The sequence below is a fragment of the Rhodococcus sp. 66b genome, assembly GCF_002076325.1.
Classification (GTDB): Bacteria; Actinomycetota; Actinomycetes; order Mycobacteriales; family Mycobacteriaceae; genus Rhodococcus_F; species Rhodococcus_F erythropolis.
On the sequence record NZ_MUZB01000024.1, the window covers coordinates 1 to 57,671 of the forward strand.

56 protein-coding genes and 1 pseudogene (1 of these 57 running past the window's edge) are annotated in these 57,671 nt (G+C 61.6%); 26 read left to right on the forward strand and 31 right to left on the reverse strand.

From position 1 onward, the window contains the following. Positions 1-175 precede the first annotated feature (175 nt). Positions 176-508 (reverse strand): hypothetical protein, encoded by a 333-nt coding sequence (locus tag B0E55_RS29470; protein ID WP_007734817.1) that lies wholly within the window; start codon positions 506-508, stop codon positions 176-178. A gap of 347 nt (positions 509-855) precedes the next feature. Here B0E55_RS29470 and B0E55_RS29475 point away from each other — a divergent pair. Continuing rightward, a pseudogene (locus B0E55_RS29475) lies at positions 856-1,405 on the forward strand (recombinase family protein). Positions 1,406-1,899: 494 nt separating this feature from the next. Here B0E55_RS29475 and B0E55_RS29480 read toward each other — a convergent pair. Then, on the reverse strand, positions 1,900-2,307 hold the full coding sequence (locus B0E55_RS29480) for a RidA family protein (RefSeq protein ID WP_007734815.1): 408 nt from the start codon (positions 2,305-2,307) through the stop codon (positions 1,900-1,902). An 84-nt stretch (positions 2,308-2,391) separates the two neighbouring features. Between B0E55_RS29480 and B0E55_RS29485 the strand changes: the two genes are divergently transcribed. Next, entirely contained in the window at positions 2,392-2,766 is a 375-nt protein-coding gene (locus B0E55_RS29485) for a winged helix-turn-helix transcriptional regulator (RefSeq protein ID WP_007734814.1), read from the forward strand. A gap of 614 nt (positions 2,767-3,380) precedes the next feature. Here B0E55_RS29485 and B0E55_RS29490 read toward each other — a convergent pair. Continuing rightward, on the reverse strand, positions 3,381-3,881 hold the full coding sequence (locus tag B0E55_RS29490) for a hypothetical protein (RefSeq protein WP_080910994.1): 501 nt from the start codon (positions 3,879-3,881) through the stop codon (positions 3,381-3,383). Between the two features lie 411 nt (positions 3,882-4,292). On the opposite strand from B0E55_RS29490, the gene B0E55_RS29495 reads away from it, so the two are divergent. From B0E55_RS29495 to B0E55_RS29525, 6 genes are all read left to right on the forward strand, one after another. Then, positions 4,293-4,634 carry a hypothetical protein gene (locus tag B0E55_RS29495; protein WP_037134838.1) on the forward strand — a complete coding sequence of 114 codons (342 nt, stop codon included), beginning with the start codon at positions 4,293-4,295 and terminating at the stop codon, positions 4,632-4,634. A 281-nt stretch (positions 4,635-4,915) separates the two neighbouring features. Then, entirely contained in the window at positions 4,916-6,385 is a 1,470-nt protein-coding gene (locus tag B0E55_RS29505; RefSeq protein ID WP_019749885.1) for a class I adenylate-forming enzyme family protein, read from the forward strand. Between the two features lie 112 nt (positions 6,386-6,497). Next, on the forward strand, positions 6,498-8,288 hold the full coding sequence (locus B0E55_RS29510) for a DUF3556 domain-containing protein (RefSeq protein WP_007734809.1): 1,791 nt from the start codon (positions 6,498-6,500) through the stop codon (positions 8,286-8,288). A 1-nt stretch (position 8,289) separates the two neighbouring features. Then, complete coding sequence (locus B0E55_RS29515) at positions 8,290-9,738, forward strand: phytoene desaturase family protein (RefSeq protein WP_019749886.1); 1,449 nt, start codon at positions 8,290-8,292, stop codon at positions 9,736-9,738. Between the two features lie 123 nt (positions 9,739-9,861). Then, positions 9,862-11,085 carry a PucR family transcriptional regulator gene (locus B0E55_RS29520; RefSeq protein ID WP_238565255.1) on the forward strand — a complete coding sequence of 408 codons (1,224 nt, stop codon included), beginning with the start codon at positions 9,862-9,864 and terminating at the stop codon, positions 11,083-11,085. An 88-nt stretch (positions 11,086-11,173) separates the two neighbouring features. Beyond that, the gene (locus B0E55_RS29525) at positions 11,174-11,941 is read left to right on the forward strand and encodes a glucose 1-dehydrogenase (protein ID WP_019749887.1); all 768 of its coding nucleotides are present in this window, start codon (positions 11,174-11,176) and stop codon (positions 11,939-11,941) included. A gap of 1,091 nt (positions 11,942-13,032) precedes the next feature. Here the strand turns inward: B0E55_RS29525 and B0E55_RS29535 are convergent. Together B0E55_RS29535 and B0E55_RS29540 are read right to left on the reverse strand one after the other, a co-directional pair. Beyond that, positions 13,033-13,227 (reverse strand): hypothetical protein, encoded by a 195-nt coding sequence (locus B0E55_RS29535; RefSeq protein ID WP_238565254.1) that lies wholly within the window; start codon positions 13,225-13,227, stop codon positions 13,033-13,035. Between the two features lie 16 nt (positions 13,228-13,243). Continuing rightward, positions 13,244-13,810, reverse strand: a complete 567-nt coding sequence (locus B0E55_RS29540; RefSeq protein ID WP_007734803.1) for a hypothetical protein — start codon at positions 13,808-13,810, stop codon at positions 13,244-13,246. A gap of 381 nt (positions 13,811-14,191) precedes the next feature. On the opposite strand from B0E55_RS29540, the gene B0E55_RS29545 reads away from it, so the two are divergent. Next, the gene (locus tag B0E55_RS29545; protein ID WP_007734802.1) at positions 14,192-14,998 is read left to right on the forward strand and encodes a hypothetical protein; all 807 of its coding nucleotides are present in this window, start codon (positions 14,192-14,194) and stop codon (positions 14,996-14,998) included. A 138-nt stretch (positions 14,999-15,136) separates the two neighbouring features. Beyond that, positions 15,137-15,328, forward strand: a complete 192-nt coding sequence (locus B0E55_RS31580) for a hypothetical protein (protein WP_133053454.1) — start codon at positions 15,137-15,139, stop codon at positions 15,326-15,328. A 74-nt stretch (positions 15,329-15,402) separates the two neighbouring features. On the opposite strand, the gene B0E55_RS29550 is transcribed toward B0E55_RS31580, so the two are convergent. After that, entirely contained in the window at positions 15,403-16,116 is a 714-nt protein-coding gene (locus tag B0E55_RS29550; protein ID WP_080910995.1) for a hypothetical protein, read from the reverse strand. A gap of 300 nt (positions 16,117-16,416) precedes the next feature. Beyond that, positions 16,417-16,788: a hypothetical protein gene (locus B0E55_RS29555; RefSeq protein ID WP_133053455.1), complete on the reverse strand. Its 372-nt coding sequence runs from the start codon at positions 16,786-16,788 to the stop codon at positions 16,417-16,419. 411 nt (positions 16,789-17,199) lie between these two features. Between B0E55_RS29555 and B0E55_RS29560 the strand changes: the two genes are divergently transcribed. Together B0E55_RS29560 and B0E55_RS29565 are read left to right on the forward strand one after the other, a co-directional pair. Further along, positions 17,200-17,412: a type II toxin-antitoxin system HicA family toxin gene (locus B0E55_RS29560; RefSeq protein WP_080910997.1), complete on the forward strand. Its 213-nt coding sequence runs from the start codon at positions 17,200-17,202 to the stop codon at positions 17,410-17,412. Further along, on the forward strand, positions 17,409-17,795 hold the full coding sequence (locus B0E55_RS29565) for a hypothetical protein (RefSeq protein ID WP_080910998.1): 387 nt from the start codon (positions 17,409-17,411) through the stop codon (positions 17,793-17,795). The genes B0E55_RS29560 and B0E55_RS29565 overlap by 4 nt, the downstream gene beginning before the upstream one ends. 48 nt (positions 17,796-17,843) lie before the next feature. Here the strand turns inward: B0E55_RS29565 and B0E55_RS29570 are convergent, their stop codons facing one another. From B0E55_RS29570 to B0E55_RS29600, 5 genes are all read right to left on the reverse strand, one after another. Continuing rightward, positions 17,844-18,833, reverse strand: a complete 990-nt coding sequence (locus B0E55_RS29570) for an exodeoxyribonuclease VII large subunit (RefSeq protein ID WP_157902097.1) — start codon at positions 18,831-18,833, stop codon at positions 17,844-17,846. A gap of 2,241 nt (positions 18,834-21,074) precedes the next feature. Next, a complete protein-coding gene (locus B0E55_RS29580) occupies positions 21,075-21,404 on the reverse strand; it encodes a hypothetical protein (RefSeq protein ID WP_080911001.1) in 330 nt (109 codons plus the stop codon). Beyond that, on the reverse strand, positions 21,401-21,979 hold the full coding sequence (locus tag B0E55_RS29585; RefSeq protein WP_080911002.1) for a hypothetical protein: 579 nt from the start codon (positions 21,977-21,979) through the stop codon (positions 21,401-21,403). The genes B0E55_RS29580 and B0E55_RS29585 overlap by 4 nt, the downstream gene beginning before the upstream one ends. Then, on the reverse strand, positions 21,976-22,434 hold the full coding sequence (locus tag B0E55_RS29590) for a hypothetical protein (RefSeq protein WP_080911004.1): 459 nt from the start codon (positions 22,432-22,434) through the stop codon (positions 21,976-21,978). Before B0E55_RS29590 ends, B0E55_RS29585 begins: the two co-directional genes overlap by 4 nt. Positions 22,435-22,735: 301 nt before the next feature. Further along, a complete protein-coding gene (locus tag B0E55_RS29600) occupies positions 22,736-23,083 on the reverse strand; it encodes a hypothetical protein (RefSeq protein ID WP_080911008.1) in 348 nt (115 codons plus the stop codon). Positions 23,084-23,659: 576 nt separating this feature from the next. On the opposite strand from B0E55_RS29600, the gene B0E55_RS29605 reads away from it, so the two are divergent. Together B0E55_RS29605 and B0E55_RS29610 are read left to right on the forward strand one after the other, a co-directional pair. Next, the gene (locus tag B0E55_RS29605; RefSeq protein WP_080911010.1) at positions 23,660-24,124 is read left to right on the forward strand and encodes a helix-turn-helix domain-containing protein; all 465 of its coding nucleotides are present in this window, start codon (positions 23,660-23,662) and stop codon (positions 24,122-24,124) included. 251 nt (positions 24,125-24,375) lie between these two features. Then, positions 24,376-24,732: a helix-turn-helix domain-containing protein gene (locus tag B0E55_RS29610; protein ID WP_054187082.1), complete on the forward strand. Its 357-nt coding sequence runs from the start codon at positions 24,376-24,378 to the stop codon at positions 24,730-24,732. 3 nt (positions 24,733-24,735) lie between these two features. On the opposite strand, the gene B0E55_RS29615 is transcribed toward B0E55_RS29610, so the two are convergent. The 3 genes from B0E55_RS29615 to B0E55_RS29625 are packed head-to-tail and all read right to left on the reverse strand — an operon-like array spanning position 24,736 to position 26,893. Continuing rightward, positions 24,736-25,338, reverse strand: coding sequence for a phosphatase PAP2 family protein (locus tag B0E55_RS29615; protein WP_080911012.1), 603 nt, complete (start codon positions 25,336-25,338; stop codon positions 24,736-24,738). Next, positions 25,335-26,414 carry a hypothetical protein gene (locus B0E55_RS29620; protein WP_080911014.1) on the reverse strand — a complete coding sequence of 360 codons (1,080 nt, stop codon included), beginning with the start codon at positions 26,412-26,414 and terminating at the stop codon, positions 25,335-25,337. Before B0E55_RS29620 ends, B0E55_RS29615 begins: the two co-directional genes overlap by 4 nt. After that, positions 26,411-26,893 carry a hypothetical protein gene (locus tag B0E55_RS29625; RefSeq protein WP_054187079.1) on the reverse strand — a complete coding sequence of 161 codons (483 nt, stop codon included), beginning with the start codon at positions 26,891-26,893 and terminating at the stop codon, positions 26,411-26,413. The genes B0E55_RS29620 and B0E55_RS29625 overlap by 4 nt, the downstream gene beginning before the upstream one ends. A gap of 187 nt (positions 26,894-27,080) precedes the next feature. Between B0E55_RS29625 and B0E55_RS29630 the strand changes: the two genes are divergently transcribed. Next, a complete protein-coding gene (locus B0E55_RS29630; RefSeq protein WP_157902098.1) occupies positions 27,081-28,070 on the forward strand; it encodes a DUF3068 domain-containing protein in 990 nt (329 codons plus the stop codon). A gap of 40 nt (positions 28,071-28,110) precedes the next feature. Here B0E55_RS29630 and B0E55_RS29635 read toward each other — a convergent pair whose 3' ends face one another. From B0E55_RS29635 to B0E55_RS29670, 8 genes are all read right to left on the reverse strand, one after another. Beyond that, positions 28,111-28,686, reverse strand: coding sequence for a hypothetical protein (locus B0E55_RS29635; RefSeq protein ID WP_080911018.1), 576 nt, complete (start codon positions 28,684-28,686; stop codon positions 28,111-28,113). 152 nt (positions 28,687-28,838) lie between these two features. Beyond that, a complete protein-coding gene (locus B0E55_RS32345; protein WP_080911020.1) occupies positions 28,839-29,426 on the reverse strand; it encodes a hypothetical protein in 588 nt (195 codons plus the stop codon). Next, entirely contained in the window at positions 29,423-30,997 is a 1,575-nt protein-coding gene (locus B0E55_RS29645; RefSeq protein WP_080911022.1) for a peptidoglycan DD-metalloendopeptidase family protein, read from the reverse strand. Before B0E55_RS29645 ends, B0E55_RS32345 begins: the two co-directional genes overlap by 4 nt. Further along, on the reverse strand, positions 30,994-31,827 hold the full coding sequence (locus tag B0E55_RS29650) for a hypothetical protein (protein ID WP_080911024.1): 834 nt from the start codon (positions 31,825-31,827) through the stop codon (positions 30,994-30,996). The genes B0E55_RS29645 and B0E55_RS29650 overlap by 4 nt, the downstream gene beginning before the upstream one ends. After that, on the reverse strand, positions 31,827-33,932 hold the full coding sequence (locus tag B0E55_RS29655; RefSeq protein WP_080911025.1) for a hypothetical protein: 2,106 nt from the start codon (positions 33,930-33,932) through the stop codon (positions 31,827-31,829). The genes B0E55_RS29650 and B0E55_RS29655 overlap by 1 nt, the downstream gene beginning before the upstream one ends. Continuing rightward, positions 33,929-36,976, reverse strand: coding sequence for an ATP-binding protein (locus tag B0E55_RS29660; RefSeq protein WP_080911026.1), 3,048 nt, complete (start codon positions 36,974-36,976; stop codon positions 33,929-33,931). The genes B0E55_RS29655 and B0E55_RS29660 overlap by 4 nt, the downstream gene beginning before the upstream one ends. Next, positions 36,973-37,371, reverse strand: a complete 399-nt coding sequence (locus tag B0E55_RS29665) for a hypothetical protein (protein WP_080911028.1) — start codon at positions 37,369-37,371, stop codon at positions 36,973-36,975. Before B0E55_RS29665 ends, B0E55_RS29660 begins: the two co-directional genes overlap by 4 nt. Positions 37,372-37,412: 41 nt before the next feature. Continuing rightward, a complete protein-coding gene (locus tag B0E55_RS29670; protein WP_080911064.1) occupies positions 37,413-37,739 on the reverse strand; it encodes a hypothetical protein in 327 nt (108 codons plus the stop codon). Positions 37,740-39,004: 1,265 nt separating this feature from the next. Between B0E55_RS29670 and B0E55_RS29675 the strand changes: the two genes are divergently transcribed. From B0E55_RS29675 to B0E55_RS29705, 8 genes are all read left to right on the forward strand, one after another. Next, a complete protein-coding gene (locus tag B0E55_RS29675; RefSeq protein WP_080911030.1) occupies positions 39,005-41,107 on the forward strand; it encodes an FtsK/SpoIIIE domain-containing protein in 2,103 nt (700 codons plus the stop codon). A 58-nt stretch (positions 41,108-41,165) separates the two neighbouring features. Next, complete coding sequence (locus tag B0E55_RS29680; protein WP_080911032.1) at positions 41,166-41,522, forward strand: hypothetical protein; 357 nt, start codon at positions 41,166-41,168, stop codon at positions 41,520-41,522. Beyond that, positions 41,522-42,856, forward strand: a complete 1,335-nt coding sequence (locus B0E55_RS29685) for a chromosome partitioning protein ParA (protein WP_080911034.1) — start codon at positions 41,522-41,524, stop codon at positions 42,854-42,856. The genes B0E55_RS29680 and B0E55_RS29685 overlap by 1 nt, the downstream gene beginning before the upstream one ends. 74 nt (positions 42,857-42,930) lie before the next feature. Then, positions 42,931-44,157: an insoluble domain protein gene (locus tag B0E55_RS29690; RefSeq protein ID WP_080911036.1), complete on the forward strand. Its 1,227-nt coding sequence runs from the start codon at positions 42,931-42,933 to the stop codon at positions 44,155-44,157. A gap of 106 nt (positions 44,158-44,263) precedes the next feature. Then, positions 44,264-44,917: a hypothetical protein gene (locus tag B0E55_RS29695; RefSeq protein WP_080911037.1), complete on the forward strand. Its 654-nt coding sequence runs from the start codon at positions 44,264-44,266 to the stop codon at positions 44,915-44,917. A 36-nt stretch (positions 44,918-44,953) separates the two neighbouring features. Continuing rightward, entirely contained in the window at positions 44,954-45,751 is a 798-nt protein-coding gene (locus B0E55_RS29700) for an N-formylglutamate amidohydrolase (RefSeq protein WP_080911039.1), read from the forward strand. A 346-nt stretch (positions 45,752-46,097) separates the two neighbouring features. Next, the gene (locus B0E55_RS32035; protein WP_198538471.1) at positions 46,098-46,256 is read left to right on the forward strand and encodes a hypothetical protein; all 159 of its coding nucleotides are present in this window, start codon (positions 46,098-46,100) and stop codon (positions 46,254-46,256) included. A 137-nt stretch (positions 46,257-46,393) separates the two neighbouring features. Beyond that, positions 46,394-46,897 (forward strand): hypothetical protein, encoded by a 504-nt coding sequence (locus B0E55_RS29705; RefSeq protein ID WP_080911041.1) that lies wholly within the window; start codon positions 46,394-46,396, stop codon positions 46,895-46,897. Positions 46,898-47,299: 402 nt separating this feature from the next. On the opposite strand, the gene B0E55_RS29715 is transcribed toward B0E55_RS29705, so the two are convergent. Continuing rightward, positions 47,300-48,541, reverse strand: coding sequence for a hypothetical protein (locus tag B0E55_RS29715; RefSeq protein WP_080911043.1), 1,242 nt, complete (start codon positions 48,539-48,541; stop codon positions 47,300-47,302). Then, on the reverse strand, positions 48,538-49,638 hold the full coding sequence (locus tag B0E55_RS29720; protein ID WP_080911045.1) for a hypothetical protein: 1,101 nt from the start codon (positions 49,636-49,638) through the stop codon (positions 48,538-48,540). Before B0E55_RS29720 ends, B0E55_RS29715 begins: the two co-directional genes overlap by 4 nt. Positions 49,639-49,945: 307 nt before the next feature. On the opposite strand from B0E55_RS29720, the gene B0E55_RS29725 reads away from it, so the two are divergent. Then, positions 49,946-51,109 (forward strand): hypothetical protein, encoded by a 1,164-nt coding sequence (locus B0E55_RS29725; protein WP_080911047.1) that lies wholly within the window; start codon positions 49,946-49,948, stop codon positions 51,107-51,109. A gap of 709 nt (positions 51,110-51,818) precedes the next feature. After that, entirely contained in the window at positions 51,819-52,178 is a 360-nt protein-coding gene (locus tag B0E55_RS29730; RefSeq protein ID WP_080911049.1) for a histone-like nucleoid-structuring protein Lsr2, read from the forward strand. 83 nt (positions 52,179-52,261) lie between these two features. On the opposite strand, the gene B0E55_RS32350 is transcribed toward B0E55_RS29730, so the two are convergent. Then, positions 52,262-52,399, reverse strand: a complete 138-nt coding sequence (locus tag B0E55_RS32350) for a hypothetical protein (RefSeq protein WP_241896173.1) — start codon at positions 52,397-52,399, stop codon at positions 52,262-52,264. Positions 52,400-52,688: 289 nt separating this feature from the next. Next, positions 52,689-52,973: a hypothetical protein gene (locus tag B0E55_RS31585; RefSeq protein ID WP_133053456.1), complete on the reverse strand. Its 285-nt coding sequence runs from the start codon at positions 52,971-52,973 to the stop codon at positions 52,689-52,691. Positions 52,974-53,117: 144 nt separating this feature from the next. Between B0E55_RS31585 and B0E55_RS31590 the strand changes: the two genes are divergently transcribed. Then, entirely contained in the window at positions 53,118-53,432 is a 315-nt protein-coding gene (locus B0E55_RS31590) for a hypothetical protein (protein WP_133053457.1), read from the forward strand. Positions 53,433-53,974: 542 nt separating this feature from the next. Here B0E55_RS31590 and B0E55_RS29740 read toward each other — a convergent pair. From B0E55_RS29740 to B0E55_RS29760, 4 genes are all read right to left on the reverse strand, one after another. Then, a complete protein-coding gene (locus B0E55_RS29740) occupies positions 53,975-54,430 on the reverse strand; it encodes a hypothetical protein (RefSeq protein ID WP_080911051.1) in 456 nt (151 codons plus the stop codon). Between the two features lie 535 nt (positions 54,431-54,965). After that, the gene (locus tag B0E55_RS29750) at positions 54,966-55,523 is read right to left on the reverse strand and encodes a BRCT domain-containing protein (protein WP_133053458.1); all 558 of its coding nucleotides are present in this window, start codon (positions 55,521-55,523) and stop codon (positions 54,966-54,968) included. A gap of 67 nt (positions 55,524-55,590) precedes the next feature. Continuing rightward, positions 55,591-56,082 carry an exonuclease domain-containing protein gene (locus B0E55_RS29755; RefSeq protein ID WP_274534466.1) on the reverse strand — a complete coding sequence of 164 codons (492 nt, stop codon included), beginning with the start codon at positions 56,080-56,082 and terminating at the stop codon, positions 55,591-55,593. A 198-nt stretch (positions 56,083-56,280) separates the two neighbouring features. Further along, positions 56,281-57,671: the 3' portion of an ABC-three component system protein gene (locus B0E55_RS29760; protein WP_080911056.1), read on the reverse strand. The gene runs 352 nt beyond the window's last position; the window shows 1,391 of its 1,743 coding nt (coding positions 353-1,743); its start codon lies off the right edge, out of view; it ends in the stop codon at positions 56,281-56,283.

Consider the following 57,671-nt stretch of genomic DNA (forward strand, 5'->3'; position numbering starts at 1 on the left):
ACCGTGATCCATCAGTTCGAGGAAGAAGTTGTCCGGTCCCCAGATCTCCTGCCACTTCGCGGCAGCTTCGAGAGCCTGTCCGAAATCGATGGCAGCGGTTACCGAACCGTATGGGCGCCGCGGCCAATGTCGACAGATCGATGCGCAATTGAATGGGCTGGCCCGGATTCTGCGGCTACGCGGTGGTTCTCGAGGGCGCAGGAGTGTTCGACACGCACAGCAACGCTGCTACACCAACGTCGAAGCCAGCGCACAGCATGGGATACCAATGCGGCAGCCGTGAAGACCCACCTCGATCGTGTCCGTGATCGAAAACTGCATGCCCAAGCCATCCGCCAGCGGTCAGCGCAGCACCCTGTGCCGGCAGAATGCTCGCACCGACATAGACCGCTGCCGTCGCCAACACCGCAATCCACTCACGGGTGAGCGCAGCCGAATCCGCAGTACGCCCCAGGTGCGAGATCGGATAGACAACTGCAGCGCCCACCAGCCCCGCGGCATAGACCACTGTTCGACGTGTCGGATTCCGACGAGAGATTGAACGGTCTGCGGCGATGCTCAGAAGGCCACCGGCAGCAAACGCTAGGAAGCGAACGTGCGATCTTTGGCTCTCTCGTGTGTTCATTGAGACCACTGAATCAGAACGGTGAATCCGTCGCGCGGCTTCGCCGCCGATTGATCGTTTGGATAGTTACGCGCATATTCGGATGTCTCTCATTCGTTCGTTTCTCGGACACGAAACGGACGGCGATGATCAGACAAAGCGACCAGCCAGGGGAGTGTTGCAAAAACCCGTCCCATTGCATTTGTCCCGAAACGTCGCCTGTCGGTGAGTTCTGCAACAACTGTGCCCTTGTGAGCGACTTTTTGGGCTACGCCAGGGTTTCAACCACCGACCAGAACCCGGAATTACAGCAGGACGCACTCAACGCGGCCGGCTGTTTTCGCATATGGACAGACAAAGCATCAGGAGCGAAGACGGATCGACCCGAGTTGGCGGCCGTCATGGACGCACTGCGCCCCGGTGACACACTCGTCGTGTGGCGCCTCGATCGACTCGGCCGCTCACTGCCTCACCTCATCGAGACGGTCACCCAGCTCGAAGCGCGCGGAGTGGCGTTCAAATCTTTGACCGAAGAGATCAACACGACCACACCGGGCGGCAAGCTGATCTTCCACATCTTCGGCGCCCTAGCGGAATTCGAGCGCAACCTCATCCGTGAACGCACCATGGCAGGACTCTCCGCAGCTCGCGATCGTGGCCGCGTCGGAGGCCTGGCCATCCTCGCTGACCGCAGCGAAGAAACGACAGGCGAACAAAATGCGTGGGGACGGCGTATCCATGACCGAAATTGCGGAAGTGTTGAACGTCGCCCGCAGCACCCTGTACCGGAACTTGCAGTGAGAAAACAGCTTTAACGTATTTTAGGGGGTTTGTGACCCGCTGAGCTATTTGGCAGGGTTTTCGTCGCAGCTGACCCGCGGCTCCTATGTCGTCCGCTGGAAACTGTGCCATACCGGAATGTTTCACCGGACAGTCAAAATGGACTCGACTACCCATATTTTCCCAGGTGAATCCTCTAACAGGCCGGGTTTGCGATCGTCCAGTATGACGATGGTCAAAACGCACACCCAAACACGCAGGGAAGGGCTCAGCGGACTTTCGAGTTACGGATCACGACGAAGTTCACCGAACTCCGACGCATCGAGCTCGGCGCCGGGCGTGGTGAGAATCTGCGCGGGACACCGTTGCTCACCTTGATGCAAAGTCGAGCGGCGACGATCAAGATCAACTGAAATGTGCTGATCGCGCGGATCTGCTGCACAGATATGTGAAATCGTTGACCTGTGCAGCAGATCCAAGATCCACTCGAAAGCTGTGGCTCTGCGTGTACTTCGTCAGTCGAGGACGGCAATCGCTTCGATCTCTACGAGAACATCGGGCTCGAAAAGTATTTCCACCCCGATCAGTGACGCGGGCGGCATCGGCACTGGCAGGCCTACCTCCTCTGCTACTGCTTCTACCCCTGCCATGAAGTCCACGATCTTGTCCGGATGCCAGTCAGTGACGTAGACAGTCAACCGCACGACATCACGGAACCCCGCGCCGGCGCCGGCCAATCCGTGTGCGACATTGCGGAGTGCCTGGGACACCTGGCCTGCCAGGTCTGGGGGAATCGACGAATCGTCTCGGGTGTGTGCCACCTGGCCGGCCACGTGGACCTGGCGGGTTCCCGTCGCGACGGCCACATGGTGGTACGGGGTGTTAGGCAGCATACCTGTGGGGCTGAACATCTTTACGGACATAGAAATCTCTCCTGATTTCGAAAATCGAGTAAGTATCCCGTTTATACTTGGTGTCAGAAGGTAACTTCAACGAAACCAGGTTCCATGACGAATACCACGACAGACCACGACTTGTTGGTCATCGCAGCGCATCGAGAACTTCTTGGTCAGGTTCTCGACAAGTGGTCGCTGAGTGTGCTGAACGAGTTGTGCGAGGCGCCGTGCCGTTTCAATGAGCTCCGCCGAGCGATTCCGGCAGTGTCACAGAAGTCGCTGACGAACACCTTGCGCCGCCTCGAGCGGAACGGGATCATCGACCGTCGCATGCTCGACACGCGACCGGTCGCGGTGCAGTACCGGATCACACCGTTGGGCAAAACTGCGCGCGAGCCGATCGATGCCTTACTGGCGTGGGCGTCGACGAACCTGCCTCATATCGAACTGGCTCGCCGGAACTTCGACGCTACCTTCGAAGCCTGATCGTCAACCGTTCTACGGATTGTCGTCTCACGGTGGTGGTTACGGCCCGCGCCCTGATCGAACGAGCAACTGGTATCCCACTCTCGAAGCACTTCCAGGGGGACACTTTCGGCGAATGGGACACCCTGATCAGTGCGCTACCACCTCGCCAGCCTGCCGATCGGTGCACTGGCAGACCGACGCCTGACCCGTCCACTTCCTCGTAGTGCAGCGACATTGTCATCTCTCTAAACTCCGGGACAATAACAGCGAAGTCCACTACAGGGACCGTCGGCGTGGAGCTACTAGCTTTGCGGGATCCGCTCACATCGCATCGATGACGCATTCCCCGCTGGCCAACCTTTGCAGGCCCGACTTTGCCAGGCCCACTATGTCGGAAGTCGTTGCCCTGTAAGGGGTCGGCGCGAATTCGATCACGTGGTTCGCGAGCATCCTGATGCACGGTGCGTGACCTACTAGGTTCGGTAATAGTTTTCGGAAACCCGGATGTGAGTGTGCTATTCCGCTGGTGGGCTAACCCATTGGCGGCGACGCGAACGTCCTACCGTCCTGAGGTGAAACCATTTGATTCAATTGCCGATTCAATTGCCTAGTGCGGCAATCGATTCCGACTTTTATTGCGGGACAATGATGTTTTCGCGGTTGGCGGCTCGCAGCGCTGTGATCGCTCGATGCTGTTCGATTCGGATCCGGTGAGCGGTGCTGGCCAAGGCGACAGAAACGTCATCGATGTGTAGGGCGCTGATAGTGCGCAGTGCGAGGATGTCGCGTTCTCGGACGGTGAGTGCCCGGCCTGCGGGAAAACCGACAGTGGATGAACCGAAATCGGAGGTTCGTCCGACCTCTTCGATGGCTTGTGCCGTGCATTCGTAGACCACGGCGAGTGCGGGGCGCAGACCTGGGCGTGCGATGAGCGCATGAAAAAACTTTCGGCAGGATTGCCGCGCGGCGGATTCGCGCAGATGTCGCGGCAGTGCAACAGCGGTGAGGACGTCGACGACCGGCCAGGTTGCGCTGAGAAAGCGAGATACGGCGCCCCTTTCGCCGGAGGTGAGTGAATCGGCCAGGCCGTCGACACGGTCGCTGATGGGGCTGAGGGCGTTGGAGGAGGGCATGTGCTCGTTGGGGAGCTTTCTGTTGTGCGCTGGATGCCTTGAGTAGCAATATGAGCAGAAACGGGTCGTTAGTAATGGAAAGGATCTCACGTTTCGGGCGTTGCCCGGAATGTCGGTTGTTCCTAAGGTCTTGTTCCTGACAGAACTGCACAGTCCGCCGTCGAACTTTGGTCAGTAGTGACCATCCGGACTGTGATGTGGGTCGCTACAGTTGTGCAGTCGGCGGCCGCACGTTTGAGCGAATTGTCACCATGTCCGGATTCAGTTCTCGGACTGCGCAACTCGGCGCAACTCGTCATCGAAGAATTCGCCGCAGACATCCTGCACGGACTGCAGGCGCCACAGCCTAAGAATCCGGGCGCCGCCGCCGCGCAAACATCATCGAAAAAACAACTCATCCAAGGAGAAACCATGGCAAAGGCCCTATTGATCGCGCACGTCCACCCCGCCAGCGCGGAGCAGGAAACCGAGTTCAACCGGTGGTACGACGAAGTTCACATTCCTCAGGTCCTCGAGCGGATTCCCGGTGTCGTCGGTGCATCGCGGCACAAGTACGCTGGCGCGCAACTGGTGCCGGAGGAAGCCGCGCCTATCCAGCGCTACTTGAGCTTGTACGAACTCGACACCGAGGACCTGGCTGCGACCGCGCAGCACTTCGGCACGGCACTCGCCGACGGCACGCTCGAATTGTCCGAAGCGCTCAACCGTTCGACTGCTGCTCCTGTGCTGCACTTTTACACCCCCGCGGTGTAATTCACGAACCCCTCGTGCCGGCCAATTGCCTTTTCGTCGGTCGGCACGAGATTGAGGACCGATCGCATCGGAGTGCATGCATGGTTCTGACGAATCAGGCGCAACTGCGCTCACGCAGGGTGGCTCTCGGACACGTGATTGTCACATGTGCACAACAGGCCGTGTGGAGTTGGTCAGTTCAGCCCACGCGAAGTGTGACCTACGTCGCCTACGGTTGGTTCATCGCAGCAATCTTCCCGGAGGCTCGTCAGGTTTCTGGATGAAATAAGAAGGGCCGAAGCATGATTCACACTTATCTGCCATGGAACCACCCGGACGAGTGGCTTCCACGCCCTTGGCTGCGCGACGCGAACACGGAATTGACCTACGGAAAAGCGGCCGCTTGGATCGATGCTGTTGCAGCGCAGCTGCATTCCAAGGAGATCGGGGAAGGCGACGTAGTTGCGGTCATGATGTCGAATCGCGTCGAGTTTCCCGTCGTCATGATGGCGGCATGGCGCCTCGGGGCTGTGGTGACACCCGTCAACCCGACACTGACGACGATGGAAGCGGACTACCAGATCGTCGATGCCGCAGCCAAACTGGTGATCCACGACAATGCCCCAGCAGACCTATCCGCCCACATGTCCCTCTCGCTCGACGATCTCGCCCCACCGCACAGCACCCCTGACCCAGCGATGTTGCCCCCCATTCCCTCCGACCTTGGTGACGCTGTCGCTCTTCTCATCTACACCAGCGGGTCGACCGGTCGGCCGAAGGGCGTGATGCTCACTCACGACAATCTCGTGTCGATGGCTGACATGCTGGCCACCCACTTTCACCTCACCGAAGTCGACCACTGCCTGCTGGTGCTGCCTCTGTTCCACGTCAATGCCATCTGTGTCAGCTTCCTCGCCTCGACGTACCGCGGCGCTCAGTTGACGATCCTGCGCCGCTTCGACGCTCCGTCCTTCATGACGGCAATCCGCGAGCACGGACCTACCTATTTCTCGGCGGTTCCGACTCTGCTGGCGCGCATCATCGAACTTCCCGAAGAGCAGACCGGACGGATCACCTCGGTGCGGTTCGTGCTCTGCGGAGCTGCGCCGGTCTCGGCGGAATTGTTGGACCGTGTCGAGAAACGGCTGGGGATCACGCTGGTCGAAGGATACGGCCTCACTGAAGGTACCTGCGTGAGCTGCTGCAACCCGATCGACGGGATCCGCCGCTTGGGAAGCGTCGGACCAGTCTTGCCCGGGCAGGAGGTGCGTCTGGTCGACGAGTCCGGAAAGACTGTCGCCACGGGTGAGACCGGTGAGGTGGTGGTGCGCGGTAAAAACGTCATGCGCGGCTACCTCAACCGTCCCGGTTCCACAGCAGAGACCATCGTTGACGGGTGGCTCCATACCGGCGATGTCGGCCGCTTCGACGAAGACGGTTACCTGACCTTGGTCGATCGGATCAAGGACATGATCATTCGAGGCGGAGAGAACCTCTACCCCAAGGAGATAGAGAACGCTCTGTACGGTCACGCCGATGTCCTCGAGGCCGCCGTCGTCGGACGATCGGACGACGTGTATGGCGAAGTTCCGGTCGCGTTCGTCGTTCCCTATCCCGGCGCCGAGGTAAGTGAGGAAACTCTCCGCTTACATCTCGAGAGCACTCTCGCCAAGATCAAGATCCCCGTCCAGATCCACATTCTCGCGAACATGCCGAAGAACCCCGTCGGCAAGATCGACAAACCCGGTCTGCGCACTCAACTACGCATGTAGGTAGGCGAACCCCCTTCAATCGCCGCATCAGGTCATCGACCTTGAAGCGAGGATCGTTGCGCCCAAAAAGCCCTCCACAGATACGTATTCATCATCTTTCAAGGAGCCCGTCATGGGATACAAGACTCCCGATCTGCCCGCTGCCGATGCAGCGGACATCGTTGCCATGCCCACCTTCGAACGCATCCGCTACCTGGCCACCCACTGGGTGGACTACGGATTCGGCACCGCGAAGAAAACCCACGTCGGTTACGTATTCAAGGTTCTGCTCTACATTGCCATCGGCATCACCGTCGCCACTGTCTCCACCGGCGCGGGCGCTCCGTGGGATGTGCCGGCCTGGTGGAACGAACCGATCGTGTATCAGAAGATGGTGATCTTCACGATCCTGTGGGAGATGCTGGGCATCGGCGCATCCTCCGGCCCGATGGCATTTCGCTTCAGTCCCAGGGTCGGTGGGCACCGCTACTGGCTCCGCTCGGGAACTTTGCGGAATCCGCCGTGGCCCGGAAAGATACCGTTCACCAAGGGCGGCGTGCGCGCCGAGATCGACGTCGCTCTCTACGCCTCGGTGGTCTTGAGCCTCATCGTCATCTTGACCCTGCCCGGCATCCACAGTGACTCGCTGTCCTCGGTGCACCCGAGTTCCACCGCAGGCCTTATTAATCCGGTTCTGTTGTGGCCGATGCTGATCCTCGCGGTCGTCATGGGGTTGCGAGACAAGATCACCTTCCTCGCCATGCGAGCGGAACAATACCTCCCCGCCGTGGTCTTCTTTGCGACCCTCGAATTCACCGACATGATCATCGCCTGCAAACTGCTGATGGCCGTCATCTGGATCGGCGCCGGAGTCTCGAAGTTCGGCCACCACTTCACCAAAGTCGTACCCGTCATGATGTCGAACGCGCCGATCATGTTCAGCAAGATCCTCAAGCGATCTCTGTACCGGAACTACCCGCACGACCTCCGTCCCTCGCGCGCCGGAAGCGGCGTCGCCCACATCTTGGGAACGACAGTAGAGATCGCAGCGCCCCTGATCCTGCTGTTCTCGACCAACCACACGGCAACTCTGCTCGCCGTCATGTTAATGGTTGCCTTCCACATCACCATCTTCTTGACCTTCCCGGTGGCCGTGCCCCTCGAATGGAACATCATGTTCGCGTTCGTCACCGTCTTCCTGTTCCTGGGATTCCCGACATGGGACGGCTACGGACTCGGCGACATGTCTTCTCCATGGCTCACCGCGGGCATCGTTGCCGCCCTGCTCTTCTTCCCCGTGTTGGGTAACCTGCGCCCCGACCTCGTCTCGTTCCTACCCTCGATGCGTCAATACGCCGGCAACTGGGCGTCCGCAATGTGGGCGTTCGCCCCCGGCGCGGAGAAAAAACTCGCCGACAAGGTGCTGATGTCGTCACCGAACCAGGTCGACCAACTCGGCGGCGCGTACGGATACGATCTCGCGGAGATGCTGTTGCAGAAGGCAATTGCCTGGCGGTCGATGCACACCCAGGGCCCGGCGATGCTCTCCGCTCTCGACCGCAACCTCGACGACATCGACCGCTACACCCTCCGCGAAGGTGAATCGATGATCGCGAATCTCGTCGGATGGCACTTCGGTGACGGCCACCTCTTCAACGAGCGACTGCTCATGGAAATCCAGCGCCGCGCCGACTTCGCACCGGGCGAGGTCGTGGTCATGTGGATCGAATCACAGCCCTTGCACAAAAACCACCAGGAGTACAAGGTCATCGATCTCGGGCTCGGTGTGATCGAACGCGGCACCTATCGCGTCAAGGCCACCCTCGAGACGCAACCGTGGCTCCCCGACGGGCCGATTCCGATGAACATCACCTGGCAGCGCGCGGCCCATGCCGAGCGAGTGACCGCAGAAGCAGGTAACTGACATGCCGACAGCGGTGGTGGTGGGAAGCGGACCGAATGGGCTTGCTGCAGCAATCGAACTGGCCCGCAACGGATTCACGGTTCGCGTCATCGAGGCCGCAGACAAGGTCGGAGGCGGCACCCGCAGCAGCGAGCGCCTGGTGGACGGGCTCATTCACGACGACTGCTCCGCTTTTCATCCCACCGCGTTGGCGTCACCGTTCCTCCGTGAGCTCGACGCCACGTTCGACCTGGCCTCGCACGGCCTGCAATGGTGCTGGCCCGAAATCGATTTGGTACACCCCCTCGATGACGGCAGCGCCGGAGTCCTGTGGCGCGATCTCGATCGCACCTGCGCGCAGATGGGCATCGACGGCAGCCGATGGCAGCAGATATTCGGAAAGACCGCCGATCACTTCGACGAAATCGTCACCGACGTCTTCCGTCCACTGATCGACATCCCAGACCATCCGCTCCTACTCGCGCAGTTCGGGATCCGGGCGGCCCTGCCGGCATCGGTTCTCGCGAGAATATTTCGTACTCCACAGGCGAAGGCGCTTTTCGGAGGCGTTGCCGGTCATGTCTTCGGGTCACTGACGACCCCGATGTCGAGCGCGGTAGGGGTCATGCTCATCGCTGCCGCCCACGCACACGGTTGGCCCGTCGCCAAGGGAGGATCGCAGTCCATCGCGAACGCACTGACGTCGATCCTCACCGATCTCGGTGGCACGATCGAGACCGGTCGCATGATCACCGACATAGACCAGATCGACGACGTCGACCTCGTCATGCTCGATATCGCTCCCGATGCAGCAGCGCGGATCCTCGGTGACCGGTTGCCTCCGAGGATTGCTCGCGCATACCGGCGGTACCGCTTCGGGCCTGCCGCCTTCAAGGTCGACTTCGCCGTCCAAGGCGGCCCTTCGGGCACTGGCGACGTCGTACCGTGGACCAACGAATACGCACGACGCGCCGGCACCCTGCATCTCGCCGGAACCATGGACGAACTCGTCACTGCGGAGGGCGACACCGCACGCGGCGACATGCCCGCGCGCCCCATGGTCCTGGTCGGACAGCAGTTCCTCGCCGATCCCACCCGATCGGTCGGCACCGTACATCCAGTGTGGGCATATGCACACGTCCCCAACGGTTACCCGAACGACGTCACCGAGGTCGTCATCGATCAGATCGAGCGATTCGCCCCCGGATTCCGAAATCGCATCGTCGGCGTCCACACCCGCACCGTCCCGCACATGCAGGCGTACAACGCCAACTACGTGGGCGGCGACATCTCGGCGGGTGCAAACACCGCTCGCCAGATCGTCGCTCGCCCACGACTGGCGCTGGACCCATACTGGACTGGAGTACCTGGGATCTACTTGTGCTCCTCGGCCACACCGCCGGGCGCCGGTGTGCACGGGATGTGCGGACTGAACGCCGCGCGATCGGCACTACACGGAAAGAAACGGTGATCGACCATGCAGGCCGAGGGCGATAGAGCTCAGGCTGACCGTGACCGAGCCGAGAATGTGCGCCGGTTCGTCACGGCCAGCGGAAGTCGCCTCTATGCCCGGCAAGATGAAATCACCGAAGGTATGACCGCTGTCCTTGCAGGGGAAATCGAATTCATCGGCGCCGACCGACCGCTGATCGAGCAACTCGAGCGAAGTATCCGTGGAAACGTCACCACCGTCTTCAACGCCATGGCAAACGAAGCGATGATCGAGCGTCTCGAACCTCCCATCGGTGCGCTCGACTATGCGCGGTTGCTCGCCCAACGAGCCATTCCTGCAAGCCATCTCGTACGGGCTTACTCCATCGGGCAGAACTACCTTCTCGAGGCAGCGTTCGACGAAGTTCAACGCGGGAACTGTCCGAAGGACATCGAACACGAGGTCCTTCGGACCATCAACAAGTTCCTGTTTCACTACATCGACTGGGTCTCACTGATAGTTGGAAAGGCTCACGCAGACGAGCATGCACGATGGTCCCAAGCTAAGACGTCCTCCGCGCTACCACTGATCCGGGCACTGCTCGATGGCCGGACTGTCGAATCCCGCGAATTCGAACGGGAAACCGGCTACCGACTGACCGAAACACATCTCGCCATGGTGCTGTGGGTCCACCAGGCCGACAACGACACCCCGGATCCAGAGAAGATGCGACGGTTCGTCCACACCATCGAAACGGCCTGCGGTGCCATAGGTCGCCCACTGCTGCAGATGATCGACAGCGCGACAATGTGGATCTGGATGCCCGTCGCCTCCGACGCGACCGGCCGGGCCATGACGCAACTCGGTGCCAGGCTCGAACAAGCTGGACCGTACCGAATAGCAGTAGGCGCTCCCGGCCGAGGACAGACCGGATTCGCACGATCGCACCGACAAGCGATAGCAACCCAAGACGTCGCAGTCACGGCATCTCGATCAGCTCAACGAACAGTCACCTGCTACCGAGACCGCGGCGTGCGTGCGGTGTCACTGGTAGTCAAAGACATCGATGTCACCACAGCGTGGATCGACGAGGTGCTCGGCGAACTCGCCACCGACGACGAAACCACCGCACTGCTGAGGGAGACATGGCGAGTGTTCTTCCACACCGGCGAAAACTACCTCCGCACCGCAGAACTACTCAATGTGCACCGCAACACCGTGAAGTATCGGCTCGGGAAAATCTCACCCCACATCGGCGACAGTGCTGATGACGACCGCACCGACATCGTCCTGGCCCTCGAAATATGCCACCTTCTCGGGGCACGGGTACTCAGGCCCGAGCCCAGAAAGAGAACATCGACCCACCGGCACAGCGGCGAGATATGAACCTTACTCGGATTCAGTAACTTTCACTCGCCGATTGCACGACGAAACATCACCGTAGACGGTTCCACAACAATCGAAAGGCTTGATCATGGGAAGAGTTGAAGGCAAGGTCGCACTCATCACCGGTGGCGCAAAAGGCATCGGCGCCGCAACGGCAAAACTACTCCTCGAGGAGGGAGCAAATGTTGTACTGACCGACATCGACCCAGACGGCCGCGATGTCGCGACCACACTCGACAGCACCGGGACGCGAGCCCATTTCTTGCGCCAAGATGTCACCGACGAAGACCAGTGGGCTGACGTTCTCGAGAAAACCGTGTCCGTATTCGGTCGGATCGACATCCTCGTCAACAACGCCGGCGTCGCATCAACAGCCAACGTCGAAGACGAAACCCTCGAACGCTGGAGATGGCTGCAGTCGATCAACCTCGACGCCGTGTTCCTCGGCACAAAGGCCGCGATCACAGCAATGAAACACACGGGGGGAGGCTCGATCGTGAACCTGGCGTCCATCGAGGGGCTGGTCGGCGATCCGTCACTCCCCGCATACAACGCGAGCAAAGGCGGCGTCCGCATCTTCACCAAATCCGCCGCACTGCACTGCGCTAAATCAGGTTACGGAATCCGAGTGAATTCTGTTCACCCGGGCTACATCTGGACGCCGATGGTCGAAGCAGTCGCATCCGAGGGCGGTGACATCGACGCTGGCCGAGCTGCACTCACAGAACTGCACCCGATCGGACGGCTCGGAACCCCCGAAGATATCGCCTACGCAATCCTCTACCTGGCCTCCGACGAGTCCTCCTTCGTTACCGGATCTGAACTTGTCATCGACGGCGGCTACACCGCTCAATAATTACACCGCACAAACAGCTCGGATGGCGACCGGATCAAACCCGCAGTATTCGAATACAGGCTGTGAGCGGCATTGGTTACGCGGGGGATGGATCTTTACCCGCGTAACCAATGCCGCTCATCCAGGCCGTCGTCTTGTCGTGTCGGTCTGGCAGCAGGCTTGAAGAACTCTGTGACGATTCGGCAGTCTCCCCATTGTCTCCTGCTCACACGTCTGTCTCCTCCTCACACGTCTGTCTCCTCCCCACACGTCTGATTCGAGTTTGTGCAACAGAGGCAAACACGACAGCGGGGTCGAGTGGGTGCTGCGTCATCAATTCTCCAGACCCTCGGAACCGGGGTTCTCCGCGAGCTGAAGAAGAATTCCAGCAAGGTCGTCTGAGAATAGTGCACGTTTTGAATACTGCATATCCGCCAGTCGACCTACCCGGACGCCACTGACCACCGGAAACGACGGGCAGCCGGCACCACATCAGATGCATCAATCTTGCATCTGATGCAACCCGTCTCCCTGACCTCCGGACATGACGAAACCGCCGGCACCGAAAGGTGTCCAGCGGCTTCACAGGGTCGGTGCCCGCCTTGCGCCTCTCGGCAAGTGGCCGCTCGAAGCGGCATTTCTGGGGTGGTACCCGGGGCAAAGAACCGAACATCGACAGCCGCTACAACGAACACTCGCGCAGAGTTATTCCACGTTGCCGACCAGCGTATTGCTCATTTTCTGGTGACGATCGAGCGCAACACGAAGTGGAACACGAGGGCGGTACCGGCAGCGACCGCGACACCGGCCACCACCTCGCCCAGAAGAACCCCGACAGTGACGCCGAGGTGGCGGACGTGACCGCCAACGTGACATCAGCAGATGCCGGACGAGGACTGTTGATCGCAGAACCCCCTTCGAAGGTGGCACACCTACCCCCGGAGATAGTCTCACGCCGCAAAAACGGGAGTTGTACCTACACATATAGTGCTGGGCACGATCGACGGGTGGTCGACGGCTCCGAACGCCGCGTTGAACTTTCGAAGAAGAAGGCTCCCCGCTGGGATTCGGTGGGGAGCCTTCTTCTCAACCGACCGCACGATCGGGGGTGACTACTTGTGCGAATGCCCATCCTGGGACTTGTTCAGGAGGTGTATGCCTCCGCCGACCACCACGAAAGCCACTGCACCTACGCCCAGGACCTCGGCGAACAGCGACCATGAGGACGATTGAAGACCGGCGGTGACAGAGCACACCACCAGAATTATCAGGCCGGCAGTCAAGCCACGGGTTTCGTTCTGGCTCATTCGCATGTGTAATCCTTTAGAGGCACTTGATGTTCGGGCCGGGGTTCAGGAATCCTCCGAAGTGAACCTCCATCTCGTTCGGGCAGATCCCGTATGAAGCAACGTACGACGCCGCCGCAACGAGTGCACCCGCGACACCTCCGCAAGCCACGACATTGATGCCGGGCAAGCCGCAGATGATGATTCCCATTGACGTGGCACTGCCGGCCGCGAGAGCAGTCTGGTCTGCGCGGTTGAGGTAGATGTACACACCGTTCCCCACACCGACATGTAGACGTGGGGCGATCTGACCGGGATCGAGCGGTGCGGGCTCGGTGGTCTCGATGACCACACGAGGTGACCCTGCCTGCGTGACGTCGTACTCCTTGGTCAGGACGCCGCCATCGGTGCTCACGGTCGGAACATAGCCCTGGCCTTCGAGTGACTGTTGCAGCGCTGCTACCGATTCGGGGGTGGGCTCGGGAAGGACGTCCACCGGAACCGGCTCCACCGGCGCGGATGGTTCTGCCATCGCCGTGGCCCCGGACATTCCGATCAGCGAGAGTGCCATCGCGGCTCCCACAATGACAGCTTTCAATTTCATGACTCGTCCTTCCGTAAAGGAATCACCATGCCATGCGCATTCCGGAAGGCAGACAGGTTCCGTTAATCGCCTGTGTGCCAAAGTAATTCGCAGTAATTTCGCATTGTGCTGGTGATGCATCATTGGTTGTGGGTCGACCCGGGCCGAGTCAAACATCTTTACTTTTGCTTTGCAACCGGTCCTGATTCGGACATCTCACCAAAGTGCAGGTAGTTGATCCAGGAAAACCGAACGGTTCGAAAAAGTTCCTACTTTCGGAGGGTTTGACGAGCGAGTCATGTCGTCGTCCCTCATGTATCGAATGCTGGAGCAGTCAATAGGAATAGAACATGTGTTCGAGTAGAGTGACGTACGGGAGTAGCGCGAGGGAAGAGGTACGGCATGACTGAACTGGCCGACCAGGTCCCGCCAGCGGCGGCCACTCTCAGCAAGGCGGAGAAGCTCGAACAGCTCCGACGCAAAATGGCGTCGATCGCCGCACGATCCGACGGCACCGAACCAGCCACGCCATCCGTCGTGCTCCGCCCGGTCGACGAGCGTGAGCCGATTCCAATCGTGGCCACGGCGCAATCGACTCTCCGGATGCTCCCGGTGCCGGGGCCGATCGGTGATCTGCTCCCGCGCGGGGGACTGGCACGAGGAACCGTCGTCAGCGTCGACGGCGCAGCATCAGTCCTGATCGGACTACTCGCCACCGTCACCGCTGCCGGTGGGCACGTGGCGGTGATCGGAATGCCTGGCCTCGGACTTCTCGCCTTCCACGAGCAAGGTGGCGACTTGACGAAGGTCGCGCTGGTGCCGCAGCCCAAGGACGCTGCAATCGACTGCGCCGCAATTCTGCTGGAGGGTTTCGACGTCGTTGTCCTGGGCCTCGCCGGAGGCACTGTGACGCACTCACGGGGAAGAGCGGTCGCTGCACGTGCGAGGAGTAAAGGATCGCTGCTCATAGTCGCTGAGGGACAATGGGACGGTCCGGATCTGCGGATCTCATCTCGCGTCTCCAGGTATTCGGGATTGTCAGCAGGGAGAGGGCGAGTGACCGGCGTTCAGCTCGACGTCGCGGCCGCCGGCAAAGGATTCCAACAACGCACCGGGCCCATGGAGATCCGCGACGACACCGGACAACTCCGCTGGGCCGTCGACGACACCACCCTCGCATCGACGCCGCCATTGAGGGCAGCACAGTGATCAACACCGACCGTTGGACCGAGCGCTGGCCCGATCACCCCGTGATCAGGACATTCGACCCACCGAGGGCAGTGAAAGTCGACATCGGCCGCGCTCCCGCTCGGGCGCGGGGGAGCCTCACGCGCCGATCACGTGAGCATGCGCGTAAAAACATCCGCGCTCTACATGTCCGGATACCTCGACGGAGTCTTGAAATTCTGGGCGAAAATGCACGACGGGCAATGGCTGGCAGGGGTGACCGTGTACGTCACCGATGCGGGCGGAACCAACAGCGTCGACATCGACATGCTCGTGACCGCAGACGCCATCACCGAAGTGCCGGCCACCTAGACGGTTGCGGAGGCGACCGCGATTGCCTCCGAGCCGCGCGGGATCACTGGTTCTATCTGCCTAGCTGGGGCCGTTCAGACGATACGGAGTGTTCCCAGTTCGGACCGCAGTCCGAGGGTGAAGAGTTGGCATTCCACGTCGTATCGCCCTGGCGAAAGCGATTCGAGTCCAGGAGTTTTCATCAAGACCCACAGGGTGACCGATTCGCCCGGAGCTAAGGTCGGGATCATCGTCATGCCGGAGTAGTTGTATCGGTTGTCTTGTTGAATTCGTTCACCGTGCGAATCGAGAATCCAACCGAATACGGTGTTGTGATCGTTGCCCACATTGGTCCAGGTGGTCTCACCCACATTGGTCAGAATCGTGTGGATTTCTGGAGTTTCGCCGGCAACTGTGATCATGCGCGGTGGCCACGTGAGCCGCAGGTCGGCACGCCGCTGGGCACGGCACGGGATGGGTGCGACGGGGTCTCGCTCGACCTGGAGGGACCAGCGGCTACCGTGTTCCGTTAGTCGCGCAAGTAGCCAAGTACCCGGTTGGGTGGGATGGGGCGTAGCGAGCACTTCGATCTCACTGAATCCACTCGAAGCCGGACGGTGAGCGATTCGTCTCCATCCGGCCGGGGGCAGTCCTTCCGGCATAGCGATGGACGTGCGATCTAGCTGGCGTTCTGCAAGAAGGTCCGTGAACGGGGATCCTGCTGCTGGATCGAGATCGCTCGGATCAGCTTCCACTCGGCCGACTTGCAGGCGTGTCAGATCGGCAGCAGGCCGGCGCGGTGTGCTCATAGATGAATGATGTCTCATCTCCGATGCGGGGATCGAGGACGTGTGCACTTCGGGAGTCTCGTGGGCGGGACGGGTTGAGCACGAGTCTGCGGTCATTGACCAGCAGTACACAAGCAGGCAGGGGTGACCGTGCGGGTCACCGATGCCGGCGGAGTCAACCTCGTCGAAATCGACATGCTCGTGACCGCCGACGTCATCACCGAAGTGCCGGCCACCATTTGAGCCGGGCAATTACGGGCACGCGAAAAGGGCCGGTGAGCAATGCGCTCACCGGCCCTACGCGTACAAAAACGACCTATGTCACCACTCTTGGACGATGTCGACGGTGCTGCGCCAGATCGCGGGGTTGTTCACGCTGAACGAGACCTGGCCTTGGTGGTATGCGGTCTCGTCAACCAGTTGGCCGATGGTGGCGCGGACGATGGTCCCGTTGTTGTAGACCGATCCTTCGCCGGAATACACGCCCCAGTATTGGCCGGGGATGGCGTTGAGGAAATCAGCGGTGTTGGTGTCGGCGAGGAAGCGCGTCTCGTTCTGATCGAACCGAACACCGACATATCCGTCTCCGGAATACGGCGTAGCGGCAGAAGCGGCACTCGCACCGAGGAGAGCGACAGCGCCGGCTGCGACCGGGACCAACAGCGCAGCGACAGCCATACGTGAACGGGACATATAAACCTCCTGTGACGCGAAGGCTGCATCGGCCGCAACCAACTTTGATGTAACTGACGGTATCGCAAAAAGTGGTAACCGAACATTTGCTACAAGATGACCTCGATCACGTTCGAGTGGAGGGGAACTGCCACTGATGGTTGCGCTAGTACGAATTGACTAAGTCAAAGGTCGCAGGTGCGGCGAAAATCCACTATGCAACCGTGCGACCCCCGCTGGATAGGTTGCTCTCCAGTGAATGCTGGGCACTCAATCCGGCCGGTCGGGTCAACCTCGCCTGGCGATGACACCTGTTGTCGAGGTGCTGCGGAATAGCGCGCAGGTGACTGCGTGAAACTTACCTCTGAACTGCAGAAACAAAAGTGTGTACCCCCCTTTACTTGAATCGCGTAGGGGGGTACACTTATTCTTGTGACGAAGCGAACGGAACTTCTCAAAGAGATACGAGCATTCGCCAAGGATGCGGGGCTCGAGATCGATGAGACCGAAGGCGGAAATCACACCAAGGTGGTGGTCGGGGGACGGCGCACCGTTGTCGCCCGGCACTCGGAAATCCCCGAGTTGACCGTCAAGGCAATTCGCAAGCAGCTCGGGATGACCGAGGCACGGAAGGGGAAGAAATGAAGGTCACAGCACACGCAGTCCGGTCCGGAGACTGGTGGTCGGTGGACGTTCCCGAGGTCGACGGGCTGTTCACGCAGGCCCGGCGTCTCGATCACATTCCGGCGATGGTCGCAGACGCAGGAGAGTTGCTCACCGACATTCCTGCAGCCGAGTTCGAGGTCACCCTCGACTACGACTTCGATCCGGCCGCACGCCGCGAGATCGAGGAAGTCAAGCAGCTCAACGCAGCCGCTCAGCGAGCGGTCGACGAAGCCTCGCGCCAGTCGCGTGCAGTCGTCCACGACCTGCGGCAGCGCGGTCTGTCTGTCCGCGAGATCGGCGTCATGCTGGGCATCACCCCCTCGCGGGTCTCGCAGCTCGGCAAGGACAAGGCCACGGTCTGAACCATCCATGTGTGGCGTTGCTCGCGCGGGTTTTCGAAGTGGGTGGTTTCACGGGTTCGTGAGAGTGGCAGGGACCTGCGCCCAGACAGCTCTGTGTCGTCGCGCAGTGCGGGCTTTCCTTGCTGCGTTGATCCATTCGATGGCGTCAACAGGCACTGCGCGTGTTCGAGTGGGTCGCGGCGGGGCGTCTGCCTGTCTTCTGTGCCGCCAACAAAGGGCCGTGATGACTGCTGTTGCGACGAGGATGACGGTGGGTGCAGTCAGGTCCTCGGACTTGGCCGTGGCGATCATGGCGGCTATAACGCCGGCCAGCGTTGCGATGAGCGCGGCCGTTGCCCAGTGATTCTTTACTCGGGCGGTGCCGCTGGCGTGTAGTTCGTTGAGGAAGGCGCCGCGCCATTCCTTCGCGTGTGAGGAGTTCACCGCGTTCATTTGTTCGAGTTCGCGGCAGCGTTCACGTTGCGCGTCGAGTTGTGTTTGTGCGCTTGCGGTTTGTGAGGCGGGCGCAGGCACTGTTGCGGCGCGTGGCTTTCGCGCCCTGTTCCTTGCGAACAGCTTGCGGACGAGTTCGTGTCCGAAAGCTGTTGGAGTCGAGAAGTGATCTACTGCAATACGTTCCGCGTTGCTTGTGTGATCGGCGGCGTGTCCGATCGCAACCATGACCGGTACCGGGCATTGGTGTATGGCACGAGCGAGTTCCGGATCGTTGAATGACCAGAGATCGGTCCAGTGGCCTCCGCCGCGAGTGATCAGGATGAGGTCGGCGCTTCCTTGGTCTATAGCTGCGAGGGCCTTGACGAGCTTTTCTGCAACAGTGTGGCGGTTCATCGAGACGGGTACATGCGTGAACTTTGGGAGTTGGATGCTTCCTTTGCCCTTATTTTCGATGACCGCTTGAATGTCTGTGACTGCTTTGGAGTTGTCGGGAGACAAGACTGTGACACGTTCAAGCCTCTCGGGCCATGAACCCTTGGGAATGTCGCCACGATGGGTCAGCTGCTGCACGGCGGTGAGGTGCAGCTTCTCGGCGGCACTCACTGGGCCTTGAATTGTTTTCTCGGGTTGTGCTTGCCGTGCCTGCAAGACCAGTCTGTGAGTGGCGGGATGGTAGGTGAGGTCGCCGGCGATGGTTACTCCGGCTCCTACGGTGAAGTGCTGGAGAAAGTTTCGCTGTGTGTGACGGTATAGGTACTGGCCAACTGCGTCTGTCGTTGCGCGGTCGAACTGAACAGGGATGCTGACTACGGCTCGGTCAACGGGGACTGCGAGTTCCATGGTCCAACCGGACTTTAATGACTTCAGTTCGCGGCACTCTCCGGTGATGACCACCCTCATTTTCGAGCTCGAGGCCAGATGCGAACGTACGAGTTCGCCTGCCTCTGCGATGGCAATCAAGGGCCCACGCTTTTCGGCCCACTGCTCCAAGTTTTCCATCCCCCGCTTACTTCCCCCGTAAATTCGACCTTGGGTACGAGCCTGTCAGAGACCTCCGACAGGTTCACCGTCGAGGTGCAGGAGCCAGACAGAGCGCGAGGTAGCAAGACGATCCGCGAACATCGCCGCTCAGTTCGTGTTCCCACCAGGAGAGATCGAGCGCGTGGTCGTTGTGAGTACTCGACGAAAAGGGGTCTGAGTTGCTTGGAAGGTTCGAACGATTTCGATTCGAGTTGTTTCCGTCGCTCTGCTCGCATCGCGCTTGCGGAATTCTGCGCGTCGTTTGGCTTGTTCCGAGCGCCGAAGGCGATCGTGTTCGAGCCTTCGTTCCGTCGGCGAGCTGACGGTCCAATCTAGTCGGGTCATTCGCCAACGCAGGAAAGTGCCTGGTCGTGGGATGTGGTTGGGCCATGTCCAGCCTCGTTGTTGGGTGTCTGTGGTGAGTTGGTGTGCGATGTCGCGGCCGGTCCATCGGGTGGTGTCGATTCCGGTTTGTTGGAGGGTGTCGCAGATTGTTCCGATGTGGCCGGCTGGTGTGAGTGATGGTGCGTGGGTGATGAGTTCGGCTGCTGCGCGTTGGAGGTGGAGGGGTCGGGGTGTAGTTGTTGGTTGGTGTGTTGTCTTGCCCGCGTGTGCTTGTGTGCGCGTTGGTGAGATTTTGAAAGCAAGAGCTTTAAGTGCAAATCCCCCGGAGGGGGATAGGGGGTCACGGTGACCGGATTGTGGATGGTTCCGTGTGGTGGTTTTGGACCGGTATGCGTTGGTGCGCAGTGTGGCTCGGGAAGGTTTTCTGGGTTTTGTGAAGGGAGGGGTGACGGTCGTGGCTACCGGGCGGGGTGTGGTGAGCGCCCAGGTGGAGGCTGCGCGGAATTGGCGGTGGCCGTGGTGTGATTCTGCGGCCATGGCTTCGAGGCGGTTGAGGTAGCGGCCGCGGACGAGTTCTACTGCGACTCCGAGGGCGGTGAGGACTCGTCGGGCTCGTTTGACGGTGGAGGTGCTCACTCCTGCACGGCGGGCGATGGTCTCGCGTGAGGCGGTCACTGAGCGCCCGGTTGCGCTTTCGGCGAGGGAGGCGTGGATGACGGCGACGGCGAAGACGGCTTCGGTGCTGATGGCGTGGTTCGTGCAGAGTGTCGTGCCTGTCGGGGAGTTGAGGAGGGTGCGGACTTGGTGTTGCCAGTGCGTGCGGCTGGTCCAGGTGGGGGTACGGCTGTAGGTGCCGCCGGGGATGGGGAGGGACCATGAGTTTCCGCGTTGGTTGCTGGTTCGATTGAGTGTTTCGATGCGGGCGACGTTTTCGCTGGCTTGTTGTACGGCGTGGGCCCACTCGTCGTCGGAGACTGGGGCATGGCGCGCTGACGGCGAACGGTCGAGGATTGTGTTGTGTGGAAGTGTTGAAGCTGGTTCAGGGCGTGCGTTACCCTGAGATGTACCTGTCACAGGTAAATCCCTTCATGTGAGTGAAGAAGTGCAGTACAGAAGGCGGAGCGGTTACTTCGGCTTCATCAGTGACAGCGAGCCCGGCATGGCTCTGCTGTTGATTTGGCTCAGTGTGTGACGAACCCCCGTAAGGGGGTTTCGTCGTTTCTGGACTGCGTCTATGGAGTTGTGTGTCAAGGTCTTTCGGATGTCACGCTGGGTGGTGGCGGGGGCTCCCTTTTTCGGCGGTGTTCGAGTCAGGCCGGGTGTTCATCGAGGGCAGTTGCCGCTAGCTGTCTGTGACTGACGATGGCCCCCGATGTGCGGATCTGTCGCGTTTCGAATGTCAGGAACGTGTGGGGCGAAGCGAAAACACCGCTCCCACAACACCTCCACATCCCAACGCGACAGCGAGAACGAGCGCAATCACGAATGATTCATTCGAACGGGGATGTGCAGATCCAGAAGCCCGCGCAGCGCAACCGCGACCTCGTGAATCTGATCGACCGACGCAGTTTCCGGATCGGAGGCAACGAGATCTGCCACGTCGATGAGGTTGTCGCGCAACCCGACCGACAACTCGCGAGGGTCGGCGAGTGCGTCGACGGTGTCCCGGACGATCGTTTCGGCGAGTTGGCGTACCTCGGCCATCTCGGCGTCGGTGGGGAAGGTGATGCCTACTTCTTTCAGGAGCGCTGTGGAGGCGGTGCTGATCATGGATTCGATCAGCGGCGATCGATGCGGTGTTGTTGTCATGATGCTGCCCCCAACTGTGTGGAAACAGATGATGCGGTGGTGCTTGTGGGATGAATCCAGTGTTCGACGGCCGCAGTGATAGTCGTGCGGGCGGTGGCAGCGTCCTGTGCGGTGACGACGGCGGTGAATGCTGAGGTGACTGCTTCGATCCCGGAGGTCTCGAGTCCGTTGCAGTGGTCGAGTCCGTTGCAGTGGTCGAGTCCGTCGGTGATCAGCTCCAGTGCAGTGTTGAGGACTTCCCAGTGACCGTCCTCGTGCGGGGAATGCGCTGCGATGAGTTCGGTGGTGGGGAGTTGTTCTGCGGCCCACAGTTCTCGCACGTTGAGGGGGTGGATGGGGTGGGCGGTGAGTTGGCACAGTCGGGCGACGGGGGCGCAGACGTGGTCGAGTCCGTCGACGATCGCGGTCATTCCCCAGAGCGGGTGGGTGAGGAGGTCCGCGAGCCATTGCCATCGTTCGGCGGGAAGGCCGGTCGAGGCAGGGGAGGGGAGGGCCCCGGTACTGATCCCGTAGATGATGTCGGGGAGGGGGCGGTGGGGGTTGTTGAGTTCGTCGAGCAGAGTGTGTGTTGTCATGTGGGGCAGTCCAATCGGGTGACGTCGAACGAGGATTGTGACGTGCAGGTGGGATGGCGCGCGGAATCTCTCGCACCGGTACGGATAGGGGTGAGGACCGCGGCATGGGAGGGGTCTACCCTCAACGGGCCGTGGGCGTCGATCAGATCGCGGGCATGAAGAATGGCGCGGGAGTCCACGTCGATCAACCCGTACGCATCCGGTGAGTCGCCGATGTGCGGGTGATCGTGAATGAAGGTGCGGCGACTGCGGAGGCGGCCGGCGACTTCGACGAGGATCCACAACCGGTCGTAGCGGTCCCGTACCGGTACATGGCCGTGGGTGTCGGCGAGGATTCCGTACACAGACCACGCTGATTCGAACGACGTCAAGGTAAGCGCCGCAGATTCTTCCGGTGCCGGTGTGTCGCGCGGTCGTGTGTAGACCGGATCGAACGCCCCCACTCTCGGGGTCACGCAGCGCTCCCGCGAGAAGTGCCGCGATGCCCGTCGACCCGCCGGTAGTACGAACGCAACATCGCATCCGAGGTGATCGGCCGGCCACGATGACTGAACGGCACACCCGCCCAAATCATCGACCGAGGCGGAGTATCCGCCGCCACCATCGACGACAACTCCTTCCTGCAATCCGCCAAACGAGGGCACCGGAAACACTCAGCCTGCGCATCCACACCCGCGCGATACGAGCCCTCATCGAGATCCCACGATTGGGGATCGACCGCGCACGCCAACACCGTCGGCGGCGGTACCGCGGCCCTCACGCGGCCACCTCCGAATCCCGGCGACGGCGCGTTGCTGTCGTCAACGACTCGTACAGGCCCAAGCGTTCACCGTCGACGATATTGCCGTGACTGTCATACGCTTTGCCCGCCATGATCATTCGCTGCGGGCCATCCCCGCGCTCCGCCGACGCGGCCGCATCGATGCGGCACTGAGCCAATAACGGGCACGCCTCACATGAGGAGATCGCGCGGCGCCACTCCACCACCGTGCGGCCATCCATCTCCCACGAACGTGACTTCCCCGCGCACAAACCCTTGCCCGGCTCGGCACCGCGAATCGGCACCACGCCCCGAACTTCCAACTCCACACGAACGGCTCGCACAGTCGGGCACACATCGCACTCCGACGAGAAAACGAACCCGCACCGCGCGCACCGACCAACCCGATCAGGATGATGCGAAGCAGCAATCCGAAGAAGATCGTCAGTACTGAACTGTGGCAACTCGACCGCAGATGACCCGCGGCCCTCACGGTGCGTCAACTCACGCAACGCGGCCGCAGCCTCCGGGCACAACGGAACAAGCTCCGAAACACTGAAACCGCAACCATCGCAACGCCCGCCGATCGACGAATGCCGCGCAACAAGCCGACGAAGGGCAAGTGTGGAGAGAGCCACATACCGGTGGCGGAACACGTCATCCGGACCTGGAGGGTCCATTAAGATAGACATCGCAGAATCCTTTCTGCATCTGAAGAAAATGCTGGACGGGTTGCATCCCGTTTGGTCTGGTCCCTCGGTCGTTGGCGCGACCGGGGGACTCTTTCGTTTTTTGCTCTAGTTGTCTCCCTTGAGTTCGTTGACTACGACCTGACCGCCATCTAAAACCGGGCATCTAAAAATAGCCGCGTGTGCGAATGGTATCGAGGAGGCGGCACAGTGTCTACTAATGACAACGAGATGCGAAGGGTGCTGGCTGTGAGTCGGCGAGTGATGCGGGGGTTTTCCCCGTCAAGTCTTGTGGCTGCGCGCCGCACTGCGGGGCTGTCACGTGCGGAATTGGCGCGGCGGGCAGGAGTGGGTGAAACGACGATCCGGCGCTGGGAGCAGTCGAATTCCTCTCCGCAGGTTGATCTTTTGGCGACTGTGGTGGCGGAGTTGGGTGTAGAGATCGCCGATATCGTACGAGTGCCTGAGGCTGACAGGTATCCGGGTGATTGGCGCGTCTTGAAGGGTTTGACCCAACCGCAACTTGGGATGCAGGCCGGCTTGCGGACACCGATCGTCGGAGGCATCGAACGGGGCGAAATTCCTTTGTCAGACGTCGTGGCGGAGAAACTTGCCCCGGTTCTAGGTGTCTCGGTTGACGAGTTGCTCGCTGCGCATATGCGAGTTCGTCATCGGGGGCCTGAGGCGCCCGCCTAGGTCCAGGCTTCTCTTTGGTCGCCTTCGCTGTTGTGCTGACTGATGAAGATAGGTCGTTTCGGCTGCGGTGGGTCACCGCCTGTCGGTCCTGACTCTGTAAATCATTGCTGCCCCTCACGGTCGAGGTCAGCCTAAAACTGAAAACTTACTATTGCAAGTTGCATTGGGTAGCGAGACTTGCCAGTATTGGAAATTGAACATTGGACCAGTGCGCCCATCCAGCACGGCGATTGAGGACGGAGGGACGAACGATGAGCACATTCGCAGAACGGCTCCGACATCTCTTCGACACGGTGCACCCCAGAGGTCGTGGTCCGTACACGCAAACCGAGGTTGTGGACATAATCCGCTTCGGCGGCGGCAAGATGACTACCGGTTACATGTCTCAACTGCTGAGTGGTAAGCGTCAGTCACCGGGCGTAGAAACGGTTCGCGATATCTGCAACGTCTTTCATGTTCCGATGGACTACTTCAGTGACGAAGAAACGTATGAGTTGGTCAAGCACACCATTGCCTGGATCCAGGATGTTCGCGACAGTGACCGTGAGCAGGTAGCAGCGCGTGCGTACGACCCGTTTCGGAAGATGATGCAGTCCGACGATGACTAGTTTCTAAGCGATCAACGCATATGTAATCCCCGTTGTGACTGCTCCGGCGATAGCTCCGACGATGACCTGTCCCTTGGTGTGATCTCCCAAATGAACCCGTGACCATCCGATCAACGGGGTCAAGGCGAGAGCAAGCAGCCACCAGGGCGACAGCGCAAGTGCCAAAACTATGGTGACCCCGGCTGAAACTCCAGTGTGCACGCTGACTTTCCAGTGAAGAACACTAGTGATCAATGCAGCCACTACCAGCGCCGCCAAACCGGCAGTCATGAACGCGATCATCTGAATGGGTGCGCTCGCGACAATCTGAATGATCAACCCAACCAAGGCAACTGCGAGCAATACAACAATGAGCAGGTGTCGTTCGCTGATGCTGCTGACGTGGTGGTCGCCGATTTTGGACTTCCGCATCCCGTAGAGGATGACGCCCATAGGGACCACACCTGAGCAGATCGCGACGAAGATTCCCCATCCTGGCGCCCCGATGGAGCACCCGAGGATCAATGAGGTCACGATGTTGATGACCCAGGGCGCGCCGACCTCGGTAAGTAACCGTGCGATCCGGTCCTGTCCCGAGGTATTCCCCTGTACTCGTGTTTCTGTCATTGCTCGAGGACCAACTTTCGTTCGGTTTCACGGGCGTACGCCTCACCCAGTTCTCGCGCCCAGCGGACATCTGAAGTAGCTGCCCGTGCTCGGAGGTTGTCCGATCCCAGTCCCTCAGGAATCCGATCGGTAATAATCCATTCCGCAACAGCATGTGCCACCTCTGTCCGGCTCAAGGCTGCACCTTGGTTCGGTAGAGCCTGTCTCTTGGCTTCCAAGCTCAGTGCGTCCAACAGTTCCGCTGCGCGATCGGCGGTCCGATCTGCGGCGCCGCTTCCGGGCTCGGATGGCCGTAGGGCGCCAGGCCAACGGGCAAGTAGCTCGGAGCGAAGGTCGTCAAAGGCCCGAAGTTGCGCTCGTGAGACAAGCGCGGTTCCAATCGCTGTAACCAAGACCCCCGCTGCGACAAAGAGAACGCCGACAACGGCCAGGAAGCGCGAGATAGCAAAGGGTGTCGGGGTCGGATCGATCAGTCCCCACCGTACCGACCCCAGGTAACCAATTCGGAGTGCGGCGTATGTGCTGAGTGCTGCGGCTCCGGGGGAAATGATGATGAGCCCCCAGCCGGTTGCCGTCCGCCGGTCTGCCTGCCGAATAGCGACGATCGTCACCATCAAGCACAACAGAAACGGATAGGCCATGCCCAACATCAGGCCCTCTGCGTAACCCGGAAGAAATGCGTATTGGTTGTCGAAAGTCCGGTTGTCGGGGTTCGATGCCGGCCACGGAGTCTTGAAGAAGAAGTAGAACGAGAGCGCTGCGGTGACAACTGACAGTGAAATATGTAGCCAAAGTAGCTTTTTGAGATGCTGGGAGCTGGTAACGGTTGTGAACACAATGGCGGTGCCGACGCAGATACCGCAGACGAGCAGCATTTTGATTGTTCCGGGTATGCCAGCCCCGAGTGTGACTCTGACAGCGCTCTCGACCGTTTTCACGTTGAGCGCCATATGAATCGACATACACAGTAGAACGATGATTGCACCTGCCAGAGTCCATGACCTGGAAAACCACCAACGCTGGATCCGGGTGGCCGCTGCAATGGCGAGTACTGCCGCCGCGAGAGCAGTGATCAACCGAGTGCCTCATCCAGTTGTGAACGAACCGACGGATTCTGTGCGCGCCGTGTGACGTGAAGCCGCCGCAGAAGCAGACTCCCGAATGCTTCAGCCTCGGCTTCTTCCGTCGAGACGGTGTCCACACAATCGCGTCGAAGCATCAGAATTCCAAGATCACGCAACGCGGGTGGGAGGAAGTCGGTGGCCAAATCGATGGCCGGCCTACCGGAGTGGTTCAACGCGATATGTCCCAACTCATGTGCAATCGTTCGGTCGCGCGCATGAACCCACCCTGCACAGGACACTTCATCGCGGTCGTGGTGCCGGACCCATTGACCAAATACACCTGGCGGGAGGACTGCGTCGTCCAGCACGGTCAGTGGGCGTCCGCGGTCGCGCGACAATGCTTCGGCCATACCTTCAAGGGTTCGCGCTTCGTCGCCTACGGCAATGCGGAACAGGCGCTCGACTGCTCGAGCGACGGTTTTGTCTGCCACTTCGGGGCACCTCCTTACCGAGTATCCCCTACGGCCCCAACCGAACACCGTAGTCGTTGTAGTTGATATCGCTCAACTGAGCGCTCAAGACTAGCGCAGTCACGGGCTCGCGCAGTCGAGCACGAGACACGCTAGGGTCGTCCGAATGTCGCCTAACTTGCGCCCCTCACGTCGACGCGCTGCCTGCGTGGCTATTGCGGCAGCAGGTTTTCTGCTGACAATGAGTGCGTTGGCGCCAACCTATGCCAAGGGCCAACTGGTGAAGATTCCGTTGAGCATCGATGCGGCAACAGTGTCGACGGGTACTGCGGTGTTGCTGGATGCTGCGGCGTTAGCCAAGGGCAAATTGGTTGTGGACAGCAATGTTCCGATCACGGTCCAGCAGCGCGTCACTGCCGAAGATCCGTCGGGCTCCGACGCGGTGACCCTGCAGTCGGCGGTTCAGATGGTGCGTGACGATCGAGTCGGTTCGGCAGCAATTGTGAATGCAAGCATTGATCGTTCCACTGTCGACAGGATCTCGGCGATCCCGGTCGAGGAGCCGATCGGCTCGATCCAGACCGTGATGGACAAACCGGCGGAAGTCGTTGCCCATGAAGGACTTCAATTCAAATTTCCGTTCGACACACAGAAACGAACATATCCGTATTTCGACTCGACACTGCGGGATAGCTATGACGCGAACTTCATCGCGGAGGGTGAAATTGAAGGCGTTGACGTCTACAACTTCCGTCAGGAAATCGCACCTGTAGAGATTGGCACGGAGATCACATTGCCCGCCTCCAACTGGGGGAAACCAGGAACGAGCCCAGTCACCATGAAACGTTTCTACGGCATCACGCGCGAACTGTCCGTCGAGCCAATTTCCGGCGCCATAATCCAAGTGCAGCAACACTATAGGCAATATTTTGCGACATCCGCTTCAGCCCCTGAAACCATCACGATCATCGATGTAGCCCCCAAACTCGATTCCCAGACGCAGCACGAACAGATCGAACGAGCAGTCATGTACAGAGACCAAATCCGCTGGGGTACGGACTACGGCCCGGCAATCGGGGGCTCAGTCGGGCTACTGCTTCTTCTTGGTGGGATATATCTCGGATGGGCAACGACGAGACCCGGACCACAATCTCTGATAGTCCAAGATGGGAAGTCCGGCGATCTTGTCGCTCGATAGATGCCGGAACTGATCGCGCCGGACCGCACTTTCGCTGTTGCTAGTGAGAGCTGCAATCGACATGCATGGCGAGGTTAACCTTTTCGGCTGATTTGATCACCCAGTGTGGGGGTGTTCGCTCGTTGAGTTGGATTTCCACGTCACCGGGCAGGGGGACGTCCCAGGTGACGCCTCTGAGGAATTGGTTGGTTGTTCCGAATTTCTCGTTTGAAGCGATTTCGTGGTCGAGCGAACTCTGCGAAGTCGTGAATTCTTGCGCGGCGTAGTTCAGTTGAAGGTTCTCGATGGTGACGGTTTGGGATCCGTGGGTGAGGACTGCATGCCAGCCGTTGGGTTCGGTGATGTCGATGGTGAGGTTGTCGCCTTCGCCTATGCACTGTGCGTGGACCTGGTCGGCGGCAGGGAGTGTGATTTTGTCGTCGGCTTGTTGGTCGCCGACTCCGATTACCAAGTCTCCTCGCCACGAGGAGGATTCAGCTGGTGTGACGGTGCCGGCGCGACCGCTGCTTGCGCTGCTGCCGTTGTCGTTGGCGGGTGTCGAGTCCGAGCATGCGGTCAGGATCAGGGGTGCGGCAAGGATCCCGGTGACTGCGATGGCGGTGGTGGTGCGCTTCATGTGTGTTTCCCTCCAATGTGGGTTCGCGGGCCTGTTCGGACCCGTTTCTCCTGAAACCGTTTGTGCCTGTGTCTCGTTCGGCGCCCTATTGGTTACGAACCTAGTCGATCGGTACGAATCCTTTGTCGTGCAGCCAAGGTTGGGAGTGGTGGTCAGTAGCGGATGGTGTCGAGGAGCCACTGGTCACCACCCTTGGTGAGGGTCACCCAAACCGTGGTATCCGTTGCGACAGTGCTGGTTTTGTTTTCGTTGATTGCGGTTTGGTGGATGCTTGCGACTCGGTGGATGAGTGCGTCGCTGTCGGGTGGGCAGCCGGAGCATCCCAGCGTTACGTCTGCGACCACTTTGGCGTTGCCGGAGGCCCATTGGATCCATTGCGCTCCAGGGCCTCGTTCGGTGTGCCTGTCGACGAGCAGGGTCTGTGCCAGGGTGTCGGTGAACCATTCGCGGGCGCGTGCGTATCCGTCGGTGGGGCTGCGGTCCGTTGCCGGGTACCAGGTGAACGCCACGCAAAGTGCCTGGCGAGCGATGTTTTCGGCCGCCTCCGTATCTGGATCTTCGGTGATGTCGATTGTTGTCGGGTCCGGGGACGGCGGAATGGTCGGCGGCGCCGGTGCTGGTGTGGCTTGTTCGGCTGTTGCGGTTCCGGTCTCGTTGCCCCGGCAGGAGAGGAAGTACACCAGTCCCCCGACGAGGAGGACAGCGACGGCGAGCAGAACCAGCTTGCGTGCGTTGCTCACAGAACCCTCCTGGCTTTCATATCGCTCTGCAGTGGCGCTTGTTTGACGACGTCCCCGGTGGTGGGGGCGTGGATCATCTTGCCTCCGCCGATCGCGATGCCGACGTGGCCAGGAGCTGTTCCGGCCCACGAACCGAACACCAGATCCCCGGCTTGTGCTTGGTCGATCGGGATCTCGACTCCGACGTTCCACTGCTGTTCGGATGTCCTGGGCAGGGTGATCTTGTTTCCGCTGCCCTTGTAGATGGCGTAGCTGGTCAGTCCGGAGCAGTCGAATCCACCGCCGGTGGTGCCGTTGATGTTGCCACCGCCCCAGACGTACGGGGTGCCGAGGAATTGGCGGGCAGCTTCGACGACCTGGGATCCGGACGCCGAACCGGGCGAGACCATCAGTTCCCCGCTACCTCCGGGGGACGCGAACTCTGCTTCGTATGCAAGGACTTTCGCGACGTAGGGCTGTGTCTGGGTGGTGTAGTCGCCGCCGCTGGGCATTCCTCCGGCATTCTTCACCGCGCCTTCGCCCGCGTTGTAGGAAGCGATGTAGAGCGATTTCGGATCCCCTTTGACTGATCCATCGGCAATCCATCCGTCGAGCTGCGCCGCGATGGCGCAGAAGTATCGGCCCTGAGCCATGATCGCGTCCCCATCGTCCCAGATCGAGATCTTGCCGTTGCCGTCGTCGTCCTGGCCGTAAGAAGCAAATGTTCGCGGCATGAACTGCGTGACACCTTGCGCTCCGCTGCCGGAGGTCAGGCCACGGGTCAAGCCGGATTCGGCTTTCGCATCTGCCGCCAGCAGCGAGGGCTTGATCTGGGGGCAGAGCGATCCGGCTTTGCGGAACCACGGTTCCATTTCCGGAGGAACGGAACCGGCTTTGAGATCGCCGCCACCTGCCACGCCGAAGCCGCCGCAGTCGATCGACGATGACGAGGCGGCCAGCTCGATGGCAGGAGAATCACTGCCCGCTTCGCCGGCGGGGGAGGGCGCTCCGCCGAGCGTGGTCATCGGATCGACGGCGGTCCCGCCCTGCAGTCGTCCCCCGTCCCAGTATTCGAAATGCAAGTGTGCGCCGGTGGATTGGCCGTTGTTTCCGATGTTCGCGATGTGGTCGCCGGCCTTGACCTGCTGGCCTTCCGTGACGAGGACACCGTCGTCGAACATGTGGCCGTAGACGGTGCTCACAGGTTTGCCGTCGACGAGCGAGTCGAGCACGATCCAGTTCCCGAACCCGGATGCGGGCCCGGCCTTGACCGCGATGCCGTCGAGTGCCGCGTAGATCGGTGTCCCGACGGGGCCGGCGAAGTCGACGCCTTTGTGTTCGGTTCCCCAGCGAGGCCCGAACGGGGACGTGAACGTCGTCGTTCCGTCCTTGGTCGGCTGAGTGATCGGCCCCGATGCTTTCAGTTCGGTGTTGCCGGTCGCCGAGGTGGCCTTGTCGTCCCCCTCGCTCGACGAGTATCCGCCGCAACGGTTGTGGGGGATCACCGGCTGCTGGGTGCATCCGGACAGCCCCAGGATCGCAGCGGTGGCAGCGGTGACGATCAGGGCCACCGCCTCACAGCGGCGACTCACAGCGTTCCTGGGAGCGGTGTGTCGAGGTCGGGAATCGGGATGGGGCCGGGAACAGGAACAGGTGCCGGTTCGAGGTCCGCCGAGGGAACAGCGACCGAGCTGGTCGATGTCGGCGTCGTGGTCGAGGTAGCGCTCGGCGAGGTCGTCGACTTCGGAGCCGTGGTGGTTGTGGGAGCTTCCGAGGTCGGTGCGCTCGCGAGGGAAGGTGCGCCGAGCTTGTCGATCTCGCTGCGGTCCAGGGTGGGCAATGGATTCTGGACCTGCCACGTCGAACCCTTGTCGGTGCCCGACACTTTGAGCGTGATCCGCAGATTCCCCGCCTGCATCGGGACGATGACCTGCACGGCGCTCTCACCGCCGGTGCCGGCCACGATCTCACTGCGCGTCGGGCCGGTGATCGCGACCGGTACGAGCGGGCGGGCATTGACCACCGTCACGCCGGGCGCTTCGGCGGTGTGCACGCCCAGCTTGGTCTTCCATTCGCTGTTCGAGAGTGACTGATCGGCGTAGACGTGCGCGTAGGCCATCGCTGTCGCCGGTGCGCTCTCGGCTACCGAAGCGATCGACTTGCCGGCAATGGAGGATTCGGTCACTTCGGTCAACTCGTAGCTCAGATCACCCGGGGTCGCGGACGCTGCTCCTGTCGTTGATGCGGTGGAGGCTGGGATCTTCGAGGCAGTGTTCGACGGGGTCGGGGGTTGGCCGAACACCGCTCCCGCCACGAACAGCACACCGAACGCAGAGACGATCGTGATCGTCAGGTTGGTGCGCGAGTACAGCACCCACCGTCGGATCGGTGCTAGGACGGGATTGGCTGCGCTGGAGGACATCAGCTGAACCTGTCGGTCGAATCGGGCGAAGTACCTGCGGAGGTCAACGACGGCGTCCACAGTCGGGCGGTGGACCGCGGAGGCGTCGACGCGTTCGAGCGCGTCGCACCCGAACTGGGTGTCGTCGACCCTGTGGAGACATCCCGCGAGGGCGGTGTGAACACCTTCATCGGCGCGATACTCGACCGCGGGCCTCCGTCCCATGTCTCACTCACCGACGAAGAGCTGCGCGGCGAACCGGCTTCGGCTCCGACCAACTGGCGAGCGAGTGCCTGGCCTCGATTGGCGGCGGTACCTGCGGTTTGCGGCCGATCGGCGACGGGCCGCTTGAGGCCCGTAGAACTCGTCGCGGTACCGGCGAGGCTTTGGCGGCGCACATCGTTCTTGCGTGAATCCGTCAGACGCTGTCGACGATCCATCGTCTTACGCGCATCGACGCGCGACTTGTCGACCTCATGGCGACGTCGCTGATTCAACTCACGTCCTTCAGGACGCACTGGTGTCACTGAATCCTTGTCGAGGTCACCACCGCGTTTGGTCGTCTTCCGAAGCGCCCCGACACCCTCCTCGACCATCGACGCTGCGGGACCGCCCACGACGGCGCTGCCGGCCTTGAAGAACTTCTGTTTCATCGACGTCTGCGCGTGACGAGCTTTGCGATTGAGTGCGCCCGCGTGGTTCTGGGTGAAGGTCTGAGTCATCCGTTTGAACGGGCGCATGATGAACCAGCACACCGCCGTCAATATGACCGTGAACCACAGCCGCCACGTGCCGTCGACGAGACCGTTGTCGGTGTCGTACAGCTTGACCAGCGCCATCAGGTACAGCGCGATGATGACTGCGCCGGCCACGCCCCACATGTAGGCGGTGGCGATCATGCGGCACACGCGCGAGAGGGTGCCGCCGTGTGCGGCGGCGATCGGAACCCAGATCGGTGCGAAGAGAATTGCGAGTCGAATGGCCAGTAGCGCAGTGAGTTTGAGGATGGATGCGCCGATCCAGAGGATGGAGGGCATGGCGAGTTTGATCATCGCCATGCACCCTGTGCCGGTGCGTCCGGAGTCCTTGCCCTGGAACTGGCCGTACGAGAGGTTCAATCCGTCGAGTTTGTCGATGATGCCTTCTTGAAAGCCTTTCGCTTTCGTGTCTGCCAGCTCGCTCGCGGCTTCGTTGTCGCCGGCCACTTCTCGCTGCTCCGCGTACGAAAATGCCAGGGTGTTGCGGAGCTTCGGTCCAAGTTGCAGTTCCGTGTCGTTGAAATTCGCGCCGAACCATCCCTTGCGCCAGTCGTCGAGGAAGATCTTGTCGATCAGCACATTGCGGGGGTCTCCGGTGTTTCCGGACACGGACAGCATCTGACCTTGTGTGTCGGTGATGACCGAGCCGAAGGTGTCGTCGGCGACCTGGATGGCCTTTTGCGGTGCGCCGACGAACAGTGCTCCGATGGCCATTGCAGCGCCGGCGATCGCGACGGTGCGGGTCACGGCCGCGGCGTTTGATTTGAGGGCGTTCCAGATGATGATCGTGGCGACCACGATCAATGCCACACCCAGCCACGTTCCGTAGACGCCGAGCATTCCGTTGGAGATCGAGGCGACGATCTGGTCGAACTGCACCATGGCCGGGGCGATCCCTGCCTCTTCGGCGGCTGCTCCGGTCTTCGTCTGGTCGTCGAGCCAGAACGCGGCAGCTGCGAATCCCTTGCCGATTGCGAGGAATGTGTTGCCCAGGGTGGTGTCCGCGACTGCGTCGGGTGCGCGGACCAGGTCGTTGCCGCAGCCGAGGTCGTAGGTGTACCAGCGCAATCCGGCCCACCCGTAGGTTTCGTAGCCGGTGCCGCCCGGTTTCGGTTCGCGGTCTTTGCTCGAGGAATCGAACTCGGCGGCCATCACCGAGTTCGGGAACTCGGGGGAGGGGACGTCTTTGCAGTCGAATCCGCCGGCAGATGCGATTGGCCCACCCGGGGCGACGAGGGGCACCAGCACCAGCGCTAGAACGGCGAGAACCCGCGCCAGATTGACGGTCAGCGCCCGAACGCGCGATCGGTGAGGGATTGCCTCATCCAGCTCTGCCAAGGGCGCTCTGAGCCCTCTGCGGGTGATCATGCGGCGCCGCCGAGGGCGTTCTTCGCCGAGGAGGAATTCAGCGCCGCGAACACATGCGCGAGATGCACGTAGTGAATCCAGCTCGAACGCACCAGCTCCACGTCGTCGGCCATCCGGATCATCCAGCGCCGCGCTTCGTCCTGATAGGAGGTGTCGGTGTCCTCGTCGAGAGTGTCCTCACCGCCGCTGCCCAGTTCCGCGAGGAACTGCTCGAACCCTTGCCCGGCGGGAAGTTTGAGCAATTTCAGGGCACCTTCGATTGCATGCGGATCACCGCCGACGTCACCGACGAACACCTCGTAGGTCAGGGCGGTCTTGTCGTCGCTGCCGTCCAATCCGAGGAAATCATCCGGAAGCTGCGAGCAGACCAGAGCGCGGACCTTGAATTTGCGTGAGTCGCGGGCGATTCGGAGGTTGAGGGTGCGTCCGGCGCCGGTGGATTCGAGGTATTTGTTTTCGTCGAGGAAGAGCACCTTGCGCACGTGGCGAGGCTTTTCGTAGACGAGTCTGTTCGCCAGCCACGCGGCCATGTGCATCAACGGCGCCGTCATCCGTTGCTGCGGTGTCCACTGCGAGGACGGCGTGCCTTCGGGCGGTAGCTGCACGCCCGGCATTGTCAGGATCGTCAGTCGGATGTCGGCGTCGAATGCATCCGCTCCGCTCCCGATCGTGCCCTCCTCCGGGAATAGCACACGCGCCTCGGTGAGCTCCGACATCAGACTGAGCTGCTGGTACAACCCGTTCGCGCAGGTTTTGACGGCTTGGTCCGGATCGCTCACTCCGATGGATTGGATCGCGGCCAACACTTCTCGGAGGTTGTGGTTGCTGTCGCCGCCGACCATGTTCGCGGCCATGTGCAGCACGGGTTCGGTGTGCTCGAGATGCAGATGCCGTTCGGTGAGCATCATCTTGAGCACCGAGACGGCGACCTCGACGCGCTCGGCGGCGGCTGCACGCATATCCGCATCGAACTTCGACTGCGCCGCAGCGAACGGATCTGCATCCCGGGCGAACTCGACGTTGCGGGTGTCGTACTCGGGATCGTCGCGACGCGGATCGGTGATCACGCGGTACGGGTTCAAGGCGCCAGCGCGCGAATCGCGACCGGTGAGGGCGTAGACGCGGGCGATGTCGCGAAACTCCGGTAGACCGGCCAATGCAGCGAGCGGACCGGAGGGGTCGAGGACAACGCCGTACGCGCCGGCTCTGACGGCTTGGTAGACGATCATGCCGGCCAGGAACGTCTTACCCGAACCGGGTACCGCGACGATCGGTGTCAGCCCGGACTTGTGCTTGATCTCGTGCGCGGCGAACAGGTCCCAGATCACCGGGCGCGGCGAGATGGATCCGGTCTCGCCCAGGACGACACCCCGGCGGTCACCGATCCGGTCACTGACGGTCGCCATCCCGGCGGCGACTGCTTCGACATCCATGTGCCGTTTGTTGGCGATGTTGGCTTGCGGCTCACCGGGTATGAACTCGCGCAGCAACTGGTATTGGCCGTGCTCTTGTTCGAGCGCGATGTGCGGGGAGTACATCTCCTGCAGATCGGAGACTTTCTGCCGCGCCTCGTCAGGGTCGGTGCCGACCACCGCAAGGCGGTACCACCCGGTGGTTCGAGTCGAGAGCCCGGAATGGTCTTCTTCGACGTCGGAGATCACGTCCTGTGCGCGGGCGTGCTGCTCCGCCAACTCTTTCGGCGGGACCTGATCGTGTTCGACGGTGTAGTGGTCGAACTGCGATTCGATCTTGCCGGTCAGCGAGCGCATGGTGCGGATCGTTTTCGCTTTGTCGTGCAGCTCGATGCGATCGGACCATTCGAGAGGTTCACCGGACGGATCGCCGATGATCTGCCACGGCAGCATTCGTTCCGGAATCGGTAGGGGAGCCATGCGGCCGATCGTCAGCACGATCACCACGCCGGTGTACTTGCGGCCGTCGACGACGCCGGAGACGGTGGTGTACCCGTCGCCTGGGGTGAGGGAGAGGTCGGTGAGATCTTCCAGGGCGGCGACGTCGGTTTCTTCCCAGTCTCCTGCGCCGGCGATCGCACCGCCAGCTTCCAGTGGTAGACCGATGGTCGCTGATCGGCGCAGCAAGTAGTCGATCGCGGCCGGTGTGGCCGGTGTTGCTTTCACACCGCGGCCGGACATGATTCGTTCGATGGTGGCGAGGTGATCGGCAAGGGCCTTCTGCTCACGTTCGAAGGCGGCGTCGGCCCAGCTGTTCACCCCGGTGCAGACCCTGCCCAGCAGCGGCCAGTGAGCGAGGTGACGCAGCATCCGGGCGGTCCAGTCCAACCCCTGTCCGAGTGAGGAGCGTTGCGGCAGTTCGATACCCCAGTAGCGGCCTTTGATCGTCGCGTTGGACCACAACATCGCATGCTGCTGCCCGCGCAGGTAGTCCGCCCATGACAGTGCGCCGGGAACATCGGGAATCGGGGTGGCCCACGTGTCGTGATCGACTGCCCACTGTGCGACGGGGAACGGGGTGCGCACGAGGCGGCGATGCACCTTGGTGACGCCGGCCTTCTGCAGGTTGGTCAGGATGATCGCTTCGTCCTGGATGAAGCGGCGCTGCTTTCCGGTGGTGCGGAAATTCCACGGCCCCTGGCGTTGGACGAACCAGGCGGTGGAGGTGGTCGCGGTGCGGGTGATGTTCGCTGAGGTGCCGGTCAGTTTCAGGCGTACCGCTTTTCGTTCGCGGTCTGTACGTTTCTTCGCTGCGGCCTTGTCTCGATCAGTGGCCGACTTTGCCCGCTTCGTGCCTCTGCGGCGACGCTGACGGCCGAGCGCTTTGTCTGCGACGTGGTCCGGATCGGTTGCAGGGGAGGTGAGGCCGTCGGTGTCGTCCTCGCCGTGGTCGTGTTCAGAACCAGCCGGAGTGTGTGCGGGTTCGGCTTCGGACCACGCCCGGGCCGGTTGCGGAGCATGTGACTGCACTGCTGCCCACGACGGCGGGAGGGCACCGGGAGGAATGACCGGAACCGGGTCGTCGAGCTTCGGATCGAACAGAGCCGCAATGTCGTTCTCGGGAACGGTCATCGGTGATCCTCACCGTCGAGGCGAACAGGTACGACGGCACGTTCTCCTGTAGTCAACCGCTCGGGTAGCGAGATGAACACGGGTGCACCGCGCTTCGGTGGGCGCGGCGCAACGAGGTCGTTGAGGGCGGCGGTGAGAACCGACCGCAGTGGGCGGTCCGGGGTGACGAACTTCGCGATGCGGGTCGTAAGCCACACCGTGATCACGGCCATCACCATCAGAGATTTGAACCCGAGTGGGACGTGCAGAATTCCGCGACCGATCACGAACACCACCACGAAAGCAGCCACGCCGACGATGCCGGCCGTGTAGCGGATCCGCACGGGCAGTGGATAACCGGTCGGACCGAGGTAGTGCCGGTCCACGCGGTACATCAGGTCGTCGTTGTCGATCACCGAGCATCCCCTTCGAATGTTCTCTGCGCAGGCATCAGCGGTTAGGTCGAGATACCGAAGAGCCCGAGAATCCAATTGCCGATCCCCGTGGCCGCCGATTCCGATGTCGCGATACCGAGGTAGGCAAGCCCGAACAACCCGAGTCCGCCGACGGTGAAGACCCGCGACAAATTGCCCTTGAGCCCGCCGACGAGAACCACACACGCGAGGGCGATGAGGATGGTGAAGACGATGTTGTCCTTGATCCACGCGCGCAGACCACCGGTATTGACGTCCGTCGACTGCGCGAGGGTCACCGCATCTGCGGCGAGCGGTGGATGCGTCGCCGGGATCGACACGTCGATCACGGTGGAAGCAAGAGAAAACATGAGCACTCTCCAACACAGTGGTGAATCAGACCCCACGAATGTGGTTGCGCGGAAACGTAGAAGAGTGGTGGTAGGAATTTCAATGCAACCTGTGGATAACTTTTCGACCCAGCAGTTTGGCGCGTCGGCCGATCAACGTTGGCGCCTGTCGTCGTGTGGAGTGTGTTCTGGCGTCGCGTTTCATCCGTCGGGGATCTCTCGGCGATCTAGGGAACTAACTCGAATGCAGGGGGAGCGCGGCCACGGAACGGTCTTCGCTGCGGGTGTCCGCGGGAGACTTCCCAGACCTCGGCGGGAGTGTTCTTTTAGTGGAGCGGCAGAGAGCTGCGAATGGGCATGGTCGGCGTACCCGCCGCAGACCGTGGCGATCTACACGTGTCTCCCTCGCTGTGCTTCGTGGTCTTCGTCCGCCTGAAGAACCTGGCACAGAACCATTTTCGGAACGTGTCCGCCAGCTGTGCGAGTCACCCCCGCTGGAACTTGCTCAATGCACCCGCGCCGTGGCCATGATCAGAAGTTCGAGGAACCGTTCGTCGCCACTGCCTGCGTGGTGTGCATGCGCTGCATGCATAGCGTGTTCAGCACGCACACGCAGCAGGCTGCGCACCGCGTGCTCGAACAACCCCGCATCGAGGGTGTCTGCAGAGGTCGCGGGCAGAGGTGGAATTCAAGGGTGGGATTCACTCTTCCCCTTCGGGGTCACTCCCCCGGCCCTTCGGGCCTAGGGGGAGTGTACTTGTCAAAATTGCTTCGCGCCAACATATTTCAATCAACTGCTGGTCAGGGTTCTGAACGGAGTATCGCCGGGTCATTCTGGCGCTGCGCCTGCCGCGGTGTGGCCCACACCGTTCTCAGGTGTTCGCGCACTGGGTTCTGTACCTCACGACGCGAGACGTTCGAGAGCCTGAAAGGGGCCGGCAAACAGTGGCGCAAGAAGACACAAACCACCCGAGAGGAACATCGTCATAGGGCCCGTGGCGTAGGTGGTTGAACAAGTCTCCAAACGGTGTAGCAACGATGCCGTCGCGGGTACTTCGGTCGGTAATATGCAGCGCCACAACCAGAACCGGCCGCGGTTAGAGGTGGAGGGTGTCTATCGCGCCCGGTATCGCACTTCGGGGCATGTGACGCACGCTCCAGCCACGCACCCGCGAAACAAGTTATCCACAGGCGGGTTGAGATCGCTTCCCGCGCTCTGTGACAGTGCACCCCACACACCCCCGCGACGCCCGTCGTGGACTGGATTCGAGTGAGAGGAGTCGACGGTGAGCAGAAGCCAGCAGGACCCGCTCAAAGACTTTCTCGTCGACCTCTTCGGATCCGACAAACCCCACACGCGAACAAGTGGCGCGGGGGAGTCCGCCATGCGCCCCTACAGGGCGTGGGCGCCTTTCGCCGTCATCGCAACAACACTCGCGTTTCTGGCGCCACAACTCCTCGAACTCGCCGAACAATTCTCGACCCCTCAACTCGACAGCGCAGTCTCCGCCGCCCACGAGTATCGGTGGCCGCTCGTCGCCCTCACTCTCGGCTTGCTCGCCTGCGATATCGCACGGTTCCTCACCCACCGTCACCGCGCCGGACTCGACGCCCAAATCCGGCAAAGCACCCGCCACACACCGGTCAAAATCACCGTCGGATACCCACCCGGCATCACCACCCTGCGCAACGCCACCATCACCCTTGCCCGCGGCGCCATCATCCGTCCGAAAGAGCTAGACGAATTCACCACCGCAGTAAGAGCTTCCGCGAGCAGGCGCACCAGCAAGTGGACCTACACCGTCGTCCACGACGCCCACCGCGACCGGATCCGCATCACCCGCACGCTGACTCAACCCGACCTCCGATCACCGCGGCACAAGGCACTGGCGAACTCCCTCAAAGACGGACCGCTGAAAGAGCCGGCCGTGAGCGTCGCCTCGCTCGACGGCGACGTCGAAACCGCCTTCAAGATCACCTTCACACCCACCCTCTCCAGCGGAGCACGCGGATTCCAGAAGAAGGTCGATGAAGCCCTCGCCGCCCTCGCCGGCGAGCACGAGTCCGGCCGCACCTGGGCCACCGACTGGTTTCCCTCAGAGGGCTACCTCCTGATGAGCCTGCGCGCGCCACTACCCACCCGCGTCGATCACCCTCTCGGATTGGTCGACGAGAACCTGCGTCACCTGCCCTACGCGACGGCAGCATCGGAGGTGAACATGTTCTGGGACATTTCCACCAAGTCGAACAAGCCTCACTGCCTGATTGTCGGACCCACCGGCGGCGGCAAGACATCGGTGATCCGCACCCTGCTCACCGAAGCATCGCGACGAGGAATCCCGTTCCTGGGCGTTGACCCGAAAATGATCGAACTCGACGGACTCGAGGGCTACCCCGGGTGCGCCGCCATCGTCTACGACGCAGTCCGCTCCGCGATGCTCGTGCGTGCCCTACACAGCGAAATGATGGCCCGCAACCACTACGTCCACGTGAAGAAGATCGAGCCGTCCCAACTTCCGCTCCTGATCGCCGTCCTCGACGAGTTCTTCATCCTCTCCGGCAAATGGCAGCGCCTCGCCAAAACCGGCGACGACGAAACCCGCGATCTCCTCAAAGAACTCGACCCACTCGGGGCGTGGGCCGATCTCGCCGTCCTCGCACGCTCGGCCGGTATCCGGCTCCTGCTCGGTGTGCAACGACCCGACGCGTCCCTCTTCGGCGGCGCCTCGGGCAACGCGCGCGACAACTTCGGCACCCGCATCTCCCTCGGCAACCTCTCGCAGGACGGCGCGATGATGCTGTGGGGCGACTCGCAGATCGGCCGCGAGATCGACACCTCCGTTCCTGGCCGAGGAGTCGCCCTCGGGAACGACGGCGTGCCCGTCGATGCGCAGATGTGGTGGACACCGAACGTCGACCCGCACCCCAACAAGTGGAACCAGCTCTCGACCTCGGAGAAGAAGATCATCGACGGGCTACGGCCCCAGCAGGAACCGCACATCGCGTTCTACTCGACCGAACTGCGCCACTTCATCGAATCCGAACGCTCCGTCGCCGTCGCTGCCCGCGCCTACGGCCGAGCTCCCGAGCCCACCGTCCTCGGCCACCACGACGACACACCTGCCGCCGACGCAGGGGATGACTTCGCTGACGCGATACCCGCCTCCGCGGTCACCGAAGGAATGACCGTCCTCGTCGACGACGGCCGCGGCAACGAACGCCCGGCCACCGTTGCCGCGGTCACCGTCATACGCGACGAAGACAGCGGCGCCGTCACCGAAACCACCCTGACCTTCCACGGCGCCGGACGGGTCAAGAACCACATCACCTACGGACCACACGAAGTCGTCCTGCTCCCCGAACCCGACACCACCGCACCCGCGCCCTGACACCACAGCCCCGACTGCGCTGACACGCCTGCTCAACCCTCACCTGAAAGGTCTGCCCATGAGCCGCCGCATCTCCCAATCGATCACCCCCACCGCCGACGACATCACCGTGCTGCGCAACCCCTTCGCAGCCCCCAAAGGCGGCGGCGACCCCGTCATCACCGAACTACGCCGCGTCCTCAAAAACGCCATCCCCACATGGCTGCCGAAACTCAGCGAAGACCAGGAACTGACCGCTCCGCGTCTCGACGAAATCAAAAGAGCCGTCGCCACCCGCCGCCAGATCATCGAAGTACTCCCCGACGGCAAAGCCCGCGACGACGCCCTGGCCGCCCTCGACAAGGCCGTCACCATCGTCCTCGAAATGGACACCGAACTCTCCGGCGTCGGAGCCTTCACCGGAACCACCGCGTGATGTCGACCCTTGCCATCGAAATCACCTCCGAGCGAACCGCACTCGTGAGCGGGGCAGGGGACGAGAAGGTGGAACTGTCCGCCGACAACGGGCAGTCGATCCACGCGGTGATCGCACAGTTCAGTCGACAGCACTCCGCCGACGCAGGCTCACCCGTCGAGGTCACCGTGCAGGAAGCGGGCCGCTCCCGCCAACTCACCGTCGCCCCGGACGGGAAGGTGGCGCAATCGCTGCCCACCGGACCCATCCCCGCACCCGCCGACACACCAGCGACGCGGCCGGATCATCATGTGGACGAACCGGTCACGATGGCGGTGACACCCCTCGGTGACTCACCGCCAGCCGGGGGAGTAGTCACTCATGCCCGGCCAGTCCCCGCGGCGCGCACACCGACCTCGACATCCGTGCTCGCAGCACCCGAGATCGCGGCCGGCTCCCAGGAACCCGCCCGCACCGGACTACGCGGCCGACTCAACACCATCCTCAACCTCCGCATCGCCGCGAAACCCGAGTCCGCCGAAATGCGCCAACGCGCCGCCATCGCATCCATCACCGGCCCCCTCCCGGGGTTCTCGATCGTGACCATCGCCAACCCGAAAGGCGGCGTCGGCAAAACCCCACTCGCGGTTGGGCTGAACGCGATCATCGCCGAACACCGCGGCGCCGCAACCACGGTCTGCGTCGACGTCGCCGACGTCGGCGGCAGCCTCGCCGACCGCGTCAGCGCCCCACCCCGCGGCGGACACGACGTGCTCGCACTGATCGCCGCCGAGGCAGCCGAGCCCGGCAGCATCCGACCCTCGGCTCTCTCGCAGTACCTCACCCGCCAACCAAGCGGGGACGACATCGTCGCCGGCAACAACGGCGCCCACGGATCCAGTCTCGGCTACGACGACGCCCACGCCGCGGCGCAGATCTTGTCCCAGCACCGCGAGATCCTCATCGCTGACACCGGCAACAACCGCCTCGCCGGCAGCTGGCACTGGGCAACCATCCACGCGGACGTCCTCCTCGTACCCGTCCCGCTCCGACGTGACGCCGCCGCAGCCGCGCACCGCATGCTCCTCGACCTCGCCGCCATCGTAGGCCCGGCGATGATGGCTCGGACCATCGTCGTCATCACCGACGGACCGGGAGATGCACCGATGGTCGAAATCGATGCTGTCGACGCCTTTCTCGACGCCGGAGTCCATTCGGTCGCCCGGATGCCGTTCGAGCCACTCTTCGCTTCCGGCGAGCGCATCGCGCCCTCGAAGCTCCGGCGCAGCACCACCGAATCCCTGACCGTCGTTGCCGCGACGGTCATCGATCTCATCGCCCGCGCCGCTGCCTGACCCCTTATCAGCTGGCGCCGCACACCGGCGCTCCTCCTGGCATCCATCCGCACCCCCTGAACGAAAGGCACCACATGAGTATCGACACCACCGCCGCCAACCGAGCAACCCGCCGCGCAGACCGACACGGCCGACATCGCCGCCACACCCTCGCCCGCCAAAGCGCCATCGCCGTCGTCGCAGCCGCAGCAGTGGCCGCCGGAATCACGCTCGCACCACCGGCACTCGCAGCGCCCGGGCAAGCCGGCATCACCGACGGAGGAGGACAAGCAGGCATCACCGACGGCGGCGGACAGTCCGGCGTGACCACCGAACCCACCCCGCCGCCGACCACAGAAGCTCCAGCCCCCACCGAGCCCATCTACTGGATCGACCCACCCGCGCAATACCAGAACATCGACTACCAGCCGCTACCGAACTGGGACTACGACACCAACACCTACACACCACCCACCTACACCGACACCACCCCGACCGACTACACCCAACTCCATCTCCCCGGCCCCGTCGACGTCGTCGCCCCGATCATCGCCCCCCGCGACACCCTCCGCATCGGAACCTTCCACATCGCACAACCGAACTGGGTCTCCGACGTCGACCTCGAACGGACCAACAACACCACCGCCATCATCGAATCCGGAGTCGCCACCGGCTGGAACTCCTTCGGCGTCCCCGTCGACAAAGCCAGTCGCGACGCCGCTACCCAAGTCGGCGGTGCCGCTGCCGGAGCGCTCGCCGGAGGAATCGGCCTCGCGACCCCGTTCGTCATCGGAGGAGCGCTGATCGGCGGGACCGTCGGCGGAAACATCGGCCTCGGACTGGGCAACGTTTTCGTCCCCGGAATCGGCTGGGTAGCAGGTGGTCTCGTCGGAACCGCCGTCGGCGCCGGTACGGGCGCACTCCTCGCCGGCGCACCAGCGTTCGTACTCGGCGGACTGGGCGGAGGAATCGCAGGATTCACCGCCGCCGTCGCGTACGGTGCAGGTGAACTCGGCGAACCCGTCGAAATCGCGGTCCCCGACGTCGACCAACCCGCCGTGACCGCCCAGACCCAGGACGCGCTCACCGACTGGGAGAGTTCCGGCCCGATCGGTGAGGCCGTGGCCACCACTGTCCGCGACGCCGTCGCCGCTGCCCCTGCGATCGATCAGCAGGCCCGCGACTTCGTCGCAGCCCAGCCCGGAGGCGAGCAGATCATCGAACACGTCGACACCGCGCTCACAGACTTCCTCACGAACGCGACCCCGGGCCTGGCGTCCTCGCTGATCAGCGACGCAGTCGGAGCGGGTATTCCGGCATAGCCAGCATGATCAGAGCCGTTCAGGGCGGGCGGCAACGCGACGCTCACCCTGAACTTGTCCACGTGTCACTGCAGAACCAGGCGCGAGCACCGAAAGGACGACAGCGATGACGAACACGAGAAGGCACCCCGCAGTGATCGACCTACTCGGTGGCACGCCCCACGGCGCAGGCGCGGACACAACAGGCACTGCAGGCACACCTCCGATGTCGCCGAAGCTGCCGCGCACGAAGGATTCTCGATCGCCCCGCCTGCGTTACGTAGCTGCCCTGATTGTCGTGATCGCGCTGCTCGGTTGGTTTGTCTTACGTCTCCTCTCCGGCAACGACGAGCGCGCACAGGAAAGGATCGCCGACGAGACAGACACCTCGGAAACGGCGCCTACCCTTGACGTCACCCCGCCCGCTCCCGCCGCTGCTGAAACCGATCCGACCGCATGCCGCACCGACCCTGGTGACCAGAAGAGCGGTGCCGGAGTCATCGCAGCGTTCGAGCACGCCTACTACGTCACCCGCTCCGGAACAGCCGTCCGTGAGCTCACCACCCCCGACACGTCCTTGCCATCGAAGGAGAAGATTCAAGCCGGAATCGACACCGTCCCAACAGGAACCACCCACTGTGTGCGCATCACACCGATCTCGGCCGGTATCTACTCCGTCGCTCTCACCGAAATGCGTCCCGGCCAGCCGCCTGCACAGTTCCCACAGACCATCACCGCCAAAGAGCTCGACGGTCGCTGGTTCGTCGAGGTCATCAACTGAGACCGGCACCAGTTCCACACTTGTCAAGGAGATTACGTGAACACGAGAACACTGATTGCAGGCGATGCATCCTCGCCTGTCATCTTGCACGTCCCGCACGCCTCGCGCGTCATTTCACCCGAGATCCGTTCGTCTCTGACTGTCACCGACGATCAACTCGCCGCCGAACTCGACGAGATCACCGACGCGCACACCGACGTGATCGCACAGCACGCTGCGCAATCAGTGACACCCCAGCCGTGGACACTGCGCAACGACCTCTCGCGGCTGGTGATCGATCCCGAACGATTCCCCGACGAGCGCGAACAACTCAACGCCGTCGGCCGCGGCGCGTTCTACACCCGTACCTGCGACGGCGACGTCCTGCGCAACGCCGACAACACCGCACGAGATGCACTGCTCGATAACTACTTCCATCCCTACGCCGCCGCGATGTCCGACCTGGTGACGGACCGCATCGCCGCCACGGGCCGTGCCGTGATCATCGACGTTCACTCCTACCCGACATTGCCGTCGCCATACGAGCTGCACCCGGATGGGCAGCGTCCCGCGCTGTGTATCGGCACCGACCCACACCACACGCCGCCCTGGCTTATAGAGGCTGCCTTCGCCGCGTTCTCCCCACTCGAGGACATCGGAATGGACACCCCATTTTCCGGCACGTACGTACCACTCGACCGCTACATCACTGATCCCCGCGTGTACTCGGTGATGATCGAACTGCGCCGCGACCGATACCTCACCGATAAAGGCGAACTCGTCGACATCGCCGCCGAAAACCTCGGAGCCATGCTTGGACGTCTCGTCGATGCGGCGGATCGGGGGAGCCGGTAGATGTGTCAGAAGTACCCCGGCCCCCGCTGCACCCCGCACGTGCGAGCATGCCTCGACAGAGCCCGCCGCAGGTTCGATGCCGCCCAGACGTTGTTCGACGCGAACCCTGCGGTCACCCGTAACCGGCAACGATTGGACGCTGCGACAACGAACCTCGACGACCGGTCCGCGGAATATGACGCGACCCCCGGTGGACAAACCGAGTTGCGCAATCAACTCGGCGCGGAGGACGATCCAGGTAAGCGAGAAAAGCTGCAGCATCGCCTCGAAACAGGCAAAGCGCTACGTCAACAGCAAATTAGAGCAACGTCAGCATTCACTCACGGCGACCCGAAGGACAATAGCCATGACCGAGAACGAGACACCGACCCTGGCACAGGAGCAACGCGAAGCATTCTGGCGTCGCAGGGGATGGACGCCGGAACTGCCGGACAACGCACGGGCGACGATCGAACAGGAATGGGACGACCTGGCGATCGAGGAAGCCGAAGCCCACGGCTTCTGATCGGTGACCGCGAGGTTGTTCCCACACAGGTCCACACGCTCGATACCGTTCGGGCTAACCAGCTCCGACGCAGAGGAGACAGCACTCCAGACCTGTACGAGCTAGCGTCCTCCGATGCCGATCTCTATCGGCAGCAAATGGAACAGCTCAAAGTCAGCAACCGCTTCGCCTCATCCGTACACGTCTACAGCGATGACGAATACGCAAATATGCGGCTGTTCGTGACCGACGACGGCCGTTCCGGCATCGCACTCAACGATGACGAAATCGTCTCTGCTTTCTCACATCGGGACGGCAAATATCCAAGCGCCGCGAAATCCATGCTCGCCGTTGCCGTCCAGCAAGGCGGACGACGACTGGACTGTTTCGACACGGCCCTACCGAGGATCTACTCCGAGGCTGGATTCGTCCCTGTGGCCCGCCTGAAGTGGAACGACGATTACGCACCCGACGACTGGAATTACACCGTCTACAGCCGGTACAACGGGGGACGTCCCGATGTTGTGTTCATGGCCCACGATCACGCCGCCTTGGACTCACGATACGTGCCGGGTTCGGGACTCTATGTGGATTCGTACGACGACGGTATCAATGCAGTCCGTGCCCGAATGCGCACGTCAACGGTCTGTCGCTCGCGGTGATCGTCACCGCTGCCTCCATCCAGGACCTCGACGCCGCACACCGGGTGCTGGCGGTCCTGCGCGGCGCATTCTCCACGATCACACTGGTTTGGGCGACGGCGGCTACCCAGGACGGTTGGTCGGGTGGGCGAAACAGGTTTTCGCCCTTCGGATTAAGGTCATCAAACGGATCCCCGGCAGCACCGGGTTTCATGTCCGGCCCCACGTCTGGGTGGTCGAGAGGAGTTTCGCGTGAATCAGCAAAAACCGCCGCTGCGTGCGTGATTACGAAACCAGACCCGACGACCACGAAGCCATGATCCACCTCGCCATGATCGCGCTCATGACACGACGCCTCGCCCTAACCTAATGAGTTCTCGGACGCTTTCTGATCTCGGAGTCCGTGCAGTTCGGTTGGTGAGGTTAGTCGAGGGACGCCAGCGCGGTAAGGACTTCCGAACGACCAAGCCTTTCGATGCCATCCACGAGGTCCAGCTGCCATGGCTGGGCGGTATCAGTGACCAGTTCGTCCCACGAACGGGCGGAGGGGATTTTGGAGGCTCGGTAGGCGTCGTGGACGACAGTGCTGGCGAGTGCGCCTGTGCGCAGAAGCGCGGGAATGTTCGCGTGCCGGATGTGCGAGGGATGCACGGCGCGGACATAGTTTCCCGCGACACAGTGAGCGGTGATTTGGGCCGCGACTTTTCCCAGCGAAATAGCTGATACGAGGCTGTGCGACGCCAGGAGTAATTCGTTTCGTCGGCGCTTGTGCGGAAGATCCAACCGAGCGGTGCCGGTCTGCTGGTAGACGTCGAGGTGCACGTAGGTGCGTACCAAAATGTCTGTGACCAGGACGGTCATTGCGGGTAACGCGATACCGTTTCGTACGTTCCATCCGCTGCCTGCACTGAGACCGTTGTAGGCGTGGAGCGCGAAATCGCGCAGCGCTTTACTGTCGCTCTCGTAGAGAAAGGACATACCGGGAATCGGAAGACTCATCGGGGTGATCACGTCCGCAAGGAGATGCTGAGCTAACCGCAGAGCCGCCTCCGACGCGGAATCGACATCCTGGAACTTGTCTCCGACGACGACCCGACTAGCGACGCCGGTATGCCATGCGGTACCGCTGAATTCACCCGCCATGATCTGTCTGATCGCCTCGATCGGCCGCGCGAGATCATGGCCAGCGCCTTTGACGCGATGTGCGCGTCCCCCGAAACCCGGCCCCATGTAATCGATCGGGAGTCGTTTGCCGGCCTTCTCCCACCCACTGACGATGCCGGAGGACTTGAGGAGTGCGAGTCGATCTCGGATGGAGCCGTCGATCGAGGCATCGAACCAAGTGCACATCATCCCGACGACACCGACAGCCCCGACAGCCACGAGGTCGGAGGCGGACCAGGTGAGACGATGCTTCTGCTGCCACAACTCGAATGCCTGACGTTGCGCCTCGGACAGTGCCGCGTCGAGATCGACGTCGGTCCAATCGCGTCGTCCGCGAAGGTCGTCGTTGAATGTCGTGAGTTCGTCATAGGTTTGATATCGGGGACTATGTTCGAGCGATACCGCCGATTCCTGATCGTCGAGAGTTGCCCGGATGAGGTTTTCGATGTCGCCGAGTCGACGTGACTGTGTGTCGAGATTGCGCTCGATATCCTCGCTCACGCGATGATCTTCTCGGGTAGACGCTCACGAACCAACTCCAGGGTCGTCTGCGCCTGTTTGGTCTCGATCAGTTCGGCTTCGAGGTCCCTCACCCGAGCGCGTAATTCGGTGTTTTCCGCGGAGGTGGCTGCTTTTTCCTGCTTGAGAGTGTTGATCGTCTCGACCAGCAGCCCGATGCGGTCGGTGACGTCGTTGAGTCGCTCTTGAAGGCTTTCGACGACGCGCCGCATCTTCTCGTCCCGGTCCGGTGCATCGGCGAGGACCATGCGAGCGACCAGGTCGAGTTTGACGGCTTCACCTGCGATCGCTTGCGAACCCAACGGGCTGTATCGCACACCGGCGGCAGCGATACCGGCGCCGGCGAGACCGCCGACACCGGTCAGCAGAAGTGTCCCGCCTGCGACGCCGAATCCGCCGGCCGCGAGGGATCCGCCGCCGAGCATCGCCAACCCTGCGGAGACCGCAGCCGCGCCGGTCAGTCCCATCGTGCCGCCGATGGCTGCACCGATCGGTGCAGCCGCCCACCCGGCAGTGAGAGCGCCGGCACCGACTCCGATGACGGAGACTGCGGCGACCCTGCCCCACTTGATCGACTTGCGGCGCAACGCTTTCATCAAACTTTCGAACTCGTTTGTCATCGCGTCGAGATCAGTTTTGCGTAGAGCGGTGAGATCGTCAGCAGCAGTGCGGAGTTCGGTCTTTCGTACTCCGGGTCCCCATGTCGTTGCGTCGGTCCAGGGGCTGAAGGTGATGAGTTCGGCGAGGATCACCACCGACGCGGATCGAGGGTGTACTTTCTGCGCGAGCGTGGGTGCCAGTGAGGTGAGCCCGTGGAGTTGGTCGAGAAAATGCTTGTGTGTGACGGTAGTCAATTCCTCTGCCAGTGCTGGTGGTAGCGCACCGGAGGTGAGCACCTCGTTGATTGCGGCGGCGACGAAACGCTGCAGTCGATCCTGCTTTGTGCTGCGGGCGCTGGGTTTGCGTTCGTCTTCCCAATCGCGGCGCAGCATCCGCGCTTGCAGGGCCCGCAACGTGAGCATGTGCTCTGGGGTCAATCGAAGTTCGCGAGCAATCTGATCTGCGGAGACATCGGTCAAGAGTTTTTCCTCTGCGCGAATGGAGACAACGGGGAAGACATTACCGAAAGGGGGAAGACATTACCGAAAGATGCCGACACTCCAATCAAACTTTCATGTTTGCGCCGGGCTGAGCTTAGGTAAATGGAGACCGTACGGTGTGGGCGCATGCCGATGGACATGTCATCGGCAGGCTCACTGGGCGAACGCCGTTTTTACCGGATTTCGACCCGAACGCTCTAAAACCAATATCAGCCTTCGCGCAGCTGCAGTAAGTCGACAATGGCATCATTCGCCGAATAGGAACACTGTGTCGTAAAGAAATAACATGGCCCTCAAGGAATCAGTGGGCGTTGGAGACGGAACGGAATTCATGAGCGCGGAGCAGAGTCCCGGCGGACAGCGACCACAACGGGAATGGTTGTGGAATGAGCAGAGGCGGGGGTGGGACAGGAATCCTGCCTACGTTGCGCAGCACGCCTCGTCCCCCGCGTCCGAGGGAAAGGTCAACTGGCGAGGGCTCCTGTGGCTGGCCGCCGCGGTCGTAGCTGCGGCGTACCTCCTCAACGCGTGGTCGACGACCCGAGTCGAAGATCGACACAGTCAGGAGGGTTCGACCGCTCCAGCCGGAACCAACAGCGAAAATTCTTTTTCCCCAACAACTTCCGCGGAAAGTGACGGTACTGTGCGCGCGGCACTCGAGCGCGCCGGCGTGACACCAGGGATGGTGACAGATCTCGGGATCGTCGGTGACGAAGTCGGGTACGGAATCAGCACGTCGGTTCCGATGAATCAGGAACAGCGCGAGGATTTCGCTTACGTGATCGTGCTGCTCTGCCGAGATATCGGTGGTGGCGAAACGTCGTGGGAAAACTCGCTCAATGAAGACTTGTTCAGTGGCGCAGAATTATCGGATGCTCAGCGGCTTAATGACTATGCCCGTACCGACTTCTGCCCCCTTGTCCGAGACGACCCGACGACGCCTGCTGCCGGAAAACCTTCAGCGGCTGCCGGCGCGTCACCTGTCCTGTTGACTGCCGCCGTCGCTGCGGAGGGTCGGACGGTGAACGTGTCCGGTTCTGCTTCGCTACCAGACGGAGCTCGATTGGTGATAACACTCTCTCGAATCGAATACTTCGGATTTGGCGATGAGAAGCACTACGGACAGTCCGCATCGGGCAGCGCGGTAGTGACCGATGGGCGATTCTCTGCCACTCTCGTGGATGACCAAGGAAAGGCCCGAGCATTCGCCGAGGCGTACAACGCCGGTGAACCTGCGCAACGACAGATCCGGGTCTCCGATCTGGTGCAAGTCCAAGTTGTGTTCGATCCGCGTGAGAATCAATCGTCTGCGGTGATTTCTGCGGTGGGCGGCGAAGACGCGCAGATCCTGGAAAGCAGCCCTCAAGGCGCGGAATTCGGAACGCGCACCGATGATCCGTACTGGAGGTTGGAACTCGAATCCGAACTTCTATTGCCGTTCGAGCCCTGACGACTGGAAAACCGGGGTGCGGTTCGCAAGCAGCGACTATCTTCGGCGTTTCTCTCGGTCATGTTCGGCACGGTAGGTGGTTGCGAGGCTTCGGCGTTCGTTGTCTTGGGGGCATCACACTCTCTGCGCTGGCGTCCTCTGCTTGTTGACGAACGGCCAATACCTGATCTTTCGTGGCCGACTGTCTGTAAGGCGAGAACGGGGTCTGAAAAGCAGTCTTGCGGGGTGAGTGAAACCGGAAGAGGTTCCTACATGTGTAGGACCTTGATTTCGTTGCGCTCGCCCAGTGGCCTGCATATGTGATGCCGTCCGATTCGGACTGGACAGAAGTGGTCTGGCGATCGATTGGATAGGAGTGCCAGCCTTTGCGCACATCGGCTTTTCTTACTCCGCGTCCGATGGAATTGCGCTCAAACTTGCCACGGCAAGGCGACATGTTCGCGTACCAGCGAAAGGATTTAGACGCGGATGCCATTTCGAATGACTTGCGCCCCAACCCTATTGTGCGTGGACCTAGGCCCGACCCAGGGAAGTATCGGGCGAGCGCTCGGGGGGAGTTGGTCCCAGCGCTGCCGCCGACGTGATCGCCTCGAAGGACACACGTCCAACGGCACGGCATGACCGTGGTCGGTAGAGTCGGCGCGACTGCCTGATATTGCACATAACATGAACGCCATACCCATTCAGCAAATCAACGAAGAGGACTCCTGTGGCCGAAATAGTGATTCGCCAACTCATCGACGATCTCGACGGAAAACCCATCGACACCGGATTGGGCCATCAGGTCACTTTCTCCTATCAGGGCACCGATTATCGGATCGATCTACGCCCTACAAATGCCGACAAGATCGAAGCGGCGTTCGCCCCGTATATCAAGTCTGCAGAGAAAGTCTCCGCGGCAGGCAAGGCCCGTACGACAACCTCGACCGCACGCAAGCCATCGGGGTCTGGTCGGTCAGCGGAGCAACTGCACGCGATCCGGGAGTGGGCCGGTAAGAACGGCTTCGACGTTTCTCCACGTGGGCGCATCAAAGCCGACGTCATAGATGCATTCGACGCCGCACACTGAGGCTGGTGAGCAGCGTCTTTTCTCACTGATACTCGGCCCGCACCGCACCTGCATCCTGTGATTCTTCGATGAGGCGCATAGATTTAGGCGAGCTTGAGACCGTCCTCGGCGGCGAAAACCAGACGGCCGTCGTCGAGGGTGATCGCCCACCGCAGCACCGGCGCCCAATCCCGCCCCAGACCTGAGTTGTCGGTGACTGTATCGGCGTAGTCGTCGATCACGGCCCCGATCCGCGGCTCGGTTTCACTGGACCGCTATCCGGAAGTCGGGATTGCAGTGACCCGCGAACCGACCACGGCTTCAGTCGGTTTAGCTCCGGAATCGGACATGAGTCTGATTCCGGCAGAAAATCGTGAATGCCGGTGGATGGGATTGTCGTGACCGAAGACTGGTGCTGCTTCGAGGGGGCGTTTCGTGAGTGTCCAGTCAATGCCTATAGACCAGTCACTCACCCAAATTTTCTGTTCCTGGACAAGAGGTTTCGAGATCTTCTCCAGGGAATCGGTGATGTCAGCACCAGCGGCTACGGCAGAACCCGCCGCCACCACCCCCGCCGCTTCCTCCGCCACCACTGTTGCTGTAGGTGGGGGTGTCGGCGTAGATGTTTCCGTTGTCGTCGAACTTGTATGTCGTGCGATCGTCGTCGCTGGTGTAGAGGACCCCGTCGGGACCGGCCCGTAGCCGATCGAGCTCGGTTCTCTGTTCGGCTTTGATGATCGCGGTATCGTCGTCGGCTCGGCATTGCGCTTGCAATCCGATCCGGTTGTCCCAAGCGTTCTGGTACGCGGTGAACAATGCCGGCCACCGTAGCGAGTTCGGGGCTGCGTTATTGGATTGTCGGGCTGTCGCGAGCTGTTGATCGAGTGATGTCGTGGACAGGACGGACAGGTTGATGCCGGCATGTCCAGGGTGCCCAGACCTTCGGCGAGAAGTAGTTCGTTGAGCAGGATTTCGGTATCGGTGGAGGTGTTCGCAGTCGATGGGGTAGCGGTCGTGGTGGCCGATAGCGACGCCTTTTCTGTTGTGGTCGTTGTGGTGCTGGCCGATGCCGTTGTTGACGCAGTCGTTGACCCGGCCGTGGTGGTCGGTTCCGTTGCAGTTGCGGTATTAGTGGTGTCGGCTGATCCTGCGATGTACACGTATCCGCCAGGTGTGAGGGGCATGGAACGCACGACCCTTACGGCGGTTCCGATCGGTGCAAGTTCGGTCAACCGCTGCCTCGTCACCGCGCGATTCGAGTCGGAGGCGGTGTAGCCGCCGCAGGTCACTGCGCCGACGTGGTTGATGTCGACGCGGGTTCGTTCTCCGTCGATGTCGATGTAGAGGCCTGGGCCGGATCCGGCTGCGTCGTAGTCGAGGACCGTGCCTTCCCATTCGACTCGCTTTCGTACCGGGATCGGTACCGCAGAGGTTGTCGTGGGCGACGCTTGAGCGGAGGTCGTGGGCGCTGCGATCGAGTTGGTCGATGGACCGTCGTCGTTGATGCAACTGCCGAACATCGCCAGCACCAACACAGCGCCTAGTCCCCAACCGAGTTTCTGCTTCGTCGTTGCCATGAACCTCTCCACCGCTGCGATGCCGGTCACCGAAGCCCGGGGGAATCATAGACGACCCGGCAAGCGGCCTCTCCGACAGTGCTGTCAGGTTGCTGCCGCGGCGCGAGTCGGGTGAGAGGCAGGATACCTAGCGGCAAGGATAATCCGAACGACGGTTGCGCCGATCTCACAAATGCTGCTCGTGGGCACGGCATGTGGTGCTCGACAATGTTTTCTGCGAGTGCCGCGTCGCAGCAGTCGTTATCGCAGGACCAGGGGCAGTGGTCGCGGATGGGGTCCATCGGGTTCGATGAGGAAAGGCCTTGCCAGGCGCTGCTTTTCGATCTGTGTCCAGGCTTGGGCGAGGACGTTCAACCCCCGGGCTAGAGGGAACGCATCTCCGGCCTGCTCGATGATGGTCTCGGTGCGGGGGACAGTCGCGGCGATGACTTTCGGATGTGTGATTTCCGGCCACGTCGGCGACACTAGTGTCTTGCGCGTGGCGGCGTGGGAGTTGAAGCGGGCTTGCAGCGCATCACGTTCAGCAATGACGGCGTCGACCGTCGCATCGATATCGACTGTTCCTGCGGTGGTGATGTTTTCGCGAGTGATGATGTCGGTGCCGTTGCACAGCACGACGTGCCGACCGCGAACAAGGTTGACGAAGGTACCGGTGTCGTCGCGTTCGAGGACCCAGGCTCCGGACAGTCGGGGCAAGCCGATGTCGGGTCCGACATCGATGTGCCAGATGCATACTTCCCGGAGGGTTCGTCGATCACCGCGAGTGGAAGAAGATATGTGTGTGGTGCGGTGGTCACGGAGAACTCCTACGAGAAAGGACTGGACATGGGCGGTCTTACTCTAGGTGAGGGCCGTCACTGTCACTGTCATGGCGCGGGGCGCTGACGGAAGTGTTAGCTGCTGGGTTTGCCAGTCGAGCAGCCGGACGCAATGTCGCTGAGTCGTTCAGTGCTGATCCGTCCGCATCGACGGCACCGTACGTGGTGCGGGTCGTCCGGCAGCGACGGAGCTGTCAGCGGTTCGAGGTATTCGTATCCCGATTTTTCAGCAACGTTTTTGGCTTTCTCGTACGGAACCGGTTCCACCTTTGCCCAAACGCCGTGCATGTCCCGGGACTGCCTCGCCCATGCTCGCCAGAAGCAGGCACGGCACGTCGGTTCGGCGTCGGTGTTCTTGTCGATGGTGTATTCGAACCGGTAGTGAGCCTGGACGGTACAGGTCAGACATTCGGTTAATTGCGAGTCGTCGGGGTGAGTGAACGATTCCAACGGCGAAAGTCCGCCGCGGCGTTGTTGCTCGATGATGTGCTGCTCGTACCATGTCGGTTTCGTGCGTGTTTTGAGGCCGCGGTGTTAGCGCAGTTGTCCACGGAGCATGCCTGGGTGGTCGGGACAGGTGTTCGCCGAAGCGCCCTCGGCGGCTTTGGTTGTTGCGGCGGTTGAGGTTCCGGGCGCAGCGCTATCGAAACAGTCTGGACGCGACTGGGTACCGGCACTGCAGCAACGGAACCGCCGACGCCCTCGGCCGAGAGCAGAACCTCGGGTTCGTCGAGCGGTTTCCCACCAAGGCAGCGCAGGAAATCGTCCTCCGTCATCACCTCGATGTCCTGTCCTTTTTCCTGCAGTTCGAACGCTCGCCGAGCCTTACCTGTGACCTTCGAGCCAGGCTGGAGGACGGCAGGGTTGATGTCGCCGACGACGAGTACGTTGGTCCGCTTGGTCGTCGACTCGTTGGCGGCGGCACCGACGCGTGCGCATTCCTCCCACGCGATCTGCCGTGTCATCGACATCAGCGCTCCGGTGAACACCACCACGCGGCCGTAGAGATACCCGTCGGGATCGGCGTTCGGATTGAGGTCAGGCTGAACGAGAGGGGAAGAACCGCGACCTTTGCTGGTAACGGTTTCGACGCTCCCTTTGTATGTCGCCGGCCATCCGGCCGATACTGACACCGACCGAGGCGGCGAGCGCATCGAGGTCCGAAACGCCCTGAGCAACTGCGAGTCCGCGAACGACACTCACTACGGCCCGGGCGTCGGCGAGCGCGTCGTGATGGTCCACGATTACCCCTCCGAGTGCCTCGAGGACGTACGGCAGGCGGTAGGTCGGCAGCGACAGCGTGCGCCGCGCAAGCACCATCGTGCACAGAAACCGCATCTCCGGCCATTCGATGTTTTCGACGGCGCAGGCGTACCGGATGACACCGATATCGAACCCGGCGTTGTGCGCAACCACGACGTCACCCGCGATGAAGTCGACGATGGCCGGTAATACGTCTTTCCATCGCGGCGCGAGCGCCACCATTTCCGGGGTGATGCCGTGCAGTGTGACGTTGAAATGGTCGGAAATGGTCGACCTGCTCCGGCGGCCGTATCAACCAGTGCCGTTCCTCGACAGGAATTCCGTTCGTGCAGAGAATTCTGGTGCAAGTTCGGCGAGGCTGGGGCGTGTTGACAATCCGAGCAGGATTTCGATCTACACCTGTCCCCCGGGCCGGACCGAAAGAGTGGTGCCGAGCGGCGCGGATCCATCTGTGCTGGTGCGAGATTAGCCGAAATGGAATCCGAAGAGTCCACCGTCCGCGTAGGCATCGGTGAGGCGTGGCGCCGCAATGAAGGATTGTAGAGGCACACCCCTGCGCTCTACTTTCTCCAGGTCATCCGAGTTCATGGTCGTGATGTACTGGAGCCGCTCTTCCTCACACACCGTTTTTGCCAGCTTCAGCGCTTCCGCGACCTGACGTTCGTCCACGCCATCGAACAAGTGGCTGTCGTGCACAAGGAAGTCGGGACCTCGACCCGCACGGTGCGCAATCACAGTGATCGTGAGGTCGAAGCAGAAGATGACCATCTTGCCGATTCCCTGACTGTTCTCGCCACCGATATGCGGCGCGATACGCAGACTGGTATCCGTGGCGGCGATATCTACGTAGGCTTCGCGATCCGGTCCGTACAGGGCGGCGGCGAAACGCTGGAACATCAGATTGATCTGCTCGATGATCGGTTCGCGCTCAACGAGATCCTGTGTGATGTCTTGCTGAAGTTTGCTGCGTTCGAACTTGATCTCCGCCTGCGTCGCCTCAAGTTGGCGCGCGGTGTCGAATCTCGTCTTCAATGTCTCTAGCTGTGAGCGAGCAATAGCTGACTGCTCCTGCAGGGCGGTCAGTGCAGTAAGAGCTCCACCTTCGTGGAGAAGCCGAAGTAGCCGCGCTTGCTCCCCTCCAAGATTTTGGCGTTCGAACTGCCTCTGTTCGAGACGCGACCTGGTCGACGAAATCTCCTCAGCAAGATATGAGCGCCGGTTCGACAGAACTGAGTCATGGAATGCGCGTACATCGTCGTAGTGCCGGAGAACTACATCTGGCAGTGTAACCCCGAGCTCTCGATAGGCCAGCTTGAGATATTCAACCTCCGGCTCCCGCTCATTTTGAATCGCAGCCTCGAGGTCCTGAAGGTTTCGGCGGTCTGCAGCATCTTGGGCGCGGGTCGCTCGTATGCGAGCATCAATCTCGTCAGCCAGTCCCTGGATCCGTTCGTACTCGGGAACCACCTGAAAAGCTGCAACCTGTCGATCAAGATCCTGCGCTCGCCTCGTGGCGGCGGTCACAAGTCCGCGCAGCTCGGATACCGATCCTATGACGAGGCTGAAGGCGGGATCCTTTATTGCCTCTCTGAGCTTGCGGCGCAGCGACTCCCGACCTGCCAGCTGCTGGTAGCCGGAAGCGAGACGCCAGTCCAGCCCCAGCAGATATGCGATGTTGGTGGTCGCCTCAGTGATCGACTGACGCGGAAATGTCTGTACCGGATCATCCAGTCCGTGCTGGCTTACCCGACGTATGTAGAGAGAGAGCAGACTGCGGGCGCTGATGCCTTTGTGGTCGTGCGGGAATGCGAACAGGCTCTTGCCGAGCTCTTCGACCCACTCGGAAATCGTTGCGG

Coding starts and splice junctions, on each gene's coding strand:
- B0E55_RS29480 (WP_007734815.1), bottom strand. CDS start 2,307: ATGTCCGTAAAGATGTTCAGCCCCACAGGTATGCTGCCTAACACCCCG.
- B0E55_RS29485 (WP_007734814.1), top strand. CDS start 2,392: ATGACGAATACCACGACAGACCACGACTTGTTGGTCATCGCAGCGCAT.
- B0E55_RS29490 (WP_080910994.1), bottom strand. CDS start 3,881: ATGCCCTCCTCCAACGCCCTCAGCCCCATCAGCGACCGTGTCGACGGC.
- B0E55_RS29495 (WP_037134838.1), top strand. CDS start 4,293: ATGGCAAAGGCCCTATTGATCGCGCACGTCCACCCCGCCAGCGCGGAG.
- B0E55_RS29505 (WP_019749885.1), top strand. CDS start 4,916: ATGATTCACACTTATCTGCCATGGAACCACCCGGACGAGTGGCTTCCA.
- B0E55_RS29510 (WP_007734809.1), top strand. CDS start 6,498: ATGGGATACAAGACTCCCGATCTGCCCGCTGCCGATGCAGCGGACATC.
- B0E55_RS29515 (WP_019749886.1), top strand. CDS start 8,290: ATGCCGACAGCGGTGGTGGTGGGAAGCGGACCGAATGGGCTTGCTGCA.
- B0E55_RS29520 (WP_238565255.1), top strand. CDS start 9,862: ATGACCGCTGTCCTTGCAGGGGAAATCGAATTCATCGGCGCCGACCGA.
- B0E55_RS29525 (WP_019749887.1), top strand. CDS start 11,174: ATGGGAAGAGTTGAAGGCAAGGTCGCACTCATCACCGGTGGCGCAAAA.
- B0E55_RS29535 (WP_238565254.1), bottom strand. CDS start 13,227: ATGAGCCAGAACGAAACCCGTGGCTTGACTGCCGGCCTGATAATTCTG.
- B0E55_RS29540 (WP_007734803.1), bottom strand. CDS start 13,810: ATGAAATTGAAAGCTGTCATTGTGGGAGCCGCGATGGCACTCTCGCTG.
- B0E55_RS29545 (WP_007734802.1), top strand. CDS start 14,192: ATGACTGAACTGGCCGACCAGGTCCCGCCAGCGGCGGCCACTCTCAGC.
- B0E55_RS31580 (WP_133053454.1), top strand. CDS start 15,137: ATGCGCGTAAAAACATCCGCGCTCTACATGTCCGGATACCTCGACGGA.
- B0E55_RS29550 (WP_080910995.1), bottom strand. CDS start 16,116: ATGAGCACACCGCGCCGGCCTGCTGCCGATCTGACACGCCTGCAAGTC.
- B0E55_RS29555 (WP_133053455.1), bottom strand. CDS start 16,788: ATGTCCCGTTCACGTATGGCTGTCGCTGCGCTGTTGGTCCCGGTCGCA.
- B0E55_RS29565 (WP_080910998.1), top strand. CDS start 17,409: ATGAAGGTCACAGCACACGCAGTCCGGTCCGGAGACTGGTGGTCGGTG.
- B0E55_RS29580 (WP_080911001.1), bottom strand. CDS start 21,404: ATGACAACAACACCGCATCGATCGCCGCTGATCGAATCCATGATCAGC.
- B0E55_RS29585 (WP_080911002.1), bottom strand. CDS start 21,979: ATGACAACACACACTCTGCTCGACGAACTCAACAACCCCCACCGCCCC.
- B0E55_RS29605 (WP_080911010.1), top strand. CDS start 23,660: ATGCGAAGGGTGCTGGCTGTGAGTCGGCGAGTGATGCGGGGGTTTTCC.
- B0E55_RS29610 (WP_054187082.1), top strand. CDS start 24,376: ATGAGCACATTCGCAGAACGGCTCCGACATCTCTTCGACACGGTGCAC.
- B0E55_RS29615 (WP_080911012.1), bottom strand. CDS start 25,338: ATGACAGAAACACGAGTACAGGGGAATACCTCGGGACAGGACCGGATC.
- B0E55_RS29635 (WP_080911018.1), bottom strand. CDS start 28,686: ATGAAGCGCACCACCACCGCCATCGCAGTCACCGGGATCCTTGCCGCA.
- B0E55_RS29650 (WP_080911024.1), bottom strand. CDS start 31,827: ATGTCCTCCAGCGCAGCCAATCCCGTCCTAGCACCGATCCGACGGTGG.
- B0E55_RS29655 (WP_080911025.1), bottom strand. CDS start 33,932: ATGATCACCCGCAGAGGGCTCAGAGCGCCCTTGGCAGAGCTGGATGAG.
- B0E55_RS29660 (WP_080911026.1), bottom strand. CDS start 36,976: ATGACCGTTCCCGAGAACGACATTGCGGCTCTGTTCGATCCGAAGCTC.
- B0E55_RS29670 (WP_080911064.1), bottom strand. CDS start 37,739: ATGTTTTCTCTTGCTTCCACCGTGATCGACGTGTCGATCCCGGCGACG.
- B0E55_RS29680 (WP_080911032.1), top strand. CDS start 41,166: ATGAGCCGCCGCATCTCCCAATCGATCACCCCCACCGCCGACGACATC.
- B0E55_RS29685 (WP_080911034.1), top strand. CDS start 41,522: ATGTCGACCCTTGCCATCGAAATCACCTCCGAGCGAACCGCACTCGTG.
- B0E55_RS29690 (WP_080911036.1), top strand. CDS start 42,931: ATGAGTATCGACACCACCGCCGCCAACCGAGCAACCCGCCGCGCAGAC.
- B0E55_RS29695 (WP_080911037.1), top strand. CDS start 44,264: ATGACGAACACGAGAAGGCACCCCGCAGTGATCGACCTACTCGGTGGC.
- B0E55_RS32035 (WP_198538471.1), top strand. CDS start 46,098: ATGACCGAGAACGAGACACCGACCCTGGCACAGGAGCAACGCGAAGCA.
- B0E55_RS29705 (WP_080911041.1), top strand. CDS start 46,394: ATGGAACAGCTCAAAGTCAGCAACCGCTTCGCCTCATCCGTACACGTC.
- B0E55_RS29725 (WP_080911047.1), top strand. CDS start 49,946: ATGGCCCTCAAGGAATCAGTGGGCGTTGGAGACGGAACGGAATTCATG.
- B0E55_RS29750 (WP_133053458.1), bottom strand. CDS start 55,523: ATGTCGATGACACGGCAGATCGCGTGGGAGGAATGCGCACGCGTCGGT.